The 56,424-nt window shown below is 63.9% G+C and carries 50 protein-coding genes and 2 pseudogenes (1 of these 52 cut by a window edge); 31 read left to right on the top strand and 21 right to left on the bottom strand.

All coding sequences use genetic code 11. From position 1 onward, the window contains the following. The first annotated feature begins 199 nt into the window (after positions 1-199). A complete protein-coding gene (locus tag C4K38_RS12280) occupies positions 200-1,141 on the top strand; it encodes a polysaccharide deacetylase family protein (RefSeq protein ID WP_053278566.1) in 942 nt (313 codons plus the stop codon). A gap of 189 nt (positions 1,142-1,330) precedes the next feature. Here the strand turns inward: C4K38_RS12280 and bkdR are convergent, their stop codons facing one another. Further along, the gene (gene bkdR / locus C4K38_RS12275; protein WP_007923098.1) at positions 1,331-1,819 is read right to left on the bottom strand and encodes a Bkd operon transcriptional regulator BkdR; all 489 of its coding nucleotides are present in this window, start codon (positions 1,817-1,819) and stop codon (positions 1,331-1,333) included. A 197-nt stretch (positions 1,820-2,016) separates the two neighbouring features. On the opposite strand from bkdR, the gene C4K38_RS12270 reads away from it, so the two are divergent. The 5 genes from C4K38_RS12270 (at position 2,017) to C4K38_RS12250 (ending at position 8,330) form a co-directional block, all read left to right on the top strand. Beyond that, a complete protein-coding gene (locus C4K38_RS12270) occupies positions 2,017-3,252 on the top strand; it encodes a 3-methyl-2-oxobutanoate dehydrogenase (2-methylpropanoyl-transferring) subunit alpha (RefSeq protein WP_053278565.1) in 1,236 nt (411 codons plus the stop codon). 1 nt (position 3,253) lies between these two features. Then, the gene (locus C4K38_RS12265) at positions 3,254-4,312 is read left to right on the top strand and encodes an alpha-ketoacid dehydrogenase subunit beta (protein ID WP_053278564.1); all 1,059 of its coding nucleotides are present in this window, start codon (positions 3,254-3,256) and stop codon (positions 4,310-4,312) included. Continuing rightward, positions 4,313-5,599, top strand: a complete 1,287-nt coding sequence (locus C4K38_RS12260) for a dihydrolipoamide acetyltransferase family protein (protein WP_053278563.1) — start codon at positions 4,313-4,315, stop codon at positions 5,597-5,599. A gap of 18 nt (positions 5,600-5,617) precedes the next feature. Then, positions 5,618-7,009, top strand: a complete 1,392-nt coding sequence (gene lpdA, locus C4K38_RS12255) for a dihydrolipoyl dehydrogenase (RefSeq protein ID WP_053278562.1) — start codon at positions 5,618-5,620, stop codon at positions 7,007-7,009. A gap of 301 nt (positions 7,010-7,310) precedes the next feature. Continuing rightward, on the top strand, positions 7,311-8,330 hold the full coding sequence (locus C4K38_RS12250; RefSeq protein ID WP_053278561.1) for a branched-chain amino acid aminotransferase: 1,020 nt from the start codon (positions 7,311-7,313) through the stop codon (positions 8,328-8,330). Between the two features lie 93 nt (positions 8,331-8,423). On the opposite strand, the gene C4K38_RS12245 is transcribed toward C4K38_RS12250, so the two are convergent. From C4K38_RS12245 to C4K38_RS12230, 4 genes are all read right to left on the bottom strand, one after another. Further along, a complete protein-coding gene (locus C4K38_RS12245; RefSeq protein WP_231998552.1) occupies positions 8,424-9,179 on the bottom strand; it encodes an N-acetylmuramoyl-L-alanine amidase in 756 nt (251 codons plus the stop codon). Between the two features lie 342 nt (positions 9,180-9,521). Then, on the bottom strand, positions 9,522-10,319 hold the full coding sequence (locus C4K38_RS12240) for a transglutaminase family protein (RefSeq protein WP_053278559.1): 798 nt from the start codon (positions 10,317-10,319) through the stop codon (positions 9,522-9,524). After that, positions 10,316-11,266: an alpha-E domain-containing protein gene (locus C4K38_RS12235; RefSeq protein WP_007925069.1), complete on the bottom strand. Its 951-nt coding sequence runs from the start codon at positions 11,264-11,266 to the stop codon at positions 10,316-10,318. The genes C4K38_RS12240 and C4K38_RS12235 overlap by 4 nt, the downstream gene beginning before the upstream one ends. Before the next feature lie 3 nt (positions 11,267-11,269). Next, positions 11,270-12,679, bottom strand: coding sequence for a circularly permuted type 2 ATP-grasp protein (locus tag C4K38_RS12230; RefSeq protein ID WP_007925060.1), 1,410 nt, complete (start codon positions 12,677-12,679; stop codon positions 11,270-11,272). Between the two features lie 93 nt (positions 12,680-12,772). Here C4K38_RS12230 and C4K38_RS12225 point away from each other — a divergent pair, with 93 nt between their 5' ends. After that, positions 12,773-13,429, top strand: coding sequence for a hypothetical protein (locus C4K38_RS12225; RefSeq protein ID WP_124345274.1), 657 nt, complete (start codon positions 12,773-12,775; stop codon positions 13,427-13,429). Between the two features lie 191 nt (positions 13,430-13,620). Here C4K38_RS12225 and C4K38_RS12220 read toward each other — a convergent pair whose 3' ends face one another. Then, positions 13,621-14,118: a P-loop nucleotide/nucleoside kinase family protein gene (locus C4K38_RS12220; RefSeq protein WP_053278558.1), complete on the bottom strand. Its 498-nt coding sequence runs from the start codon at positions 14,116-14,118 to the stop codon at positions 13,621-13,623. 70 nt (positions 14,119-14,188) lie between these two features. Next, the gene (locus C4K38_RS12215) at positions 14,189-14,962 is read right to left on the bottom strand and encodes an ArsR/SmtB family transcription factor (RefSeq protein ID WP_053278557.1); all 774 of its coding nucleotides are present in this window, start codon (positions 14,960-14,962) and stop codon (positions 14,189-14,191) included. An 81-nt stretch (positions 14,963-15,043) separates the two neighbouring features. Here C4K38_RS12215 and C4K38_RS12210 point away from each other — a divergent pair, with 81 nt between their 5' ends. The 3 genes from C4K38_RS12210 to C4K38_RS12200 all read left to right on the top strand — a co-directional run bounded on the left by C4K38_RS12210 (position 15,044) and on the right by C4K38_RS12200 (position 17,599). Then, positions 15,044-16,186 (top strand): cytochrome P450, encoded by a 1,143-nt coding sequence (locus tag C4K38_RS12210; RefSeq protein WP_053278556.1) that lies wholly within the window; start codon positions 15,044-15,046, stop codon positions 16,184-16,186. Beyond that, on the top strand, positions 16,186-16,533 hold the full coding sequence (locus C4K38_RS12205) for an antibiotic biosynthesis monooxygenase family protein (RefSeq protein ID WP_053278555.1): 348 nt from the start codon (positions 16,186-16,188) through the stop codon (positions 16,531-16,533). The genes C4K38_RS12210 and C4K38_RS12205 overlap by 1 nt, the downstream gene beginning before the upstream one ends. Before the next feature lie 91 nt (positions 16,534-16,624). After that, positions 16,625-17,599 (top strand): alpha/beta fold hydrolase, encoded by a 975-nt coding sequence (locus tag C4K38_RS12200; RefSeq protein WP_053278554.1) that lies wholly within the window; start codon positions 16,625-16,627, stop codon positions 17,597-17,599. Between the two features lie 2 nt (positions 17,600-17,601). Here C4K38_RS12200 and dmeF read toward each other — a convergent pair whose 3' ends face one another. The 3 genes and pseudogenes from dmeF to C4K38_RS12185 form a co-directional block, all read right to left on the bottom strand. Then, positions 17,602-18,558, bottom strand: coding sequence for a CDF family Co(II)/Ni(II) efflux transporter DmeF (gene dmeF, locus C4K38_RS12195; RefSeq protein WP_053278553.1), 957 nt, complete (start codon positions 18,556-18,558; stop codon positions 17,602-17,604). 14 nt (positions 18,559-18,572) lie between these two features. After that, entirely contained in the window at positions 18,573-18,845 is a 273-nt protein-coding gene (locus C4K38_RS12190) for a metal/formaldehyde-sensitive transcriptional repressor (protein ID WP_053278552.1), read from the bottom strand. A 222-nt stretch (positions 18,846-19,067) separates the two neighbouring features. Further along, positions 19,068-19,229, bottom strand: a pseudogene (locus tag C4K38_RS12185) (FKBP-type peptidyl-prolyl cis-trans isomerase); the annotation flags it as partial. A gap of 129 nt (positions 19,230-19,358) precedes the next feature. Between C4K38_RS12185 and C4K38_RS12180 the strand changes: the two are divergent. After that, on the top strand, positions 19,359-20,477 hold the full coding sequence (locus C4K38_RS12180; protein ID WP_053278551.1) for a colicin E3/pyocin S6 family cytotoxin: 1,119 nt from the start codon (positions 19,359-19,361) through the stop codon (positions 20,475-20,477). Positions 20,478-20,485: 8 nt separating this feature from the next. Beyond that, positions 20,486-20,725 carry a pyocin S6 family toxin immunity protein gene (locus C4K38_RS12175; RefSeq protein WP_053278550.1) on the top strand — a complete coding sequence of 80 codons (240 nt, stop codon included), beginning with the start codon at positions 20,486-20,488 and terminating at the stop codon, positions 20,723-20,725. 142 nt (positions 20,726-20,867) lie between these two features. Here C4K38_RS12175 and C4K38_RS12170 read toward each other — a convergent pair whose 3' ends face one another. Further along, positions 20,868-21,206, bottom strand: coding sequence for an FKBP-type peptidyl-prolyl cis-trans isomerase (locus C4K38_RS12170; RefSeq protein ID WP_053278549.1), 339 nt, complete (start codon positions 21,204-21,206; stop codon positions 20,868-20,870). A 235-nt stretch (positions 21,207-21,441) separates the two neighbouring features. Here C4K38_RS12170 and C4K38_RS32560 point away from each other — a divergent pair. Together C4K38_RS32560 and C4K38_RS12160 are read left to right on the top strand one after the other, a co-directional pair. Beyond that, positions 21,442-21,591: pseudogene (locus C4K38_RS32560) on the top strand (S-type pyocin domain-containing protein); the annotation flags it as partial. A gap of 10 nt (positions 21,592-21,601) precedes the next feature. Further along, entirely contained in the window at positions 21,602-21,958 is a 357-nt protein-coding gene (locus tag C4K38_RS12160) for a DUF6572 domain-containing protein (RefSeq protein ID WP_053278548.1), read from the top strand. A gap of 94 nt (positions 21,959-22,052) precedes the next feature. On the opposite strand, the gene C4K38_RS12155 is transcribed toward C4K38_RS12160, so the two are convergent. Then, positions 22,053-23,696: an ABC1 kinase family protein gene (locus C4K38_RS12155; RefSeq protein WP_053278547.1), complete on the bottom strand. Its 1,644-nt coding sequence runs from the start codon at positions 23,694-23,696 to the stop codon at positions 22,053-22,055. Positions 23,697-23,975: 279 nt separating this feature from the next. On the opposite strand from C4K38_RS12155, the gene C4K38_RS12150 reads away from it, so the two are divergent. The 6 genes from C4K38_RS12150 to C4K38_RS12125 all read left to right on the top strand — a co-directional run bounded on the left by C4K38_RS12150 (position 23,976) and on the right by C4K38_RS12125 (position 32,508). Then, on the top strand, positions 23,976-24,572 hold the full coding sequence (locus C4K38_RS12150) for a LemA family protein (protein WP_053278546.1): 597 nt from the start codon (positions 23,976-23,978) through the stop codon (positions 24,570-24,572). Positions 24,573-24,596: 24 nt separating this feature from the next. Continuing rightward, positions 24,597-26,549, top strand: coding sequence for a M48 family metallopeptidase (locus C4K38_RS12145; protein WP_053278602.1), 1,953 nt, complete (start codon positions 24,597-24,599; stop codon positions 26,547-26,549). A 150-nt stretch (positions 26,550-26,699) separates the two neighbouring features. Continuing rightward, positions 26,700-28,523: a monovalent cation:proton antiporter-2 (CPA2) family protein gene (locus C4K38_RS12140; protein WP_053278545.1), complete on the top strand. Its 1,824-nt coding sequence runs from the start codon at positions 26,700-26,702 to the stop codon at positions 28,521-28,523. Between the two features lie 213 nt (positions 28,524-28,736). Next, on the top strand, positions 28,737-29,840 hold the full coding sequence (locus C4K38_RS12135; protein WP_053278544.1) for a DNA alkylation repair protein: 1,104 nt from the start codon (positions 28,737-28,739) through the stop codon (positions 29,838-29,840). Positions 29,841-29,857: 17 nt separating this feature from the next. Further along, on the top strand, positions 29,858-30,253 hold the full coding sequence (locus C4K38_RS12130; protein WP_053278543.1) for a YybH family protein: 396 nt from the start codon (positions 29,858-29,860) through the stop codon (positions 30,251-30,253). A 374-nt stretch (positions 30,254-30,627) separates the two neighbouring features. After that, positions 30,628-32,508: a DUF3857 domain-containing transglutaminase family protein gene (locus C4K38_RS12125; protein WP_053278542.1), complete on the top strand. Its 1,881-nt coding sequence runs from the start codon at positions 30,628-30,630 to the stop codon at positions 32,506-32,508. A 119-nt stretch (positions 32,509-32,627) separates the two neighbouring features. Here the strand turns inward: C4K38_RS12125 and C4K38_RS12120 are convergent, their stop codons facing one another. Next, complete coding sequence (locus C4K38_RS12120) at positions 32,628-33,527, bottom strand: LysR family transcriptional regulator (protein ID WP_053278541.1); 900 nt, start codon at positions 33,525-33,527, stop codon at positions 32,628-32,630. A gap of 132 nt (positions 33,528-33,659) precedes the next feature. Between C4K38_RS12120 and C4K38_RS12115 the strand changes: the two genes are divergently transcribed. Beyond that, on the top strand, positions 33,660-35,306 hold the full coding sequence (locus tag C4K38_RS12115) for a GMC family oxidoreductase (RefSeq protein ID WP_053278540.1): 1,647 nt from the start codon (positions 33,660-33,662) through the stop codon (positions 35,304-35,306). A gap of 186 nt (positions 35,307-35,492) precedes the next feature. Next, on the top strand, positions 35,493-37,115 hold the full coding sequence (locus C4K38_RS12110) for an MFS transporter (protein ID WP_053278539.1): 1,623 nt from the start codon (positions 35,493-35,495) through the stop codon (positions 37,113-37,115). A gap of 182 nt (positions 37,116-37,297) precedes the next feature. On the opposite strand, the gene C4K38_RS12105 is transcribed toward C4K38_RS12110, so the two are convergent. From C4K38_RS12105 to C4K38_RS12095, 3 genes are all read right to left on the bottom strand, one after another. Next, a complete protein-coding gene (locus tag C4K38_RS12105) occupies positions 37,298-38,536 on the bottom strand; it encodes a DUF2599 domain-containing protein (protein WP_053278538.1) in 1,239 nt (412 codons plus the stop codon). A gap of 106 nt (positions 38,537-38,642) precedes the next feature. After that, complete coding sequence (locus C4K38_RS12100) at positions 38,643-40,322, bottom strand: DUF2599 domain-containing protein (RefSeq protein ID WP_053278537.1); 1,680 nt, start codon at positions 40,320-40,322, stop codon at positions 38,643-38,645. Positions 40,323-40,515: 193 nt separating this feature from the next. Then, the gene (locus C4K38_RS12095) at positions 40,516-41,949 is read right to left on the bottom strand and encodes a serralysin family metalloprotease (protein ID WP_053278536.1); all 1,434 of its coding nucleotides are present in this window, start codon (positions 41,947-41,949) and stop codon (positions 40,516-40,518) included. Between the two features lie 277 nt (positions 41,950-42,226). Between C4K38_RS12095 and C4K38_RS12090 the strand changes: the two genes are divergently transcribed. Together C4K38_RS12090 and C4K38_RS12085 are read left to right on the top strand one after the other, a co-directional pair. Then, positions 42,227-42,523, top strand: coding sequence for a hypothetical protein (locus C4K38_RS12090; protein ID WP_053278535.1), 297 nt, complete (start codon positions 42,227-42,229; stop codon positions 42,521-42,523). A 30-nt stretch (positions 42,524-42,553) separates the two neighbouring features. Further along, positions 42,554-42,883 (top strand): DHCW motif cupin fold protein, encoded by a 330-nt coding sequence (locus C4K38_RS12085; RefSeq protein WP_053278534.1) that lies wholly within the window; start codon positions 42,554-42,556, stop codon positions 42,881-42,883. Between the two features lie 53 nt (positions 42,884-42,936). On the opposite strand, the gene C4K38_RS12080 is transcribed toward C4K38_RS12085, so the two are convergent. Continuing rightward, a complete protein-coding gene (locus tag C4K38_RS12080; RefSeq protein ID WP_164487037.1) occupies positions 42,937-45,297 on the bottom strand; it encodes a DNA polymerase II in 2,361 nt (786 codons plus the stop codon). A 569-nt stretch (positions 45,298-45,866) separates the two neighbouring features. Here C4K38_RS12080 and C4K38_RS12075 point away from each other — a divergent pair. Next, entirely contained in the window at positions 45,867-46,196 is a 330-nt protein-coding gene (locus C4K38_RS12075; protein ID WP_053278532.1) for a hypothetical protein, read from the top strand. Between the two features lie 220 nt (positions 46,197-46,416). Here C4K38_RS12075 and C4K38_RS12070 read toward each other — a convergent pair whose 3' ends face one another. The 3 genes from C4K38_RS12070 to C4K38_RS12060 form a co-directional block, all read right to left on the bottom strand. Further along, entirely contained in the window at positions 46,417-48,264 is a 1,848-nt protein-coding gene (locus C4K38_RS12070) for an amidohydrolase (protein ID WP_053278531.1), read from the bottom strand. A gap of 44 nt (positions 48,265-48,308) precedes the next feature. Then, positions 48,309-48,887, bottom strand: coding sequence for an antibiotic biosynthesis monooxygenase (locus tag C4K38_RS12065; RefSeq protein ID WP_053278530.1), 579 nt, complete (start codon positions 48,885-48,887; stop codon positions 48,309-48,311). Positions 48,888-48,959: 72 nt separating this feature from the next. After that, positions 48,960-49,604, bottom strand: a complete 645-nt coding sequence (locus C4K38_RS12060; RefSeq protein ID WP_016702824.1) for a hydrolase — start codon at positions 49,602-49,604, stop codon at positions 48,960-48,962. 175 nt (positions 49,605-49,779) lie between these two features. Here C4K38_RS12060 and C4K38_RS12055 point away from each other — a divergent pair, with 175 nt between their 5' ends. The 6 genes from C4K38_RS12055 to C4K38_RS12030 all read left to right on the top strand — a co-directional run bounded on the left by C4K38_RS12055 (position 49,780) and on the right by C4K38_RS12030 (position 55,782). Beyond that, a complete protein-coding gene (locus tag C4K38_RS12055; RefSeq protein WP_053278529.1) occupies positions 49,780-50,682 on the top strand; it encodes a LysR family transcriptional regulator in 903 nt (300 codons plus the stop codon). 226 nt (positions 50,683-50,908) lie between these two features. Then, the gene (locus C4K38_RS12050; protein WP_053278528.1) at positions 50,909-51,568 is read left to right on the top strand and encodes a methyltransferase family protein; all 660 of its coding nucleotides are present in this window, start codon (positions 50,909-50,911) and stop codon (positions 51,566-51,568) included. A gap of 480 nt (positions 51,569-52,048) precedes the next feature. Then, entirely contained in the window at positions 52,049-53,413 is a 1,365-nt protein-coding gene (locus C4K38_RS12045) for a glutamine synthetase family protein (protein WP_053278527.1), read from the top strand. Between the two features lie 58 nt (positions 53,414-53,471). Beyond that, positions 53,472-54,785, top strand: coding sequence for an NAD(P)/FAD-dependent oxidoreductase (locus tag C4K38_RS12040; RefSeq protein ID WP_053278526.1), 1,314 nt, complete (start codon positions 53,472-53,474; stop codon positions 54,783-54,785). A 184-nt stretch (positions 54,786-54,969) separates the two neighbouring features. Continuing rightward, positions 54,970-55,341: a GFA family protein gene (locus tag C4K38_RS12035; protein WP_053278525.1), complete on the top strand. Its 372-nt coding sequence runs from the start codon at positions 54,970-54,972 to the stop codon at positions 55,339-55,341. A gap of 48 nt (positions 55,342-55,389) precedes the next feature. Beyond that, entirely contained in the window at positions 55,390-55,782 is a 393-nt protein-coding gene (locus C4K38_RS12030; protein ID WP_053278524.1) for a VOC family protein, read from the top strand. A gap of 168 nt (positions 55,783-55,950) precedes the next feature. Here the strand turns inward: C4K38_RS12030 and C4K38_RS12025 are convergent, their stop codons facing one another. Then, positions 55,951-56,424 carry the 3' portion of a LysR family transcriptional regulator gene (locus C4K38_RS12025; protein ID WP_053278523.1) on the bottom strand. 429 nt of this gene lie beyond the right edge of the window, so the window shows 474 of its 903 coding nt (coding positions 430-903); the start codon falls outside the window, past its right edge; the stop codon is at positions 55,951-55,953.

Here is a 56,424-nt window from a genome sequence, read left to right as displayed (position 1 = left end):
CCCTATCGCGGGCAAGCCTCGCTCCTACAGAAGCACGCATATCTTCTGTAGGAGCGAGGCTTGCCCGCGATAGCGTGAGTCCGGGCAACCTCATGCTCGATTGGTAAATTTTCTTTAAAGGTGAACTGGTTTCGAGGGGATGTTTCAGGAAAAAACCTGATGCCAGCCTATGGGCACTTTTTCCTCGAGGAGTGCCACCATGTCCCCCCACAAAAACTCGCGCTGGCTCAAGCGCCTGCTCGCCCTCAGCCTGCTGGCGCCGGCCCTGGCATTCGCCCAGGAGCGCCCTTGGCCGGACGGCTCGCAATTGGTGCTGTCGTTTTCCATGCAGTTCGAGACCGGTGGCCAGCCGGAGGGCGCCGAAAGCCCGTTTTCCGCAAGCCCGCTGCCCAAGGGCTACCCCGACCTGCCGGCCAACACCTGGTTCGACTACGGCCACAAGGAAGGCCTGTGGCGCCTGCTCGACCTCTGGGACCGCACCGGCATCAAGGTCACTTCCCATGTGGTCGGTGAAGCCGCGCTGAAACACCCGGAGCTGGTCAAGGCCATCGCCGAGCGCGGCCACGAGGTGGCAGCCCACGGCATGCGTTGGGCCGACTCTTACAACATGAGCTACGCCCAGGAAAAACAGTTCATCGACGATGGCGTGGACGCGGTGCAAAAGCTCACCGGCCAGCGCTCGGTCGGCTACAACGCCAACTGGCTGCGGCGCAGCCCCAACACCCTGAAGGTGTTGCAGGAGCTGAATTTCACCTACCACATCGATGACGTCAGCCGTGACGAACCTTTTGTCACCCTGGTGCGCGGCAAGAAATTCGCCGTGGTGCCCTACACCCTGCGCAACAACGACATCGTGCTGATCGAGGGCCGGCACTTCTCCGCCGAGCAGTTCTATCAGCAGTTGGTGCTGGAGTTCGATCGCCTGTACGCCGAAGGCGCGAGCCGGCGGCGGATGATGTCGGTGAGCTTGCACGACCGTATCGGCGGCACGCCGGCGATGGTCGAGGCGGTGGAGCGTTTTATCCGCTACGCCCAGTCCCATCCGAAGGTCAGCTTTATGCGCAAGGACCGGATCGCGCAGATCGTGCTGACGGAGAACAACCCGCTGATCGATAACAGCGAGGCGGTGTACAACGACTGAGGCTTTGCCGCCGGGTGAGAGGCCGACCGCGTGGAGCGGGTGTTCAGCGGGCCGGTCTGAGATTGGCAGCGTTTGGGAGGGCCCTATCGCGGGCAAGCCTCGCTCCTACAGAAGCGTGCGACCTTCTTCTGTAGGAGCGAGGCTTGCCCGCGATGAGGCAGGTCCTGCCCTGCACGCCCTCAATGAAGCTCAACTCCCCAGCGTCAACCCATTGGCCGGCAACGGCAGCGCGGTCTTGTAGCGCACCTGCTTGAGGGCGAAGCTGGAACGGATATTGGCCACGCCGGGCACCTTGGTCAGGAAGTCCATCATGAAGCGCTCCAGGGCCTGGATGGTCGGCACCAGCACGCGAATCAGGTAGTCCGGGTCGCCGGCCATCAGGTAGCACTCCATGACTTCCGGGCGGTCGGCGATCGCCTCCTCGAAATGCTGCAGCGCCTCTTCCACCTGTTTCTCCAGGCTGACGTGAATGAACACGTTGACGTGCAGCCCCAGCAGGTCGGCATCCAGCAGGGTCACCTGCTCGCGGATCAGCCCCAACTCCTCCATGGCGCGCACGCGGTTGAAGCACGGGGTGGGCGAAAGATTCACCGAACGGGCGAGGTCGGCGTTGGTGATGCGGGCATTCTCCTGGAGGCTGTTGAGAATGCCGATGTCGGTACGGTCCAGTTTGCGCATGAGACAAATCAACCTGTTTTTTATGTTTATGCAGTTTTTTTATCTGCAAATCATCTTTAGCGCAACGAAACAGAGATAAATATTCTCCTTGGCCCGGCCTATGATTGTTGTAGGACAAGATTTCTTTTACCCAAAGAATGACTGTCAGCTAAGCGCGCCCACTACAAGAAATTCACAAGATCGAGCGTAGACAAGCCATGACCCAAGCGTACGAACCGCTGCGCCTGCACGTGCCCGAACCCTCAGGCCGTCCCGGTTGCAAAACCGACTTCTCCTACCTGCGTCTGACCGACGCTGGCACGGTGCGCAAACCCCCAATCGATGTAGAACCCGCTGACACCGCCGACCTGGCCCGTGGCCTGATTCGCGTGCTCGACGACCAGGGCAATGCCCTGGGCGAATGGGCCGAAGAGGTACCCAGCGAGGTGCTGCGCCAGGGCATGCGCACCATGCTCAAGACGCGGATCTTCGACAACCGCATGGTGGTCGCCCAGCGCCAGAAGAAGATGTCGTTCTACATGCAGAGCCTCGGCGAGGAAGCCATCGGCAGCGCCCAGGCCCTGGCGTTGAACATCGACGACATGTGCTTCCCCACCTACCGCCAGCAAAGCATCCTGATGGCCCGCGACGTGCCGCTGGTGGACATGATCTGCCAGCTGTTGTCCAACGAGCGCGATCCGCTCAAGGGGCGCCAGTTGCCGATCATGTACTCGGTGAAAGAAGCCGGCTTCTTCACCATCTCCGGCAACCTGGCCACCCAGTTCGTGCAAGGCGTGGGCTGGGGCATGGCCTCGGCGATCAAGGGCGATACCAAGATCGCCTCGGCCTGGATCGGCGACGGCGCCACCGCCGAGTCGGACTTCCACACTGCCCTGACCTTCGCCCACGTGTACCGCGCGCCGGTGATCCTCAACGTGGTCAACAACCAGTGGGCGATCTCCACCTTCCAGGCCATCGCCGGCGGTGAAGCCACCACTTTCGCCGGTCGCGGCGTCGGTTGCGGCATCGCCTCGCTGCGGGTGGACGGCAACGATTTCATCGCGGTCTACGCCGCGTCCCGCTGGGCCGCCGAACGCGCCCGGCGCAACCTCGGCCCGACCCTGATCGAATGGGTCACCTACCGCGCCGGCCCGCACTCCACCTCCGACGATCCGTCCAAGTATCGCCCGGCCGACGACTGGAGCCACTTCCCCCTCGGCGACCCGATCGCCCGCCTCAAGCAGCACCTGATCAAGATCGGCCAGTGGTCCGAAGAGGAACACGCCGCGGTCAGCGCCGAACTGGAAGCCGAAGTCATCGCCGCGCAGAAACAGGCCGAGCAGTACGGCACCCTCGCCGGCGGGCAGATCCCCAGCGCCGCGACCATGTTCGAGGACGTGTACAAGGAAATGCCCGAGCACCTCAAGCGCCAACGCCAGCAACTGGGAATCTGACATGAACGACCACAACAACAATATCCAGTTGGAAGCCGCCATGACCACGACCACCATGACCATGATCCAGGCCCTGCGCTCGGCCATGGATGTGATGCTAGAGCGTGACGACAACGTGGTGGTGTTCGGCCAGGACGTCGGTTATTTCGGCGGCGTGTTCCGTTGCACCGAAGGCCTGCAGACCAAGTACGGCACCTCGCGGGTGTTCGATGCGCCGATCTCGGAAAGCGGCATCGTCGGCGTCGCCGTCGGCATGGGCGCCTACGGCCTGCGCCCGGTGGCGGAAATCCAGTTCGCCGACTACGTCTACCCGGCCTCGGACCAGATCATTTCCGAAGCGGCGCGCCTGCGTTATCGCTCCGCCGGCCAGTTCACCGCGCCCATGACCCTGCGCATGCCCTGCGGCGGCGGCATCTACGGCGGCCAGACCCACAGCCAGAGCATCGAGGCGATGTTCACCCAGGTCTGCGGCCTGCGCACCGTGATGCCGTCCAACCCCTACGACGCCAAGGGCCTGCTGATCGCCTCCATCGAAAACGATGACCCGGTGATCTTCCTCGAGCCCAAGCGCCTGTACAACGGCCCGTTCGACGGCCACCACGACCGCCCGGTAACCCCCTGGTCGAAACACCCTTCGGCCCAGGTGCCGGACGGCTACTACAAGGTGCCGCTGGACGTCGCCGCCATCACCCGGCCGGGCAAGGACGTCACCGTGCTGACCTACGGCACCACGGTGTATGTCTCGCAAGTGGCCGCCGAGGAAACCGGGATCGACGCCGAGGTCATCGACCTGCGCAGCCTGTGGCCACTGGACCTGGAGACCATCGTCAAGTCGGTGAAAAAGACCGGCCGCTGCGTAGTGGTCCACGAGGCCACCCGCACCTGCGGCTTCGGCGCCGAGCTGGTGTCGCTGGTGCAAGAACACTGTTTCCACCACCTGGAAGCGCCTATCGAGCGCGTGACCGGTTGGGACACCCCTTACCCGCACGCGCAGGAGTGGGCGTATTTCCCTGGCCCGTCCCGAGTGGGCGCGGCTTTGCAACGGGTCATGGAGGTCTGAATGGGCACGCACGTTATCAAGATGCCGGACATCGGCGAAGGCATCGCGGAAGTAGAACTGGCGCAGTGGCACGTCAAGGTCGGCGACCTGGTGGTCGAGGACCAGGTGCTGGCCGACGTCATGACCGACAAGGCCATGGTGGATATCCCCTCCCCGGTGCACGGCAAGGTCATCGCCCTGGGCGGCCAGCCCGGCGAAGTGATGGCGGTGGGCAGTATATTGATCAGCATCGAGGTCGAAGGCGCCGGCAACCTCAAGGCGTCCGATCAGTTGGTCAAGGAACCTGCCCCTATTAAAGAAGCAGCACCGGTGGTGGCGCCCAAGGTCGAAACCGCGCCAGTGGTGGAAAGCAAACCCGTCGCCGCGTGCCGCCCCGCGCCACAAGCGCCGGTAGCCCGCGACGCCGACGAGCGCCCGCTGGCCTCCCCGGCCGTGCGCAAGCATGCGCTGGACCTGGGCATCCAGCTGCGCCTGGTGCAGGGCAGCGGCCCCGCCGGACGCATCCTCCACGAAGACCTGGACGCCTACCTGGCCCAGGGCACCCAGAACGCACGCAGCGGCTCGGCGCCGTCCGGTTATGCCCAGCGTCACGACGAGGAGCAGATCCCGGTGATCGGCATGCGCCGCAAGATCGCCCAGCGCATGCAGGAAGCCACCCAGCGCGCCGCCCACTTCAGTTATGTCGAGGAAATCGACGTCACCGCCGTGGAAGAACTGCGCGCGCACCTCAATGAAAAACACGGCGCCACCCGCGGCAAGCTGACCCTGCTGCCGTTCCTGGTGCGGGCCCTGGTCGTGGCCCTGCGCGACTTCCCGCAGATCAACGCGCGTTACGACGACGAAGCCCAGGTCATCACCCGCCATGGCGCGGTGCATGTCGGGGTGGCCACGCAAAGCGACGTCGGCCTGATGGTGCCGGTGGTCAAGCACGCCGAAGCCCGCAGCCTGTGGGACAGCGCCGCGGAAATCTCGCGCCTGGCTACAGCCGCGCGCACGGGCAAGGCGGCCCGCGACGAACTGTCCGGCTCGACCATCACCCTGACCAGCCTCGGCGCCCTGGGCGGCATCGTCAGCACGCCGGTGCTGAACCTGCCGGAAGTGGCGATCGTCGGGGTGAACAAGATCGTCGAACGGCCGATGGTGATCAAAGGCCAGATCGTGGTCCGCAAGATGATGAACCTCTCCAGCTCCTTCGATCACCGGGTGGTCGACGGCATGGACGCGGCGCTCTTCATCCAGGCCATTCGCGGCCTGCTCGAACAACCCGCCAGCCTCTTTGTTGAATAGGCATTTCTGGAGCAAGGCATGCAACAGTCTCTGAACACTACATTGCTGATCATTGGCGGTGGCCCTGGCGGTTATGTGGCGGCAATCCGCGCCGGCCAGCTGGGCATCTCGACCATCCTGGTGGAAGGCCAGGCCCTGGGCGGCACCTGCCTGAACATCGGCTGCATCCCGTCCAAGGCGCTGATCCATGTCGCCGAACAATTCCAGCAGACCCGCCATCACAGCCAGGGCTCGGCCCTGGGCATCAATGTCTCGGCGCCGACCCTGGACATCGGCAAGAGCGTGGAATGGAAAGACGGCATCGTCGATCGCCTGACCACTGGCGTCGCTGCCCTGTTGAGAAAGCACAAGGTCCAGGTGATCCATGGCTGGGCCAGGGTCATCGACGGCAAGACCGTGGAAATCGAAGGCGCCGACACCCGCATCCAGTGCGAGCACCTGCTGCTGGCCAGCGGTTCGAAAAGCGTCAACCTGCCGATGCTGCCGATTGGCGGACCGATCATCTCCTCCACCGAAGCCCTGGCGCCCAAGGCCCTGCCCAAGCGCCTGATCGTGGTCGGTGGTGGCTATATCGGCCTGGAGCTGGGCATCGCCTACCGCAAGCTCGGCGCCGAAGTCAGCGTGGTCGAGGCCCAGGAGCGTATCCTGCCGGCCTATGACGCCGAGCTGACCCAGCCGGTGCTCGAATCGGTGAAACAACTGGGGATCAAGCTCTACCTCAAGCACAGCGTCGAAGGCTTCGATGCCGCGACCCACAGCCTGCAGGTGCGTGACCCGAACGGCGACAGCCTGCAGCTGGAAACCGACCAGGTGCTGGTGGCGGTCGGGCGCAAGCCGAACACCCAGGGCTGGAACCTCGAAGCGCTGAACCTGGACATGAACGGCTCGGCCATCCGCATCGACCAGCGTTGCCAGACCAGCATGCGCAATGTCTGGGCCATCGGCGACCTCGCCGGCGAACCGATGCTCGCGCACCGGGCCATGGCCCAGGGCGAGATGGTCGCCGAGCTGATCGCCGGCCAGCACCGGGAATTCAACCCCACGGCCATTGCCGCGGTGTGCTTCACCGACCCGGAACTGGTGGTGGTCGGCAAGACCCCGGACGAGGCCAAGGCCGCCGGCCTGGATTGCATCGTCTCGAGCTTCCCGTTCGCCGCCAACGGCCGCGCCATGACCCTGGAATCGAAAAGTGGTTTCGTGCGAGTGGTGGCACGCCGTGACAATCACCTGATTGTCGGCTGGCAGGCGGTGGGCGTCGGCGTGTCCGAGCTGTCCACGGCCTTCGGCCAGTCCCTGGAAATGGGTGCGCGCCTGGAAGATATCGCCGGCACCATCCACGCCCACCCGACCCTGGGCGAGGCGGTGCAGGAAGCGGCATTGCGCGCCCTGGGCCACGCCTTGCATCTGTAAACACCGGGTCTGTAGGAGCGAGGCTTGCCCGCGATAGGGCCAGTGAGCACGGCAGGGATATCGAGCCGTCTGTGCCGGCGCCATCGCGAGCAAGCTTCGCTCCTACAGAAACAGCTCGCCGCAGCCTTTGGGGCTCGATCCACAGGACGACAGGAGGGTTCATGAGCAGGCTAAGTTTTTTTGCTCCCCCTCCCATCGCCCGGGATGCGGTGCCCCCCCGGAATGCAGTATTGTTGTGCCCATCCAAAAAACGTCAGAAGCCTTGAGCCGTTGCGACGGTTGTTAAGCGATAGAGGGTGTCATGGGTAACGAAAGCATCAATTGGGACAAGCTGGGTTTTGACTACATCAAGACAGACAAGCGCTATCTGTCGCACTGGCGTAACGGCGAGTGGGACAAAGGCACCCTGACCGAAGATAACGTGCTGCACATCAGCGAAGGCTCCACCGCCCTTCACTATGGCCAGCAGTGCTTCGAAGGCCTGAAGGCCTACCGCTGCAAGGACGGTTCGATCAACCTGTTCCGCCCGGACCAGAACGCCGCCCGCATGCAGCGCAGCTGCGCGCGCCTGCTGATGCCGCAGGTGTCCACCGAGCAATTTGTTGCCGCCTGTCAGGAAGTGGTTCGCGCCAACGAGCGCTTCATCCCGCCTTACGGCACCGGCGGCGCGCTGTACCTGCGCCCATTCGTGATCGGCGTGGGTGACAACATCGGCGTACGCACCGCCCCCGAGTTCATCTTCTCGATCTTCGCCATTCCGGTCGGCGCCTACTTCAAGGGCGGCCTGACCCCGCACAACTTCCTGATCTCCAGCTACGACCGCGCGGCGCCACAAGGCACCGGCGCGGCCAAGGTCGGTGGCAACTACGCCGCCAGCCTGATGCCAGGTTCCGAAGCCAAGAAGAAGCACTTCGCCGACTGCATCTACCTGGACCCTTTGACCCACTCGAAGATCGAGGAAGTCGGTTCGGCCAACTTCTTCGGCATCACCCATGACGACAAATTCGTCACGCCGAAGTCGCCATCGGTGCTGCCAGGCATCACCCGCCTGTCGCTGATCGAACTGGCCAAGACCCGCCTGGGCCTGGAAGTGATCGAAGGCGACGTGCTGATCGACAAGCTGTCGGACTTCAAGGAAGCCGGCGCCTGCGGTACCGCCGCGGTGATCACGCCGATCGGCGGCATCGAGTACCAGGACAAGCTGCACGTGTTCTACAGCGAAAAAGAAGTCGGCCCGATCACCCAGAAGCTCTACAAAGAGCTGACCGGCGTACAGACCGGCGACGTCGAAGCGCCAGCGGGCTGGATCGTCAAGGTCTGACCTGACCCCCGCCCCTATAAAAAAGCCCGCCTTTCACCTCGGTGATCGGCGGGCTTTTTCATGCTGGCCACACGGCTCTGAAAACCTGTGCCCCTAGCCGAGAGCCGCCACTTCCGGCGGCAGCAAAATCGCGCTCGCCTTGTCCTTGCCGTGATACTTGTCGATCAGGGAAAACAGGATGGCCGCCGTGCGGATATCCACGATCCCGCTGATATTCCCCTGGTTGAATCGCATCTGGAAGGCTTCCACCACCCTTTCCGGTTGTTGGTCCAGGTAGCCATAACCATAGGTTTGCAGCGCCTTCGCGACCTGGACCATGCTCGGCGGCGCCACGCTGAAGCGAGCCAGGTAGTCGTCGATGGTGCGCTCGTCGGGCCAGGCGCCAATGCCGGCTTCGGCAAGCCGTTTCCAGGGAAAGAACGGCCCCGGATCGATCTTGCGCCCGGGGGCGATATCCGAGTGCCCGACGATGTCCGTCGGCTGTATGTCGTACTTCCTGACCAGGTCCCGGGTCAGGCTGATCAGCAGTTCTATCTGCTGCTCGTTGTAGGGCTCGCCCAGCAACTGGCCGGTGTCCTGGTCCCAGCCAGCGTTGACGATCTCGATCCCGAGCGAGGTGTCGTTCAGGTTGCTGCGGTTCTTCCACTGGCTCACTCCCGCATGCCAGGAGCGGTCGTGGTCGTCGACCAACTGGTCGGCCACCAGCAGGCCCTTGTGGGTCTTCGGCCGGTCGGGAATCAGGTAGTTGGCGCTGACCAGCTCCGATCGCGTCAGCGTTTCGAAGGATTTCTCCTGATCGAGCGCGGTGTAGTGCAGGACCAGGAAACGGATCCGGTGATTCTTCGCCACCGCCCTTTCGCCTTTCGAAAGGACGTAGCCCTCTTTCTCTGTGAGTGTTGCCTCGGAGGTGTCTTGGTTGCTGCTGGTACAACCGGTCATCGCCAGCAAAAGGCTTAAGACCGTGGTGTATTTCTTCATGACTTGCCCTTGAACATTGCTTTCCTTTCCCGCGCCTGCCTGCTGCTTTGCGGGCCTGTGGGACGGCGAATGCTAGGGACCGGGATAAAAGGCTGTCTTTAGGAAAAGTCTGAAAGACACTGAGAAAAGCGCAGGGGCCACTCGGCTCCCTGGCTCAAGAGGTGGGCATGCCGGGGCCGGCATGCCCGATGGTGCGTGCGAGAAAGGCCGCGGCTACTGGTGCTGGACCTGGAACATCGAGTTCACCTGAACCCGCGCCAGCATGTGCTCGGCGCCACCGCCGCGACGCATGCCGCGCACCGGGCAGGCGTCGAGGTAGTCGAGGCCGACCGCCAGCTTCAGGTGTCGCTCGGGCCGCGCCAGGCGGTTGGTCACGTCGAAGCTGTACCAGCCGTCGTCGATCCAGGCCTCCGCCCAGGCATGGCTGGCCAGGTGGCTTTCGTCTTCGGTGCACAGGTAGCCGGAGACATAACGCGCGGGAATCCCCAGGCCACGGGCGCAGGCCAGGAACGCATGGGTGTGGTCCTGGCAGACCCCGACCCGGCCGGCAAAAGCCTCGGCCGCGGTGGTGTCCACCGTGGTCGCGCCCGGGCTGTAGACCATGTGCGCGGCCAGGGCATGCATCAACTCGATCAGCGCCGCGCGGTCACGCCGGGTGCCGCAGTGCTGCGCGGCGAAGGCGCTGAGGGCGGTGTCGGCCTTGGTCAGCGGGCTGCTGCGCAGGAACGGCAGCGGCGACTGGCTATCGTGTTCCACCTCCCGGGCCTGGTCGATTTCCACCTGGCCATAGGCGCTCAGGACCAGGGCGCCATGGGGCTCGTCCATGGTCAGCACGTGCAGGATATTGCCGTAGGGGTCGAGCTGGCTGCGCACCAGGCGCGGCAGTTCCAGATGCCATTCGAGGATCTGCTGGCGCTCGCTGTTCTGCGGTGTCAGGCGCAGGAACTGGATGCTGGTGCAAACTTCGTCGGCGTAGCTGTAGGTGGTGTCGTGGCGTATGGAAAGTTTCATACAACCTCCAGATAGGATTCGTGGACGGTCTGCCCCAGGTGACGGATCTGCGCGATGAAATCGCTCAGCCACAGGTGCAGCCCCGACGCGAGGATTTCGTCGATCCCGGTATAGCGCAGGCGCGCGTTCAGCTCGGCGGCCAGGCGCTGGGCCGGACGGCCGTTGTTGCCCGGCAGGCTGGCGAGGATCTGGTCCAGCTCCTCGACGCAGGCGTGCAGCGAACGCGGCACATCGGCACGCAACAGCAGCATCTCGGACACCTGCTCGGCCCCCGGCGCGTTGCGGTAGATCTCGTTGAACGCCTCGAATGAGGACAGGGCACGGAGCAAGGCGCTCCACTGGTAGTAGCCACGGGCCGAGTTGTCGCTGACCTCCTCCGATTCCTCGCCGAACATTTCGTAGCGCGCGTCCAGCAGGCGCAGGGTGTTGTCGGCCCGCTCGATAAAGGTGCCCAGGCGAATGAAGCAATAGGCATCGTTGCGCATGATGGTGCCGGAGGTCGCGCCACGGAACAGGTGCGAACGCTCCTTGACCCATTCGCAGAAATGGCTGATGCCGTAGCGTCCCAGGCCGCTCTTGGCGATGTTGCGCATCTCCAGCCAGGTGGCGTTGATGTTTTCCCACATGTCGGCGGTGATGCGCCCGCGCACCGCGTGGGCGTTGGTCCGCGCCGCCCGCAGGCAGCAATAGATGCTGCCGGGGTTGGTTTCGTCGAGGGCGAAGAAGTGCAGCATGCGTTCGGTATTCAGCTCGCCGTAACGCTGGTTGTAATCGTCCAGGGTGCCGGCGGCCAGCAGCGACATCGCCAGCTCGGCATGGCCGTCGCTACGCCCCGCCTGGGGCATCAGCGACAGCGAGTAACTGACTTCGAGCATGCGCGCCAGGTTCTCGGCGCGCTCCAGGTAACGGGACATCCAGTAGAGGTCTGCAGCGGTTCTTGAAAGCATCGGTCAATCCTCCACGACCCAGGTGTCTTTGGTGCCGCCGCCCTGCGACGAGTTCACCACCAGCGAGCCTTCGCGCAACGCCACGCGAGTCAGGCCGCCCGGCACCAGGCGGGTTTCGCTGCCCGACAGCACGAACGGGCGCAGGTCGATATGCCGCGGCGCGATGCCGTTCTCGACAAAGGTCGGGCAGGTCGACAGGCACAGGGTGGGTTGGGCGATATAGGCTTCCGGGCGGGCCTTGAGCCGGGCGCGGAAGTCTTCGATCTCCGCCGCGGTAGCGGCCGGGCCCACCAGCATGCCGTAGCCGCCGGAGCCCTGGGTTTCCTTGACCACCAGGTCCGGCAGGTTGGCCAGTACATGGGACAGCTCTTCAGGCTTGCGGCATTGCCAGGTCGGCACGTTCTTCAGGATCGGTTCCTCGCTCAGGTAGAAGCGGATCATTTCGTCGACATAGGGGTAGATCGACTTGTCGTCCGCCACCCCGGTGCCCACCGCGTTGGCCAGCACCACGTTGCCGGAACGGTAGGCGGCGATCAGCCCGGGCACGCCGAGCATGGAATCGGGGTTGAACGACAAGGGGTCGAGGAAGGCGTCGTCGAGGCGACGGTAGATCACATCCACCGCCTGGGCGCCGGAGGTGGTGCGCATGAACACGCGGTCGTCGCGCACGAACAGGTCGGCGCCTTCCACCAGTTCCACGCCCATCTCCCGGGCCAGGAACGCATGCTCGAAATAGGCGCTGTTGAAACGCCCCGGGGTCAGCACCACCACCGTCGGGTTGTCCAGCGGGCTGGAGCTTTTCAGGGTATCGAGCAGCAGGTTCGGGTAGTGGTCGATGGGCGCCACCCGTTGCGCGGCGAAGAGTTCGGGGAACAGGCGCATCATCATCTTGCGGTCTTCGAGCATGTAGCTCACGCCGCTGGGGGTGCGCAGGTTGTCTTCCAGCACGTAGTAGCTGCCGTCGCCGTCACGCACCAGGTCGACGCCGGAGATGTGCGAATAGATATTGCGATGCAGGTCCAGGCCGCGCATCGCCACCTGGTAACCCTCGTTGGCCAGCACCTGCTCGGCCGGGATGATGCCCTCCTTGAGAATGCGTTGCCCGTGGTAGATATCGGCCAGGAACAGGTTCAGTGCCTGGACCCGCTGGATGCAGCCGCGCTCGACGTTCCGCCATTCGCTGGCCTTGATGCTGCGCGGGATGATGTCGAAGGGAATCAGCCGTTCAGTGCCTTGCTCGTCACCGTACAACGTGAAGGTGATGCCAGCGCGGTGGAACAGCAGGTCGGCTTCGCGCCGACGCTGGTCCAGCAGCTCCACTGGGGTGTCCGCCAGCCAGCGGGCGAACTCCTGGTAATGTGGGCGGCAGCCACCACTGGCATCATACATTTCGTTAAAAAAAGCACGGGACATACCCCAACTCCTCGCCGTGGTTTAAACGGCTTTTTATTTAAACTCTCTGTTTCAATAAATCGGGCCTTACGCTGAGCGATAGAAACTGTTCTGTTGAGCACCTCATTGTGCGGCTTGAATATTCCACTCGATGCCGGCGGAAATACCCCACTTATTGACGCCAGTCGTTTGGCGAAACTTCCCGTATGGATTTTCAGCAATGGATCGCCCGCGATGACGTCCATTGGTTGTGGAACTCGTCACCTCCTTTTTCGTTTTAATGTGAACTTTCAAACTGAAAGTTTTCCGAAACTTCAACAGCACACTTCGTTGGAATTCAAAGGCTGTCTATCTGCTTTAGCAATCGCTGTGCCCAAATCCCGTCTCCCCGCGAATAAAGTCCCCAAGGGTGGAAAAATGACACTTCGGCGACACTTTTCATTCAGCCAGGGGGCTCCACTCCCTGTTGACGCTGAAACGTTTTATCTGGAAGGCCGCCTGAACGGCTTTGCACAACACTGGCGCGAACGAAAAAAGTGCAGAAACTGTCGAGGAAGGTTTTTTTGCCCTGACAAGGGGATTTTTGGCAAAGCAGTTGTTATCGCTTTGCACAAAGCAAGATTTGACGCGGCCTGCCGAGAGAAAGAACAGCGCACCATTAGCGGTCCGGAAAACGCACCAACGGCGAACGAAACACCCAATAGCGCCAACTATTGGCGCAATTTCAGGTTTTCGCCAGCGCTAGTTTGTAAAAGTGTCGGACAGGATTGAACCGGGCATTTCCGACTGTGCACGGTTCGCGCCCGAAGGAATAACGTTCGCCGAAGTTATCCGCCGAACTCTTCATTCCACTTTTTATTGATTCAGTGCAATCAGCCAGGATTTATCGCCGCCCTACCCCCACCACCGAACCTGTAGGAGCGCAGCTTGCTCGCGATGCAGGCGCCGCGGTGGGTCAGGTACTACAAGGTTTCCAGGTGTTCGAGGATGACCCGCACCGCCTCGGCCGGTGACAGCAGGAAGCTGTCCAGCCTCAAGCACTCGCTGCTCCAGGCCTGGTAATCGTGATCGAGCACCGACTGCCAGCTCGGTGGACGCAGGCCGGGCACATCCGCCCCGCGGCTTTCCACCCGGCGCCGGTGCTCGGCGATGTCGGTGCACACCACTTCGACATTGAGCAAGGGACTCTGCTCGGCCTTGGCTATGCCCTGCCAGGCCTGGCGGCTCTCGGCGACCGGATTGACGCAATCGGCCACCACCCGGTTGCCCAGGGCCAGGTTGCTGCGGGCCAAGGCAATGGCGACTTCGTACCCGGCCTTGCCGACCTCCGCCAACCCGCCGTCACGCAACGTCTGCTCGATAGTGTCGATGCGCAGATAGGTGGCCCGCAGATGGCTGGCCAGTGCCCGGGCGATGGTGGTCTTGCCGCTGCCGGGCAGGCCACTGAAGACGATGAGCATGCTGAAAACTCCAAACCAGGACTGCATTCGAAGGCTGACGGCAACGCCAGCCATGAGGTTGTGGACCGGCCTATGAAGCCTGGGTAACAGCCGGGCGACCCGGTTTGGCAGAGCTCCCGACACGCCGGGCTGGGCTGTCCGGTTCTTCAATCTGGACAGCGAACCGACTGGCAAGCTCCTTGCGCCCCAGGGCGGTCAATCCCAGCGCCCTGCTGTCCAGGTCCTGGGTCAGCCATTTGCGCCGGATCGCCTCCTGCAACAACGCGGCCCCCAACGCACCACCCAGATGCGGGCGGCGCATGCTCCAGTCCAGGCAGGGGCAGGCAAAGCGTCGGCGCAAGGTCGCCAGGGCCTGTACATCGATGCCCAATCCGGCGAAAAACTCTGCGCCGGCCGGGCTCAGGCTGTACTCCTGGGCACCCTCCTGCGGTTGCTGCAACCAACCGGCGTCGAGCAGGCGGTCATGCAGCTGCACCGCCAGGGTGCCGGCCATATGGTCGTAGCAGGTGCGGGCGAACTGCAGGCGGTCCGGGGTGCGCGGGCTGAACGCCGGCGTGGCGTTGCGGCCGATCACCATCAGGGCTTCCAGGGCCTGGGCCACGCGCTGGTCGGCGAGGCTGTAGTAACGATGGCGGCCCTGCACATGCAGGCGCACCAGGGCCAGTTCCTTGAGTTTGCCCAGGTGCGCGCTGGCGGTGGAGGCGCTGACATCGGCGATCGCCGCCAGCTCGGTGCTGGTGCGCGCGTGGCCGTCCATCAGCGCGCAGAGCATTTTCGTCCGCGCCGGCTCGGCAATGGCCGCGGCGACCTGGGATACGGCGTTGTCATGCTGCTGTGCATTCATATTTCGCTCCCGAACGAATCGTGCCCCTCGCAGGTTGCCGATAGTAGCAACACTTCTCCTCCGCGAATAAGGCCACCCATCATGGACCCGATTACTGCCGTCACCCAGGCCGATCCCTACCCTTACTACGCCAGCCTGCGAGCCCGGGGTGGACTGACCTTCGACCCCGGACTGGGGATGTGGCTGGCCAGCAGCGCCGCAGCGGTGGCCGCGGTGCTGGCCCATCCCGAGTGTCGGGTACGTCCCGCGCACGAGCCAGTGCCCCAAGCCATAGTCGACGGCGCCGCCGGCAAAGTGTTCGGCCAGCTGATGCGAATGAACGACGGCGAGCGCCAGCGTTGCCCGCGGGCCGCGATCGAGCCGGGCCTGCAACTGGTGCCTGCCGAGGAAATCCAGCAGCGGGTCGCCGCCCTGCTGCTGGGCCTGCCGAGGGATACCCCTGCCAGGCTGCATGACGGCCAGTTCCGCCTGCCGGTGGCGGTGGTCGCCGGGCTGCTGGGCTTTGCCGCGCACCAGTTGCCAGAGATTGCCGGGCTGACCCAGGACTTTGTCGCCGGCCTGTCGCCGGCCAGCAATCAGGCGCAGCGGAATGCTGCCCACCGGGCAGCCGAACACTTGACCCGACACTTTGAAGTTTTGCTCGATCAGGCGCCCGCCAGCCCGTTGTTGCAGCGGATCGTCAACGGCTTCGGTGCTCAGGATCACGACAGCCTGATCGCCAACCTGATCGGCCTGTTGTCCCAGACTTTCGAGGCCAGCGCCGGGCTGATCGGCAACAGCCTCTGCGCCTTGCTGGGCGATCGCCGCTTGATCGCGGACCTGCGGGCGGCGCCCACCCGGGTCGCCGACCTGCTGGCGGAAGTGCAGCGCCACGACCCGGCGGTGCAGAACACCCGGCGCTTCGTCGCCGCCCCTTGCAGCATCGCCGGAGTGACGCTCAAGCCAGGCGATGTAGTGCTGGTGCTACTGGCCTCGGCCAACCGCGACCCGCAACTGAACCCAGAGCCGGACCGCCTGCTGCTCGAACGCGGGGACCGGCGCAGTTTCAGCTTTGGCAGCGGCCGCCATCAGTGCCCCGGCCAGGCCCTGGCCCTGAGCATCGCCAGCGCGGTGGTCGGTGCGCTGCTGCGGCAATCGACCCTCGACCAGCCCATCGGCTGGACCTACAAACCCTCGCTCAACGGGCGCATCCCCCTGTTCACCCACCTGCCGGAGTCGCACTGATGATCGCCGTGATATTCGAAGCCCTGCCGCACCCGGAACATCGCCAGCGTTATCTGGACATCGCAGCTGCATTGAAACCGCTGCTGCTGGAGATCGATGGCTTCATTTCCATCGAGCGTTTCCAGAGCCTGAGCGAGCCGGACAAGCTGTTGTCCCTGTCGTTCTGGCGCGACGAACAAGCGGTCGAGGCCTGGCGCACCCTGGAACGCCATCGCACGGCCCAGGCCCTGGGGCGGACCCAGGTGTTCGCCGATTACCGGCTGCGGGTCGCCGAAGTGGCGCGCGACTACGGGCTGACCCAGCGCGACCAGGCGCCGGCGGACAGCCGTCAGGCCCATGCCGGGTAAAACTGCTGGGCGCCTATTCGACCAATGAATGGTGGTCAGAGGGTCATCGGGCTTCTGCTAGGGTCATGCCTGGACTTGGGAGGACACCATCATGAGTCAGATGACCCAACATGCCCTGAAGCTCAATGGCATCGAATTGCACCTGCATGCCACCGGACCGCTGGATGGACCGCCGGTGTGGCTGCTGCACGGTTTTCCCGAGTGCTGGTATTCGTGGCGCCGGCAGGTGGCGCCGCTGGTGGCCGCCGGCTACCGGGTGCTGATTCCGCAGATGCGCGGCTACGGCGACAGCAGCGCCCCAGAGGATGTAGCCGCCTATGACGTACTGACCCTGTGCGCCGATATCCAGCAGGCGATGGATGCCCTGGGACAGGAGCAGGCCTGCATCGTCGGTCACGACTGGGGCGCCGTGGTCGCCTGGCACCTGGCGCTGCTGGAGCCGCAGCGGGTCAAGGCCCTGGTGGCCCTCTCGGTGCCTTTCGCCGGCCGCCCCAAACGCCCGGCCGTGGAGATCATGGCCGAGCTGTTCGCCGAGCGTTTCAATTACATCCTGTACTTCCAGAAACCCGGCGTCGCCGAGCGGGAACTGGACGCCGACATCGACCGCAGCCTGCTGCATTTCATGCACGACTGCGAACACCTGCTGGATGAAAAAGGTCCGTCGGCCCTGCTGTTCGAGGGCATGCCGCCGCACCTGGCACCGCCCGCCTGGTGCACGCCGGAGGACTTCGCGGTGTACCGGCGCACCTTCGCGGGGCGAGGTTTTCGCGGTGCCCTGAACTGGTACCGCAACTTCGAGCGCAACTGGCAACGGACCGAACACCTGGGCGAACGCCAGGTGAGCCAACCCACCCTGTTCATGATCGGCGACCGCGACCCGGTGGGCCAGCTGGAAGCCCGTACACTGGAGCGCATGCCCGGCAAGGTGCCACGCCTGGAACAGCATCGGCTGGCGGATTGCGGGCACTGGATCCAGAGCGAACAGGCCGAAGAGGTCAATCTGCGGTTGCTGGATTTTCTTGGGAGAAACTACCCCTGCCCGCCTGCGGTGCAGACAGGGGCCTAGCATTACAGGCTGCGATATTCGAGGGTGAGGTGCGACAGCTCGTGGACCGGCGCCAGACGCTGGCGGATGGTCTCGGCGCTGACACCGGCAGCCGCTACCACGCTGACAATCGCTGCCCGCGCCTGCGGGCCCACCTGCCACACATGCAGGTCGGTGATGCGCGCATCGCCGGCGGCTTCCACCGAATGGCGAATCTCGCCGGCCAGGTGTTCGTCCGTGGTATCGAGCAGCACCGCCGCGCTGGACTTCATCAAGCCATAGGCCCAGCGACCGATGACCAGGGCGCCGACTATGCCCATCACCGGGTCGAGCCAGACCCAACCCAGATAACGCCCCGCCAGCAACGCGGCGATGGCCAGGACCGAGGTCAGGGCATCGGCCAGCACATGGACATAGGCCGAGCGCAGGTTGTTGTCGTGGTGATGGCCATGCCCCTGTGAATGTTCGTGTGGATGCTCATGAGCATGCTGATGACCGTGATCGTGGCCGTGATGGGCATGGCCACCGGAAAGCAGCAAAGCACTGACAATATTCACCAGCAGCCCGACCACGGCGATCACCGTCGCCTCGGTGAAGGCCACCTGGGTCGGCTGCAACAGCCGCAGCAGAGATTCACCGGCGATGCCGATGGCCACCAGGCCGAGGATCAGCGCCGAGGCGAATCCCGCCAGATCGCCAACCTTGCCGGTGCCGAAGCTGAAGCGCGCATTGTCGGCATTGCGCCGGGCGAAACCGTAGGCCGCCGCCGCGATGCCCAGGGCCCCGGCGTGGGTCGCCATATGGAAGCCGTCGGCCAGCAAGGCCATGGAACCGGTGAGATAACCGGCGGCGATCTCGCCGATCATCATGACGAAGGTCAGCGCCACCACCCACAGCGTACGCCGGGCGTTTTCATCGTGGGCGGCACCGAGGAAGTGGTGGTCGTGGGTCAAACCTGTGGCTGGCAAGGTGGGGCTCATGGGATGGTCTCCGGTCAGGAATATCGGCGAATGGCTTCGAGCAGTTCGCTCACGCCCTTGGCCCGTTCTTCATCGCTGAGTTCGGGGTGAGCCACATGCTCCAGGGCATGGGCCTCGATGATTTCCCCCATCAGCCCGTTGATCGCGCCACGGGTGGCCGCCACCAGGTGCAGGGTCTTGGCGCACTCCGCGCCGGATTCCAGGGCCCGCTCCACGGCCTGCACCTGGCCAAGAATGCGCCGGACCCGTTTGAGCAAGTCGTCTTTCTGTGCGTGCGTGTGCGACATACCTATACCCCCTATACCTATATGACGCACATCCTGGCCGATGCCGCTGGCCTGCGCAAGGGCTCGATGACACCGATCGTCCACCACTGCCTGTCGATCACCCACGACCCAGCCCCGCCTGACGAAGCACGGAGACACGATTTCAAGGAGGGGTTTACGGAGGAAGGTCATAGGCATCGCGGCCAGATCAGGCAGATCTCCTGACCTGACCGGTGGACGAAATCAATCGTCGCGGGTCAGGACTTCCAGCAGCTCGATCTCGAACACCAGGTTGGAGTTCGGCGGGATCTTGCCCATCGACCGCTCGCCGTAGCCCAGGTGCGCCGGCACCAAAAGCTTGCGCTTGCCGCCGACCTGCATGCCCATCAGGCCCTGGTCCCAGCCACCATTTTTCAGATTGTCCCTACAGACCCTCCATAGCCGAATCCACTAGCGTCCCTAAGCCAACTGCAAATGCTCTTCGCTCCCCTCTGACGGGGGCTTTCTTTATGGACAATGTGGACGCGAACACGGATGAGTGGCTACGTACCGAACGCCCCGAAGGGCTATCGCAACAAGGGTGTAGAGCCCGTCGATCTGGGCGCCCAACGCTGGGCCGAATACAAAGACCTGCCGCCAAAGGCAGAAGACAAACCCGTCACCATGGGTTGTGTCTTTGCCAAAAGCTGCAACCTGCCTGACGGTGTGATCGATCACAAGAATCCGGCCGGATTTGTGCCTGTTGAGAAGCTGGCTGATTACGGGCTATGGGCTGTATTAGCTACCGGGACGGCAATCACAGCGGAAGGTTCCTCTCTCCAATTGGTGGGCGGCTCTGCCACTGGCAGCGCCATTGCCAAACGTCTTGGCGGATCACTTTTTCTCACACTGCTAGAAAGTGCCGGAGCTGTCGCGGCTTGCGCTGTTGGGGGCACAATTGCCCTGTTAATACCAAACACCAGCATTTCCCCCGATAGCGCATTTTACAAAAACGATCAGTACTCCACGCTTGATGCTGGCCGCACTCGTGTGCGAGTCAACGTGAAGACCTTGCCGGACGGCTCCGTTAACGCTTACGGGTTCTACACAGGCGGTAAAACGGACTGGGAGAATGCTCCAGTCATCAAGGCTAAGAAGGACGGCGAAAACTACGTCGCAGACATCGGTAACGGGATTGGACTCACTTGGACGCCAGCGGCGAGCCCTGACAGTGCCCTAGGTATTCCTGCTCTAGAAGGTGCCCCGCAACTACCACCTGTGTGGGTTTACCCTCCCACTGAGCAGGCCGATAAGATACTGGTCAACCCAGTGCATCCGCCCGACTACCAAGACGCGATTATCTGGTTTCCCAGCACCGATATTCAGCCGATTTATATTTCGCTGAGTGTTCCGGGAGACCATAGCTATTATCCACCACCTAAAGGCCTGACAGCTTTTCCTGACGCGGTAAGAGCAGACTCTAAAACCAGGGTTCAAGGCGGAGGAGCAATGCGTAAACGCTGGAAGGATCGTAAAGGCCGTATTTACGAGTGGGACAGCCAGCATGGCGCGGTCGAAATATACGATAAACAAGGGAAGCATCTTGGCGAATTCGACCCTGAAACGGGTGAGCAGACCAAGCCCGTCAAACCCGGTCGAACAGTAGAAAAATAGAGGTGTTTATGTACTTGTGTATTACTGGTTTTTTGCTCAATAGCAGAGAAGATGACTCGCTCAAGTATGAGCTTGATGTAGACAGCACCTATAACAAGCAAATTGTAGAAACTCTCGGCCATACCAGCCTTAACGCCATGGCGGAAGGCGAATGGCTGCTAACCAATGAACAAATAGCAGCAATATCAGAAATCATAGGGCAACCACTCCCAACTGATTTGAAACTGTACATTGGCGTTGAAGCATAGGGACATATTTTCTAGCCCCACCCGCGCCCCAGAGAATCGATACACGTTTACAAGAGCGTGAGTTTGCAGGCCAGAAAGTAAAGATAGAGCCCGCATAACGCGCCCAGGCCAGGCAGCGCCCCGGCCTGGGCGATGGGCGAAATCAGTCGTCGCGAGTCAGGACTTCCAGCAACTCGATCTCGAACACCAGGTTGGAATTCGGCGGGATCTTACCCATCGAGCGCTCGCCGTAGCCCAGGTGCGCCGGTACCAAGAGCTTGCGCTTGCCGCCGACCTGCATACCCATCAGGCCCTGGTCCCAGCCCTTGATCACCCGCCCGGTGCCGATCACGCACTGGAACGGCTTGCCACGCTCCCAGGACGAATCGAAGGGCGTGCCGTCTTCCAGGAAACCGCGGTACTGGGTGGTGATCAAGGCGCCCTTGACCACCGCCTTGCCCTCGCCCACTTCGATATCGATCACCTGCAACGGGTCGCTCATCTATTCACTCTCTGTTGGAGGCAGCCGCCAGTGGCCACCGAGGGTGCGGAAAATAGCAAATTTTCGGCCTCGCGACTTGTCAGGCATGTTCCTGGAGGGCGCTGAGGCAGGGCACATTATTGATGCCTCCTGGCCCAGCCAAAATTTTCAGATTGTCCCTACAGACCCTCCATAGCCGAATCCACTAGCGTCCCTAAGCCAACTGCAAATGCTCTTCGCTCCCCCTCTGACGGGGGCTTCTTTGACCAAGAACCAGAAAAAGGCTTTCCCGGAAATTGAGAAAACCTGTGCGACCGTTGTAGACAAAGGTAAACCCGGCTTCCCCGGAGGCACCACTATTCCACCCACCAGAGTCGAAATCATCCGACCTGACCCGGCCCTCTGAGGGAACAGACATGTCCATCGTAGACACGAAAGTCGTAGATATTATTGCAGTGCCAGAGTGGGAACCCGATAACGTGATTCTGGTTATCACGGACCACCTTGAATGGGGTGATAAAACCCAACAAGGTGAACACCTGTTATTGCTGCAAGAGAAGATCAACACTTACATCGCCTTCATCGAAAGTGGTGAAATCCTAGAGAGCTATCCACCATCCAAAGACAAAGCCCCCATCATTCGTATCAACGGTCTGTACGAACTACCAGAACAAGGTGAGTTCTTCATAGATCGCGTTACTGAGGTGCTGAAAGGGGTTGGTATCGGGCTAGAGTTCATCCTTAAAGCGGATGAAGAAATACGCAACATGTGAACAAGGGCCACGCCCAAATGGAAGACAGCGGCACCAATGTCGATAGGTTGAAAGAGTGCCAGTGGGATCTGGCAAAGCCCTGCCCCCCTGCGCCTCAGGAACGCCTGAACAAGCTCCAGACAAACGCCACCAACCCGCCCACGATCGCCACTCCCGCCAGCCAGCCCACCACCGACAACCCCTGCCAGACTGGCCCGGCCGCGGCGATCTGTGGGCCGAAGGCGATCAGCAGCGCGCTGATCAGCAGGGCCAGGGACAAGCGGGTCGAGGCCAGGCGCAGGGATTTTTCCAGGCGCTCGACGCCCGGCATGTCGAGGCGCAGGTCGACCACGCCGTGTTTCAGGCGGTTGATCAGCAGGCGGGCCAGTTGCGGCAGTTCGACGGCGACGCCACGGCTCAGTTCCAGGCCGTCGAGGCCCAGGCGACGGGCGAGTTTCCAGCTGAACTGTTCCTTAAGCATCTTGTGAATCGCCGGGCGCGCGGTGGCTACCAGGTCCAGTTGCGGGTCGAGCCGGGTGAGCACGCCATCGGCGGTGATCAGCGCCTTGAACAGCACCAGCAGGTCGGCCGGCAGCAACAGCTGGTATGCGCGCATCAGGCCGAGGAAGTCCTCGATCATCGCACTCATGTTCAGCGCCTTGCCGCCGTGCCGGCCCATGAATTCCCGCGCGGCCTGTTCGATGGCGGACAGGTCGCGCACTTGCTCCCCGCTCCAGTCGATCAGCACCGCCACCAGCGCTTCGGTACTGCCCTCGGTCATGGCCCGCATAAAGCCCATGACCTCCAGGCGCCGACGCTCATCGAGACGTCCGACCATGCCGAAGTCGATGAAGCCGACGCGATTGTCGTCCATAGCCCGCAGGTTGCCGGGGTGCGGGTCGCCATGGAACAGGCCGTCTTCCAGCAGCATCTTGATAAAGGCCTGGGCCCCGCGCTGCGCCAGCAGGCTCGGGTCCAGCCCCTGCTCGATCAGGGCCTGACGTTCCAGCGGCGTATGGCTGGGGAGGAATTCCTGGACCAGCAGGCGCTCGCTACTGTGCAGCCAATGGATACGCGGAATGGCGATCTGTGGATGCTCGGCGAAATTCGCCGCCACTGTGTCGCAGTGCTGGCCTTCCTGGGTGAAGTCCAGTTCTTCGAGCATCGCCCGGGCCAATTGCCGGACCATCTGCCGCGGCTGGTAATGGGCCAGGGCGGCGTTCTCTTCCACCAGCATCGCCACGCCTTCCAGCAGTTGCAGGTCGGCACTCATCTTGCGCCGCAGGCTGGGGCGCTGCACCTTGACCACCACCGCCTCGCCACTGAGCAGGCGCGCGCGATAAACCTGGGCGATGGAGGCCGCCGCGAGAGGCTCGGTGTCGAACTCGGCGAACACCTGCTCCAGCTCGCAGCCCAGGTCATCGCGCACCTGGTCCTCCAGCTCGCTCCAGGGCAAGGTCGCGGCGCTGCTGTGCAGCGACTCCAGCTCGCTGATCCAGTGCGGCGGCAGGATATCGCTGCGGCTGGCGAGGATCTGCCCGAGCTTGATAAAGGTCGGCCCGAGCTTCTCCAGGGCCAGACGGACCCGCTGCGGCGTCGAGTCTGAAGGCGGCGCTTCACCAGCGGCTGGCGGCTCGCCCAGCAAGCGCCCCAGGCCCAGGCGCAGCAGCACATCCTGGGCACCGAAGGCCGCCAGCACGGCGACTATCTGATGCACCCGCTTATGGTGTTTGAGTGCCGTCCAGGTGGGTTCGAGCATGGTCGGGATGATCCTTCACAAGGTGACGCCCGCGGCGCGGCCGGCGGGCTCAAGGTTGGGTGGCGCGCCTGCCGGGGACTCCGGGATCGACGACGCACCCTGCAAGGTCCGACCACAACGAGCGGCAATCATTCAGAACGCGACAGCGCCGATTGCACATCCTGCCTCGTTCGAGGGGCTGCCGAAGACCGCATGCCGGCGGTTGCCCATGGCGGCGCCCGCGATAAATTCGGTTACCATGGCGCCCCCTGAAATCCGCACGCCGATAAGGACATCCGTATGGCTGTTTCAACTATTGTGATTCTGCTCGTTCTGGCCCTGCTGGCGGTCTACGTCATCTCCGTCTACAACGGCCTGGTGGCCCGCCGGAACCGCTTCAAGAACGCCTTCGCGCAGATCGAAGTCCAGCTCAAGCGCCGTTACGACCTGATCCCCAACCTGGTGGAAACCGCCAAGGCTTACCTCAAGCACGAGCGCGACACCCTCGAAGCCGTGACCGCGGCACGCAACGCCGCGCTGGCGGGTCTCAAGGCCGTCGCGGCCGAGCCCGGCAACCCGCAGAACATGGCCCAGCTGGGCCAGGCCGAAGGCGCGCTGTCCAACGCCATGGGCCGGCTGAATGTGAGCATGGAGGCCTACCCGGACCTCAAGGCATCGCAGAACATGCAGCAGCTGAGCGAAGAGCTGACCAGCACCGAAAACAAAGTGTCCTTTGCCCGCCAGGCCTTCAACGACACGGTGATGAACTACAACAGCTACAAGCAGAGTTTCCCGCCGGTGATCCTGGCCGGCCTGTTCGGCCATGGCGCCGACGCCAGCCTGCTGCAATTCGCCGACAGCGCCCTGATCCAGGAAGCCCCCAAGGTCGCGTTCTAATCCCCTGCCACCATGGATGGTCCGATGAATTTTTTTGAACACCAGGCCCGGGCCAAACGGCGTACCGGGACCCTGGTGCTGCTGATGATCCTGGCCGTGCTGTGCCTGGTGACTGTCACCAGCCTGGCGCTGAACCTGCTCTGGCTGCAATTTCTCAAGGAAATGAAGCAGTCGCCGAGCTTCGACTGGCGGCTGACCGCGATGATCGCCGCGGTGGTGTTCCTGGTGGTGATCGGCAGCAGCATGGGCAAGCACTCCGAACTGAAAGCCGGCGGCAAGGTGGTCGCCAAGCGCCTGGGTGGCCGGCTGATCAACCTGCACCCGGACGGCCTGGAAGAACAACGGCTGCTCAATGTGGTCGAGGAAATGGCCCTGGCCTCGGGCACCCCGGTGCCACAGGTGTACGTGCTGCCCGATGCCGGGATCAATGCGTTCGCCGCCGGTTTTACCCCACAGGAGGCGGTGATCGGGGTCACCCGTGGCGCCATCATGGTGCTCAACCGCGAGGAACTGCAGGCGGTGATCGCCCATGAGTTCAGCCATATCTACAACGGCGACATGCGCCTCAACACTCGGCTGGTGGCGATTGTCCACGGCATCCTGGTCATCGGCCTGACCGGCGAGGCGATGGCCAACGGGGTCAACCAGGCCGGCCGGCTGGCACAGAATCGGGTCGGTGGGCTGGCGATGTGGAGTGGCCTGGCGCTGATCCTGCTGGGTTCGGTCGGGACCTTTTTCGGCAATATGATCAAGGGCGCCATCAGCCGCGAGCGCGAGTTCCTCGCCGATGCCTCGGCGGTGCAGTTCACCCGCAACCCGGCCGGCCTGGTCGGCGCGCTGAAAAAGATCGGCGGTTATGCCGCCAGCTCGAAGCTCGACAGCGCCTTCAGTTCTGAATACAGCCACCTGTATTTCAGTGAAGGGGCCACCCTCTCCGTCTATGGCCAGTCCGCGACCCATCCGCCCCTCTCGACGCGGATCCGGCGCCTGGAACCCGGCTGGGACGGCCGCTTGCCCACCATCGAAGCCATCGAGCTGCCGGCCGAGCCCGCCCGCTCCGGGCTGGACAGCTCCGGCGTGTTCAGCCGCCAGTCGCAAGCGACCAGCGCCCTGGTCTTCGACCTGAATGCGATCAAGCAGTCGATTGCCAGCATCGGCAGCCCGAACGCGCAACATCTGCTGGCGGCACAAGCGGCGCTGGTCAGCCTCGACCCGGCGCTCCAACGCAGCGCCCACAGCACCACTGGCGCCCAGGCGCTGGTCTATGGCCTGCTGCTGTCCGCCAACGAATCGATGCGCCGCCGCCAACTCGCGCAGCTGGACGCCAACAGCCCCACCGAGGTCTTCGGTTGCCTGCAAGCCCTGCAAAAACAGCTGGCGGCCCTCGACCCGAACCTGCGCCTGCCGCTGCTGGACCTGTCGATTCCAGCCCTGCAGCAGCTGGACAAGAAAGCCTGCAAGCCATTCATGGACAACCTGCGACAACTGATCGACGCCGACGACCAGGTCGAGCTACTGGAGTGGACGCTGCTGCGCATCGTGCAACGCAATGTCGAAGGCCTGCCGGCGCCCGAATACAAATGGGGGCTGTTCCAGCGCAGCGAAGAACTGGCGGTCCTGCTCGGCGCCCTGGCCAGTGCCGGGCAAAAGACCGCGCAGCAGGCCCAGCTGGCCCTGGCCCATGCCTGGACCGGCCTGCCCTTCGCCCGGCCGCAACCGGCAGAAGTCGACCTCGAACACCTGGATGCCGCCCTGGTGCGCCTGCGCCAGCTGATGCCCGAGGAACGGCCGACGCTGCTGCAAGCCATGGCCCGCTGCGTCTGCTACGACGGCCAGGTCACCGTGGCCGAAGCCGAGCTGATGCGCGCCGTGGCCGACGTGCTGGATTGCCCGATGCCACCGCTGCTGTCCCCCGCTGCCCCACAGCCGGCATCCACCCAGACGTCTGTAGAATCCCCCCAGACCGCCACGCTCTGAGCGACGGCCATCTATCCCTGCCCCGCGGCTGACGCCAGCCCGGGCAGGCTTTATTCTCCCCCCGGGGAACCGATGGCCGCCGCCGTTGCCTGAGGCGCAACCATGGTTTTCCGCGCGTCAATCAATACCCGTTTTCCCAGGAGTAAGCCCATGCCCCATGAAGGCAACCTGTTGCAAGCCGCTGTCGTGTTTCTGTTCGCGGCGGTGCTGACCGTCCCCCTGGCCAAGCGCCTGCAGCTGGGGGCCGTGCTTGGCTATCTGCTGGCCGGGGTGATTATCGGCCCGGCGGTGCTGGGGCTGGTGGGCAACCCGCAGAGCATCAGCCATGTGTCTGAACTGGGGGTGGTGTTGCTGCTGTTCATCATCGGCCTGGAGCTGTCGCCACGACGCTTGTGGGTGATGCGCAAATCGGTGTTCGGCGTCGGCCTGGCCCAGGTGCTGCTGACTGGAGTGGTGATCGGCTGCGTAGCCCTGTTCCTGTTTGGCCAGCCACTGAACAGCGCCATCGTGCTGGGCCTGGGCCTGGCGTTGTCGTCCACCGCCTTCGGCCTGCAAAGCCTGGCCGAACGCAAGGAGCTGACCAGCCCCCACGGGCGCCTGGCCTTCGCCATCCTGCTGTTCCAGGACATCGCGGCGATTCCGTTGATTGCCATGGTTCCGGTACTGGCCGGGGTCGACCACAACACCAGCAGCGCCGAAGACCTGCGCCATGGCCTGCAAGTGCTGGGCAGCATCGCCGTGGTGGTGATCGGCGGACGTTATCTGTTGCGCCCGGTGTTCCGCGTGGTGGCGCGCACCGGCCTGCCGGAAGTGTCCACCGCCACCGCTTTGCTGGTGGTGATCGGTACTGCCTGGCTGATGGACATGGTCGGTGTGTCCATGGCCCTCGGCGCCTTCCTTGCCGGCCTGCTGCTGGCGGACTCGGAATACCGTCATGAACTGGAAGCGCAGATCGAACCCTTCAAGGGCCTGCTGCTGGGGCTGTTTTTCATCAGCGTCGGCATGGGCGCCAATATCAGTCTGCTGTTCAGCGCGCCGATCGCGGTGCTGGGCCTGACCCTGCTGCTGATCGCCATCAAGCTGCCGCTGCTGTTCGTGGTCGGGCGCCTGGCCGGTGGCCTGGGGCGCTTGAGCGCGGTGCGCCTGGGCGTGGTGCTGGCAGCCGGCGGTGAATTCGCTTTCGTGGTGTTCAAGATCGGCCGCGATCAGGGCCTGTTCGAGGCGCGCCTGTATGACCTGCTGGTGCTGACCATCACCCTGTCCATGGCCGTGACCCCGCTGCTGCTCCTGGCCTGCGCGCGCTTCTTGCAGCCCAAGGCGAAGCACGTGGAGATGCCCGCCGAATACCGCGAGATCGAAACCGACGCGCCACGGGTGGTGATTGCCGGCATGGGCCGGATGGGTCAGATCGTCGCGCGGATCCTGCGGGCGCAGAAGATCCCTTTCGTGGCCCTCGACACCTCGGTCGACACCATCGAACTGACCCGCAGCTTCGGTGGCATGCCGGTGTTCTACGGCGACCCGATGCGCGCGGAAATCCTCAAGGCGGCCAAGGTCGGCGAGGCGGAATATTTCGTGATCGCCACCGACGACCCGCAGACCAACATCAACACCGCGGCGGTGGTGCGCAAGCTCTACCCGCACATCAAGATCATCGCCCGCGCCCGTAACCGCCAGCACGTGCACAAGCTGGTGGACCTGGGCGCCGAAGCGGTGCGGGAAACCTACTACTCGAGCCTGGAAATGAGCCGCAAGGCGCTGATCGGCCTGGGCCTGACCCACGCCCAGGCCGACTCGCGGATCAAGCGCTTCACCGACCACGACGAACAGGTACTCGAAGCTCAGCACGCGATCTATGACGACCACGCCAAGATCCTGCAATCGGCCCAGGAAGCCCGGGCCGAACTGGCGCGGCTGTTCGAGGCGGATGAGCAGGACGAGCAGGCCGACGGAGTGCTGCCGCCACCGCGTTGAATATCGGGCCGCGCGATGCGGCCTGAATCCTTTCGCGGGCAAGCCTCGCTCCTACAGGAGCGGGACTCTGTAGGAGCGAGGCTTGCCCGCGATGAACGATGACGCCGCATTGCCTGCCTGGCCAGCGAGCGGGGCTTGCCGGGGCGCTCCTGACACAATCTGTCAGCCCACTGCGCTACAGTGCTCGGCGCCCCGTCCCGAATGGATACGCCGATGACCGCAACCTCCCCCAGCGCCCCCGCCCTCAAGGAAATCTTCAACGCCGAACGCCTGGAACACATCGCCCGGGAAATGCTCGCGGTGTACCCGGCCTTCGACCACCGAGGGTTTCTCGCCCACGCGCAACAGGACCTCGCCGAGCTGTCGGTGATGCAACGCCTGGCGCGGGTCAGCGAAAGCCTGCAGGCGGTATTGCCGGCGGATTACGACGCCAACCTCGCCCGGTTGTACGAGCTCGCTCCGCGCCTGAACAGCCGCTTCGTCTGCATGTTCCTGCCGCACTATGTGGCCAGCTACGGCGGCCATGCCTTCGAGCGTTCGATGCAAGCGCTCAAGTACTTCACCGCCTTCGGCTCCTCGGAGTTCGCCATCCGCCCGTTCCTCGCCAGCGACCTGCCACGCACCCTGGCGGTGATGCGGGACTGGGCCCGGGACGACAACGAGCATGTGCGCCGCCTGGCCAGCGAAGGCAGCCGCCCGCGCCTGCCCTGGTCGTTCCGCCTGGAGCGGATCCAGGCCGACCCGACCCTGGCGGCGCCTATCCTCGAACGCCTCAAGGCCGACCCCAGCCTGTACGTGCGCAAGTCGGTGGCCAATCACCTCAACGACATCACCAAGGACCATCCCGACTGGGTGCTGGCATTGCTCGAAGGCTGGTCCCTGGACAACCCGCACACCGCCTGGATCGCCCGCCACGCCCTGCGCAGCCTGATCAAGCAGGGCCATCGCCGGGCGCTGGCGATCGTCGGCGCCGGGCATGCGCCGCAGGTGACGCTGCATGGCCTGCGGGTCGAGCCGGCGGTGATTCGCCTGGGGGAGCGGATCAACCTGTCCTTTGCCCTGGAATCCACCGCCGACACCAGCCAGCGCCTGGTGGTGGATTACGCCATCGACTACGTCAAAGCCTCGGGCGGCACCAGCGCCAAGGTGTTCAAGCTCAAGGCCTTCACCCTGCCCGCCAAGGCCCGGGAACATCTGGGCCGCGCCCAGCACATCCGCGAACTGACCACCCGCCGCCACTATCCCGGGCGCCATGTGCTGCATATCCTGGTCAACGGCGAGCGCCTGGGCAGCACGGCGTTCTATATCCACGACTGAAAGCGCAAGGAGCGACCATGCCGGCCCATCCGCTGAAAACCCTGATCGAAGCCGCCGACCGCGCCATCACCGCCGAAGACTTCGACAGCCTGATGGATTTCTACGCCGAGGACGCCACCCTGGTGGTCAAGCCGGGCCTGGAAGCCCGGGGCAAGGAACAGATCCGCCGGGCCTTCGTGGCCATCGCCGAGCACTTCAACCACAGCATGCTGGTCAGGCAGGGCGCGATGCAGGTCATCGAAGGCGCCGGCACTGCGCTGGTGATCATGCACACCCTGCTCGACACCCTGGACCGGGACGGGGTCGCCAGCACCCTGGAACGGCGCGCCACCTATGTCTTTCGCCATGAGCCGTCGGGCGCCTGGCGTTGTGTGATCGACAATTCCTACGGCACCGACCTGCTCGATGGCTGAGCCTGCGGGCGCCGATCTCGTAACAAATTGTTTCGTAAAATCAGCCAAGCAACTTCTTGCAAAAACAATGGAAAACCGCCTGGAATCGTTCAGCTCGCAGATATGGCTTTGAGCCATATCTGCGGGGACGAAAACGGTATCTCAAGGAAAAATCCCGGCGCCGCGAACGCCCTCTCCAGCCATCCAGCAATCTCGATCCATTCAAAGAAACCGCTCTATCTCAAGCCTTTCAGCCAACACGAATTGTCAGACAATGCTGTAAATCCGTATTGCGATAAATTATCATTTGGCGCCTCCCCCGCTAGCCACCCGCCTGTCACGTCTGATTTACCCTGTGCGAAGTGGCTGATTCCAATGATTCACCCGAGGCGCTCATGTACCGTTTTCCGCTTTACCGTCCCCTGATCTGCGCCGGTCTCGGACTGCTCTCCTGGCAAGCTCTGGCTGCCTATCAACCGCAATCGGAAGCCGCCCTGGCCGCCGACGCCGAGATGGAATGCCAGTTCAACGCCGACCACAGCAGCGACTGCACCACCACCCAGCACTACACCATCCTCACCCCGGCGGGTCGGGAAATGCTTTCGCGCGTCGACTTCAGCTATGCCGAGACCGATGGCTTCGAACTGCGCAAGGCCGAATTCACCCAGCCGGGCGGCAAGCCCATCGCGCTGGCGCCGGCGCAGATCGATACGCGCACCGCGCCCAATCCGGAACAGGGTTTCCTGCGCGAGAAGCAGACGTCCCTGGCCTTCCCCAACCTGCGGGTCGGCACCCGGCTCAGCTACACCGTGCAGCAGCACTACGCGGCCAAACCGCTGCTGGGGCAGTTCCACTCGGTGCTGCAGTTCGGCCCCAAGCCGGTGCGCCAGGACAGCTTCAAGATCACCTACCGTGCCACGCGCCCGATCATCTGGCGCAGCGAGCAGATGGACGACTACCGCTTTACGGCCTCCAGCGACCGGAAAAAGCTCACCATCGAGCAGAAGGCCCCGGTCTTCCTCAACTACATCAATGAACCCTCGATCGGCTTTATCCAGCGGGTGCCGCGGGTCGAGCTGGGCAGCAGCACCGAGGTGCAGGACTATTTCGGCCCACTGGCCCAGCGTTACCAGCAGATACTCACCACGCCCCTGCCACCGGCCAGCGCCAAGGCCGTGGCCGGCCTGCGCGACCTGCCGCCCGCCGCGAAAGTCGCCGGGCTGATGCAGCACATCAACGACAACTACCGCTACTTGGGCGACTGGCGTGCCACCGAACGGGGTTACGTGCCCTTCGAGCTGGAGCAGATCGAACAGCGCGGCTATGGCGACTGCAAGGACCTGGCGGTACTCCTGGCGGCCATGCTCAAGGTCAGCGGGATCAAGGCCGAGACGGCCTGGGTCAGCCGCGAGAACGTCGTCGCGCCGCTGTTGATCCCCGGCACCCACGCACCGAACCACGCCATAGTGCGGGCCGAGGTCGATGGCAAAGTGTGGTGGCTGGACCCGACCAACCCGGTATTCGACCCGGGCCGCAGCATGCCGGACATCCAGGAACGCTGGGCCTTTGTCAGCGACGCCAACGGCCAGGTGCGCGAGGACTACATTCCCCTGGAAGCGCCGGACACCAGCATCGTGCTGGACAAGCAGGAGCACTTCGACCGCACCGGCCAGGCCCGGGTCAACGCGCGTATCGAATTCAGCCATATGGAGCTGATGCGGCTGATGGTGTCCGACAACCAGAGCGGCATCGCCAGCAACGACCAGAGCCTGTGCGAGCGTTTCACCCGGGAACTGCGCGACTGCCAGATCGACCGCGAGCCGACCGCCTTCGTCGCGCCCAAGACCTACCGGGTCAAAGCCTCCCTGACCGACCTCAAGCCACTGGAAAACATCTCCGGCAGCTACTTCTACAAGAGCCCGGCCCTGGAGGGCGACTGGGACTTCCTGGTCAACTACCGCCGCAACGGCCAGTTGGCGGACCTGTACATCGGCGACGCCAATACCCTGCGCTACACCATCACCCTCTCCGGCGCCCAGCTGGACAAGGACGTCAAGGCCTGCAACGTGCGCTCGCCCTGGTTCGACATGGACCTGCGCAGCGAACGGGTCAAGGGCGAGTACCGCTATCACTACCGCCTGAGCCAGAAAAAACGCTGGCTGAGCCATGAGGACATCATCAGCGCGCCGTTCGAGGCCATGGTCAGCCAAGCCAAGGACTGCTCCGAGCAAGCGCGACAGCTGGTCCAGCTCAAGGGCGCAGCGAAAAAGGCCTGATCCGCGCCCCTGTAGGAGCGAGGCTTGCCCGCGATGAACGTCAACGATGACGCGTATCACCTGGATGAACGCGTTGTTCTTGCGCTCATCGCGGGCAATCGAGCGTCGACCGGCCGCTCCTACAAAAAGCGAGTCTCGGCCAGCAGCAAGCCCTGCTCGGCCGCGCATAGCTCGACCAGGTAATCCCACACCACCCGCAGGCGCACCGACTTGTGCAGGTCGCGCCGGGTGCTGATCCAGTAGGCGCGCTGGATGCTCTCGCCGGGCAGCAAGGGCACCAGCTGCGGATCGCCGGCGGCCATGTAGCACGGCAGCACGGCGATCCCCAGGCCGGAACGCGCGGCCTGTTGCTGGGCGAGCACACTGGTGCTGTGGAACACCACCTGGGGGTTGCGGCAGAAACTGTTGAGGAACTTCAGTTCCTGGCTGAACAGCAGGTCGTCGACATAGTCGATCCAGGCATGTCGCCCCAGGTCCTCGCGGCTGCGCAGCGGTGGCGCGCGATCCAGGTACGCCTGGCTGGCGTACAGGGCCAGGCGGTAGTCGGTGAGCTTGCGGGTCACCAGCATGTCGGCGTTGGGCCGCTCCAGGTGGATGCTGATCTCCGCCTCGCGGTTGAGGATGCTGACAAAACGCGGTACCGCCACCAGTTCCACCTCCAGCCCCGGGTAGCGCTCGAACAGGCCGCGCAGGCGGCTGGCGAGAAACATGATGCCCAGGCCCTCGGTGACACCCACCCGGATCTTGCCCAGGGGCGCGGTGGACTGGGTGATTTCCTCCTGGGCCAGCAAGGCCACGTTCTCCATGGCCTCGGCGTGCTTGAGCAAGGCCTCCCCGGCCGGCGTCAGTTCATAGCCCTGGGCGTGCTGGACGAACAGCGCGGTGCCGAGGCTTTTCTCGATCGCCTCGATATGCCGGGCCACCGTGGCGTGGGTGGTCTTCAGCCGCTGGGCCGCGGTCAGCAGGCGGCCGCTGCGTTGCAGCTCGAGAAAAAACCGCAGGTCGTTCCAGTCGAACATGACTCTTCCTTGCAGATGCCGGGGGAAGCCGCTGTTTAAAAACGCACAGCGGCTGAGCAAAAACTAACATTCTTTTAACGAAAGCTAACAACTAGGATGAGTCGCAACAAGAACGATAAAGCGAGGTCATGGATGCTGCCTGCCTTCGATCCATACGACTACATAGTGGTCGGCGCCGGCCCCGCCGGTTGCCTGCTGGCCAATCGGCTGTCCGCCAACCCGGCCCACCGCGTCCTGCTGCTGGAAGCCGGTGGCCGCGACAACTACCCCTGGATTCATATTCCCGTCGGCTACCTGTTCTGCATCGGCAACCCACGCACCGACTGGTGCTTCAAGACCGAAGCCGAACCCGGCCTGCAAGGCCGCAGCCTGAGCTACCCGCGCGGCAAGGTGCTGGGCGGCTGCTCGTCGATCAACGGCATGATCTACATGCGCGGCCAGGCCGGCGACTATCAGCGCTGGGCCGCCGACGGCAACCCCGGCTGGAACTGGCAGGACGTGCTGCCGCTGTTCCGCAAAAGCGAAAACCACTTTGCCGGCGACTCGCAGTTCCACGGCGCCGCCGGCGAATGGCGGGTCGAGCGCCAGCGCCTGTCATGGCCGATCCTCGATGCCTTCCGCAGCGCCGCCGAACAGAGCGGCATCGCCAGCGTCGACGACTTCAACGGCGGCGACAACGAAGGCTGCGGCTACTTCCAGGTCAACCAGAAAGCCGGGGTACGCTGGAACGCCGCCAAGGCCTTCCTCAAGCCGATCCGCCAGCGGCCCAACCTCACCGTGCTGACCGATGTCGAGGTCGATCGCGTGCTCCTGGAAAACGGCCGCGCGGCCGCGGTCAGCGCCCGGCACCAGGGCCAGCCGCAGACCTTCAAGGCCCGTCGCGAAATCATCCTAAGCGCCGGTTCCATCGGCTCGCCGAGCATCCTGCAACGTTCGGGAATCGGCCCCGCCGCCCTGCTGCAACGTTTAGGCATAGGCGTCGCCCACGAACTGCCGGGGGTCGGCGGCAACCTGCAGGACCACCTGCAACTGCGGCTGATCTACAAGCTGGAAAACGCCCGCACCCTGAACCAGATTGCTGGCAGCCTGTGGGGCAAGCTGGGTATGGGCCTGCGCTACCTGTACGACCGCAGCGGCCCGCTGTCCATGGCCCCGAGCCAGCTGGGAGCCTTTGCCCGCTCCGGGCCGGAACAGACTTCGGCCAATCTCGAATACCACGTGCAGCCACTGTCGCTGGAACGTTTCGGCGAACCGCTGCACGCCTTCCCGGCCTTTACCGCGTCGGTCTGCGACCTGCGCCCGCAAAGCCGGGGCCGGGTGGAAATCCGTTCCGCCGACCCGCAGGCGGCGCCGCTGATCCAGCCCAATTACCTGAGCCACCCGCAAGACCTGCGGGTCGCCGCCGACGCCATTCGCCTGACCCGGCGCATAGTCACAGCGCCGGCCCTGCAAGCCTTCAAGCCCAGCGAATACCTGCCGGGGGCCGAGTTGCGCAGTGAAGAACAACTGCACCAGGCCGCCGCGCGCATCGGCACCACCATCTTCCATCCGGTGGGCACCTGCCGCATGGGCCAGGGCGCGGATGCGGTGGTCGATGCCGAGTTGCGGGTGCATGGCATCCCCGGCCTGCGCATCGCCGATGCCTCGATCATGCCGTACATCACCTCCGGCAATACCTGTTCGCCGACGCTGATGATCGCCGAGAAAGCCGCCGAGCTGATTCTCGCCACCTCGACCAGGAGCCCTGCCGCCGAAAAACAAACCGTTACCCCCGCCTGAATGGGGTAGGAGCAAGGGGGACGCCTGGTTCTTGCTCGCGATGGCGGCCTGCAAGGCGCTGCAAGGCTCAAGGGCCTATCGCGAGCAAGCTTCGCTCCTACAGAGGCAACGACAAGATGCAGATAGCGACGCCACGCTGGCGCCGACAGTGGAACAACAAAAACAATCACTGTGAGGGATATCGATATGTCGGAACATGCTCAATCGATGGACGCGGCCGTCGCCGCGCCCACCAGCCAGGAAAGCCAGAAAGTCATCTTCGCCTCGTCCCTGGGGACGGTGTTCGAGTGGTATGACTTTTTCCTCTACGGCGCGCTCGCGGCGGTCATCAGCAAGCAGTTCTTCGCCGGGGTCAACGACACCACCGCCTTTATCTTCGCCCTGATGGCGTTCGCCGCCGGGTTCGTGGTGCGGCCGTTCGGCGCCCTGGTGTTCGGTCGCCTGGGGGACATGATCGGGCGCAAGTACACCTTCCTCGCCACCATCATTCTCATGGGCCTGGCGACCTTCGCCGTGGGCCTGCTACCGACCTATTCGAGCATCGGCATCGCCGCGCCGATCATCCTGGTCGCCCTGCGCATGCTCCAGGGCCTGGCCCTGGGCGGTGAATACGGCGGCGCCGCGACCTACGTCGCCGAGCACGCGCCCCAGGGCAAGCGCGGCTTCCACACCAGCTGGATCCAGTCCACCGCGACCCTCGGCCTGCTGCTGTCGCTGCTGGTGGTGCTGGGCTGCCGCTACTTCACCGGTGACCAGTTCGAAGTCTGGGGCTGGCGCCTGCCGTTCCTGCTGTCGATCGTGCTGCTGGGCATTTCCACCTGGATTCGCCTGAGCCTGCACGAGTCGCCGGCCTTCCTGAAAATGAAAGAAGAAGGCAAGGCCAGCAAGGCGCCGATTCGCGAATCCTTTGGTAAATGGGAAAACCTCAAGGTGGTGCTGATCGCCCTGTTCAGCATCAACGCCGGGCAAGCGGTGACCTTCTACGCCGCGCAGTTCTACGTGCTGTTCTTCCTCACCCAGTTCCTCAAGATGGACCCGGCCCTGGCCAACATGCTGCTGATCATCAGCGTGGTGATCGGCGCGCCGTTCTTCATCTTCTTCGGCTGGCTGTCGGACAAGGTCGGCCGTAAGCCGGTGCTGATGGTCGGCCTGTTGCTGGCCACCGCGCTGTACTTCCCGATCTTCAAGTCCCTGGCCCACTACGCCAACCCGGCCATCGACCAGGCCAGCCGCCAGGCGCCGATCAGCGTGCTGGCCGACCCCGCCACCTGCACCTTCCAGTTCGACCCGGTGGGCAAGGCGCGTTTCGACAGCCCGTGCGACAAGGTCAAGACCTTCCTGGTCAAGCAGGGCCTGCCCTACACCAGCGTCGCCGCGCCAGCCGGCAGCCCGGTGCAGGTCAATGTCGGCGAGGTGCAGATCGACGGTTTCGACGAAGCGGCCCTGCGCGGCGCCGTGACCCTGGCCGGCTACCCGCAATCGGCCGACACCCAGAACGTCAACAAAACCATGGTGGTGGTGCTGATCGTCGCCCTGATCCTGATCGCCGCCATGTGCTACGGCCCGCTGGCGGCGCTGATGGTCGAGCTGTTCCCGACCCGCATCCGCTACACCTCCATGTCCCTGCCCTACCACATCGGCAACGGCTGGTTCGGCGGCTTCCTGCCCACCGTGTCCTTTGCCCTGGTGGTGTACACCGGCGATATTTTCTACGGCCTGTGGTACCCGGTGGTGATCACCGGGGTCAGCCTGCTCGTCGGCCTGATCTGCCTGCGGGAAACCCGCAACGTCGATATCGACAACAATTGATGTCGAGTACTTCGCGAGCCAGCTCGCTCCTGCAAGGACTGCACATTTTCCTGTAGGAGCGAGCTTGCTCGCGATCAATCCCAGGACCACCGCAGGCCTCCAGTCCCCCGTCCGCTGGGCCCAGAAACGCAAACGGCCCGGATCAGAAGATCCGGGCCGTTTGCGTTGCGGATGAAAAAGCCTCAGTAAGGATTGCAGCGCTGGGCTACGGCCGTGGCCTGGTCGACGTAAGGCCGCGCCGGTTCAAGGTTCCACTCGGGTTTGTTCCTGACCGGCTTGCCGTCATAGCTGGCCGCCAGGTGACACACCAATTGCCGGCGGAGCGAGCCACCATTGACGCTGTATTGCCGCCATTGCTCATCGTCTTTGTGCTTGTTGTACAGCTCGGCAAACATCCTGTCGGTCTGGTCGTCCTTGATCGCACGGCCGCAAGCGGTGGGCACCACCTGAAGCGACCAGGTGTTGGGCCCGAGCTTCGGATCGGGGCGTTGCACCCAGGAGCTTGACTCGATGTACTTATCGCAGAATTGCTGCGTGGGCGCAGTAGCGGTCTGGATGCACGAGAAGCTGGCCTTGCTGGTCGGCGTCCGGGGAAAGTCGATCTTGACGATGTTGCGATCCTTGCCGGTCTTGTTCTTGTAGTCGCGCTGATTGGCCAGGGCATCGTTCAAGCCCCGTTGATCGCTGTAGAAAAACGCCAGGATCGGCAGCTCGTCGTCTTTCGGGTTACCCAGGCGCAACTCTGTCTGGGTCTGGAACTCACGGGTATTGATGACTTGCCGGGCCCCCATGAAGTTTTGAAACGCGCTGACCCGATCCTGGCTGCTCATGGGCTTGCGCATGTTGAAGCCACATTGCAACTGGTCTTGCTTGCGGTCGTTGTTGAACCGGGTGAAGTGCGCGACCCAGGCCTTGGAGCTGGTGATAGGCGGGGCCATGGCCTGGCATACCGCCTCTGTCTGGCTGGTGTTGCGGTTGTTGCCGCAGCCCCGGTCATCCCGGAAGTCGGTCCAGGCGTCGTTGGGAAACGCGCAGTAGACGTGCACCGGCGTCTCGGGTTCGCGCACCAGGTCGATCGGCTTGATGATGTAGCCGTTCTGCGTGCTCATGCCCGGGTCTTCATAGCTGATGCCGTCGGTGCGCATCCAGGACGCGGCAAACGTCCCCAGTTCCCGGGCCTTCGGGCTGGGGTTCCATACGTCCCATTGCTGCCCCTTCGCCGGGTCGGCGCGGTGCGTGCCCCTGATCAGCAAGCCCGAACAGTCCGATGCCGGATCTTTCCCGCAACTGTCGACGGTTTTGTTGTAGAGGCTTTCGACCTGTTTCAGCGTCTCCTCGCAGGACTCGGCATTGGCCGATGTCATGTGCAAGAACAACGGCAATACGAGTATCGGGACAATCCTGTTCAAACGTTTTTTCATGGCATGCATCTCCCTGATTAGCCAAAACACAACCTGCACTCTTCGATCCATCCGAGCGTGACTGCACCTCCCTTCTGCCTGGCGAAAAAATCAAGCGGCCGGCCACTCAGCGCAGGACCGGATTGCACCCCGCGGCGCGGGTCTCGCTGTCTGACAGCGCCGGCCGGAAAGGCTCGAGATTCCACGGCGTCTTGCCGCGGTAGTTGACCAGTACGCAGCTCAATTGCTGGCGCATGCTGCCGGCGGATTTCTCATTGTCGCGCCAGTTGCTATCGCCCCCCTTGAGGGCAAACAACTGGTCGTACAGCACCCCGGCCTGCTCGTTGGGCAAGGCGCGCCCCGCCGCCGTGGGCACCACGCTCAAGGTCCATTCGTCCTGGCGGGTACCGGGGTCGTAGCGCTTGACCCAATCGGCGGAAGCGATGTACTGCGGCGCCTGCACCGGCACGGGATTGCAACCGGCCTTGGCCGCTTCCTGAGGCGTGACGTTGGGGCGGAACGGTTCCAGGTTCCACTCGGTCTTGGCCGGGTAGTTCTGCACCAGGCAGCTCAATTGCTGACGCATGCTGCCCGGGGATTTTTCATTGTCGCGCCACTGGCTGTCGGCGCCGCGCAGCTCGAACAATTCCTTGTACAACGCCTCCTGGTCGCTGGCCTGGATCGCCTTGCCCTCGGCGGTGGGCGTGACGTTGAGGGTCCATTCGTTTTTCTTGCTGCCGGGGTCGTAGCGCTCGACCCAGGAGGCCGCAGCGATATAGCGCGGCACGGGCTGCCCGCCGCCAGCGGTTGCCAGGTCGATCGCCTGGTCGGCGGCGACATAGCTGAAGCGCTGCTCCGCCGGCTTGGTGAAGTCCAGCCGCAGGATCGGCACGCTGTAGCCCTGGGCCTGGAGTTTTTTCTGGAAATTGCGCGCGCTGTTCAGGCCGTTCTCCGGCTTCGGCGGTGCCTGGTCACCGCGGGTGGCGAAGTTCTGCGTACTGTTGACGTTGTAGATGAAGGCGTCGATGTACTTCATGTTCTCGCTGCCGTCGTTGGTCGCCGAGGCATTCTTGAGCATGAATTCGTTGACCTGGGCGCTGTAGGCGAAGGGGTCCTTGTTGGTGGTGTTCACCCGCGATTCGTGGACCCGGATCATGGCGCTCCAGTCGCTGGGTTTTTCCGCGTTCCAGGAACACTGGCTGTACTGGATCGGCCCCTTCATCAAACCGGTGTATTTCTGCGTCCACTGCTCGGCGGTGCTGACCCCGACTTCCGAGCAGGTACCGTAGGCCAGCGCGGCATTGCGGTTGGTCATGGTGCCCTGGGCGGAGCGCGGCGGTTCGCGGCTGTCGAAGAAGCCGCAGCCGTACCACTTGCGTTCCGGCCCGGTGCCGCCGTCGAAGGCGTAGATGCAGGTCCAGCCCTGCTCCTTGACCGGCAATTTCAAGGCCGTCGCATCGGTGGGCGTGCGCAGGATGAAACCGGCCGGGTGGATGAGGATCTTGGTGCTCAGGTCCTTGCGGATCCAGGAGTAGGAGGTCGCGCCAATCTTGATCGCGTAAGGGCTGTAGTCCCAGGGGTTGAACGGCCCGTCGTTGACCATGCGCAAGGTCACGCCGCTGCAGTAGTAATGACCGCGCGCGGCGCCGGTGTCGGGCTCCCGGCAGGCGTCCTTGAGGGTGTTGTAGTTGCGGTTGATGCGGTTCAGGGTCTCGAGCGGATCGAGCGGCGGCTGGGCGGCCGCCGCGCAGAATGCCAGGGGCAGAGTCCAGGCCAGGAGAAAAGACGAACGAACGGCTGGGTGCATGGCGACCTCCTTGTCGCAGTGCTGGTGAGAGCTTTCGGAGTCAGCCTAGACCAAGGATGAAAAAATGTTGCCAGAAATGTCGCGCGAAGGCCTGGGAGAAAAACCACAACTTGGGATTGGGCAACAGGCTGGAGAGAGAGGCGGTGCTTCTGAAAAAAAGCGGCGCATTGCGCGCCGCTTCCGTTGCTGTCGATCAGGCCACGATATCGGTGGTCGCCGCCTGGCCGATGGTGCCCACGGCGAAGTCCACCGCGCCCAGGCCGGTGAGGTCGACCATCAGGCTGGTCTGGTCGGTCTCGGCGTAGTAGGTCAGGATCGCGTCGCCGGCGTGGCCGGTGAAGCCGCTGACGAAGTTCAGGGTCGCCTGACCCGAGGCAAATTGCGCCAGGCCGCTGAGGTCGATCTTGTCCTGGCCACTGGTGAAATCCATGATCCAGTCGGGTTCGGTCAGGGTCGAATCCGAAGCCTCGCCGAACACGAAGGTGTCCGCCCCTGCCCCGCCCCACAGCGTGTCGCGACCACCGCCGCCGTAGAGGATGTCGTTGCCGGCACCGCCTTCGAGGAGGTTGGCCGCAGCGTTGCCGATCAGCAGGTCGTTGCCCGAACCGCCGATGGCGTTTTCCAGGGTCACGCCATGGGCGACGGACACGTTGCCCACCAGGCCGCCGACGTCGGAGAACGAGCCTTCGTTGAGGTTGATCTTCTGGTTCTGGGTGAAGCCGGAGAAGTCCAGGGTGTCGTTGCCGCCGCCGTCCCACACCGAGAACACCAGCTTGGAGGCTGCCGAGCTGGCGCTGTAGAAGTCACGCCCGGTGTTGGAGTTGAAGCCGTACACGGTGTCGTCGGCGCGGGTCTCGTGGTTGGCGCCGTAGAGTTTCTGCACCGCCACGATGTCGTCCATCAACGGCGCCGAAGCGTAGGCGCCACCGCCGTCCTTACTGAAGTTCTGCCCGGTGTTGCTCTCGCTCCAGTAGCTCATCAGGCTGTAGCCGCGAGTGTCCTGGGCGTAGGTGGCATCGTTGTAGGTCGGGTTGCCGTTGCCGGCGTTGTAGGCGCCCGGATGGGACAGGCCCAGGCTGTGGCCGATTTCGTGGGTCAGGGTCTGGCGACCGTAGTTGCCGTTGCCCGGGGTCTCATTGACCCGGTACTGATCGTTGATCAGGTACCAGGACTGGCCGTCATAGCTGCTGCCCGAAGGCAGGTAGGCGAAGGCCGCACCGCCGGTGCTGACGTTGTAGTTGCCGAAACTCAGGTGCCCGTCACCGCCGCTCGCCGCTTCGTTGAAGCTCACATTGGCCACGTCCGACCAGGATTGCAGGGCCAGGAACGCCTGGGCTTTCTGCAACGCGCTGAACTCGCTGAAGGTGCCCAGCTTGGGGTTGTAGTTGGCCGGTTCGCGGGTGAGGAAGCTGTAGCTGAGTTCGACCTTGCCGTCGCCGTTCTGGTCGTGCCAGGACAGGTTCTTGCGCAGGATCTGGTCGGCGGCCTGATCCGCGGTGTACGACGGCTTGCCATTCACCAGCTCCGAGCCGCCACGATCATAGGCGTGGCTGAAAGCAGTGATCAGTTGGTAGGCATCGCTACCTGGAGCTGCCGAAAAACCGGCATTTTCTTTGGCTTTTGACATCATTTACATCCTTGTTCAACGCTGAAAGTTTCCGATAGACCACGGCGACCTGTTAGCGAGATCGTCCTATCACTCGCCCTATTCAAGGCGGGGAAAAACTGACACAGAGGCCGGCGCCTCGTCCACGATTTTTATTGTCCTACAATATGCCCGGACGACTTCGCGCCTCATTAAAATCGCTACCACCCCCTGCCTCGGCGTGCCATACGCTAAGCTTCAGCGCTAACGGAACCATTGCCACACCCGAGCTTCTGTCTGCTTCCTGAAGGAGTCCACAATGAAAAAAATCCTCTTGAGCTGCGCCCTGTCGATCGTTGTCAGTGCGGCCCACGCCGAAGGCATCCCATCGTTCAACGTCGACTGTCCGGGCAGTATCCCGGTCAGCGCGGACCAGGGCGGGCCGGTGTTCATCAACGGCAAGCAAGCCCAGACCAAGACGGTCAACGAGCGTTTTTTCGAGGCCACGGGCGCGGGCGTCACGGTGACCATCAGCGTGGAGGACGACGATTCGGTGGTCGTGACCTATACCGGCAAGCAAGGCGCCAGCGGTATTTGCACCTCGGTCGACGACTGAGCCACTTCAACCCGGACAGACAGGCATTCAATGGACATTGCAGGCATTCCCTTCGGCACCACCGACTGGTCACAGATCGAAGCCACCGAGCATCGCGGCGAAACCGGTAGCGCCTACTGGCGCACCCGGCAGTTCGGCGCCATCCGCGCGCGGATGGTCGAATACAGCCCCGGCTACCTGGCCGATCACTGGTGCTCCAAGGGGCATATCCTGTTTTGCCTGGAAGGCGAGCTGCACACCGAACTCGAAGACGGCCGCCGGTTCGTGCTGACGCCCGGCATGAGCTACCAGGTGGCGGACAACGCCGAACCCCATCGCTCGTTCACCGTGGTCGGCGCCAAGTTGTTCATGGTTGACTGAGCCACTGGGCGCACGGGGTTGCGCGCCCCGTCCGCCGCTTCAGGGCAGCTGTTTCAGAACAGCCCCATCTGCCCCCCCACCAGGGTGCTGAAATCATCCTGCACGAACGGCAGGATGGCATCCGCCACCGGCTGCAATTGGCGGGTCACGTAGTGATCGTAATCGATGGCCGCGGTGCGGTTTTCCAGGGGCTCGGGCCCGGCCAGGGTGATCAGGTAGCTGATCCAGCCGCCGTTCTGATAGCGCTGGGGCCGACCCTGCTGCTGGTTGTATTCGTCGGCCAGGCGCGCGGCGCGCACATGGGGCGGCACGTTGCGTTCGTAATCGTCCAGCTGGCGGCGCAGGCGCTTGCGGTACACCAGTTGCTCGTCCAGCTCGCCGGCCAGGGTGCGGCGCACGTAGTCGCGCACATAGTCCTGGTACGGCTGGCGATGGAAGATCCGTTGGTACAGCTCCTGCTGGAACTGCTGGGCCAGCGGCGACCAGTCGGTGCGCACCGCTTCCAGGCCCTTGTAGACCATCTCCTGGGAGCCATCGGCGCGGGTCACCAGGCCGGCGTAGCGCTTCTTGCTGCCCTCCTCCGCGCCACGAATGGTCGGCATCAGGAAGCGGCTGAAGTGGGTTTCGAACTGCAGCTCCAGGGCGCTTTCCAGGCCGTACTCATCGCGCAGGTGATCGCGCCACCACTGGTTGACGTGCTGCACCAGGGCGCGGCCGATGCGCGTGGCATCCGCCTCGGCGTGGGCGCTGCCGAGCCAGACAAAGGTCGAGTCGGTGTCGCCGTAGATCACCTTGTGGCCCTGCGCTTCGATGAGCTGGCGGGTGCGGCGCATGATTTCATGGCCGCGCAGGGTGATCGACGACGCCAGCCGCGGATCGAAGAAACGACAGCCGCTGGAACCGAGCACGCCGTAGAAGGCGTTCATGATGATCTTCAGCGCCTGGGACAGCGGCGCGTTGTGTTCGCGCTTGGCCACTTCGCGGCTCTCGGCGACCCGGGCGACGATCGACGGCAGGCAATGCCGGCTGCGGGAAAACCGCGCGCCGCGAAAGCCCGGCACCGACTCGTCGTCCGCCGGGTGGCGCAAGCCTTCCACCAGCCCCACCGGGTCGATCAGGAAGCTGCGGATGATCGACGGGTACAGGCTCTTGTAGTCCAGCACCAGCACCGACTCGTAGAGGCCGGGCCGCGAGTCCATGACAAAACCGCCGGGGCTGGCTTCCGGCGGCTTCTCACCAAGGTTCGGCGCGACGAAACCCTGGCGGTGCATCAGCGGCATGTACAGGTGGGTGAAGGCCGCCACCGAGCCGCCGCTGCGGTCGGCCGGCAGGCCGGTGACCGTGGCCCGTTCGAGAAGAAAGGTAAGCAGCTCGGTCTTGGCGAAAATCCGCGTCACCAGCTCGCAGTCCTTGAGGTTGTAGCGCGCCAGGGCGGGCTTGTCCTCGGCGAACATGCGGTTGATCTCGTCCATGCGCTGGTAAGGGTTGTCGATCGACTTGCCTTCGCCGAGCAGGGTCTGGGCGACGTTTTCCAGGCTGAAGGACGGGAAGCTCCAGGTCGCCGAGCGCAGGGCCTCGATGCCATCGATGATCAGGCGCCCGGCGGCCGCGGCGAAATAATGGGTCCGGCTGCCGTGCTCGCGCCACTGCATCTCTTCGCCACCGCGCCCCAGGCGCAAGGGCACCGCCAGGCGGCGGGCATGTTCGTGCAGCACCCGCAGGTCGAACTGCACCAGGTTCCAGCCGATGATCGCGTCCGGGTCATGCCGCGCCAGCCACTGGTTGAGCCGTTCGAGCAGCTGCTCGCGACTGGCGCAGAACTCCAGGTCGAAGTCCACCGCGCTGTCGTCCTCGCGAGCGCGGCCGAGCATGTACACCTGGCGCTGGCCGCAGCCTTCCAGGGCGATGGAATACAGCTCGCCGGTCTCGCTGGTCTCGATATCCAGCGACACCAGCTTCAACGATGGTCGATAGTCCGGCGCCGGCTTCATCTGCGCCTCCAGCAGTATCCCGCCCTCGCCCGGGGTGCCGCCAAACCACACCGGCGCGGTGATGAAGCGCTCCATCAGATAGCGCTCGGGCGGCCGCACATCAGCCTCGAACACCTCGACACCGGCGCGTCGCAAAGTCTTGTCGAGGCGGATCAATTGATTGTGCTGCGGGCAATACAGGCCAAGCACCGGGCGGTGCTGGAAATCGCACAGGCCCAGGGGCCGCAATTCGACATCGCGATCGTCGGCCAGCAGGCGCCGGGCCTGCTCCTGCTGTTCAGCGGGAATGAAGGCCACGGAGGTCTGCACCGGCAAGCGGATCTGGCGCGGCCCGGCGTCGGTCGCCAACCAGAACTCGACTTCCGTGCCTGCCGGCGTGTCACGCCAATGCCGGGTCAGGACGAAGCCCTGCTGTAAATCCACCACTGCAACCTCAAGAACCTGTTTCAAGGCCTCGATTCTACCTGTCCTCGGTCGCGATAGCCCGTTCCGGGCATGTGCCGAAAGGTTTTGTCGGACAATATGTAGTGCTTGAAAATTTTCACTACAAAACCGTTGACGAGGCGAATTTGCCCTTGCATGATGCAGACGTCTCCCCGATCGGGAGACTTGGCAAAGGTGTTATGAGCAAGCTCGTCTGACCGCCGAGCTGTTAACCCGGATGTGTACTGCCCACAAGGCAGATTGATGAAACTGACCTGGCATGAACGTCCAGTACAAAGGGCGGGAAGCTGGCGAAAACTCCTCAAGATGCTTGTGGCCGAAACCGAAAACTTCGGCAGCTTGATCCAGGTTTACGCTGCTTCTCTTCGTTGTGACGCTATTGCGTAGCAGTTAATCAAGACGACTACACGCATCAGGCTCTGGGCCTTATCTGTATCCGACAGACACCCTCTGTCGCCCTGTTTCCGGTATCAGGGTTCAACTTACCGATGTAGCGATATCAATTAGCGACTCAACTAGATAGATCGAAATGGTCAAGGGGCTTACAAATGAATCTGAACAATCAACCTACTATTGATGAACTGGCTCGTATGTTCGCGGCACAGAAAGACAAACATGACAGCCACATCCTGTGGATTGCCAAGTCTGGCCAGGTCCATATCGACTGCCTGTCGCCCCACGCCCATGAAGAAGAGTTCGACAAGAACAACCAGGACCTGCTGGCCCGCCTGAAAATGTACCGCCGTGGCCAGGGCTACGTCGGCAAGAAGGCCGCCGCCGACAGGGACTTCATCGGACGGGTACTGGATACCCTGAAGAATGAATGGCAAGCGCTGCAGAACAGGTCGGAAGTTCGGGTGATTGACCGGTTCTGCTAAGTACAACTTGTCGTTGTCGCTGATGAACTGCTGATCCATTAAATAAAAAGGGACGCTCCCAATAAGAGCGTCCCTTTTTTATTGAAACTTGTCGGTTATTTGGATAGCAAAGTGTTTCTGGTAAAGCGCGTTATCGTTTATCGCGCGCAAGCTGCGCTCCTACAGAAACGATGGGGCTTCTGTAGGAGCGAGGCTTGCCCGCGATGCAGCCACCACCGGATCAAAAGGCAAAACACGAACAACCAAAAGCCCCCCAGAATCCCTGGAAGTCACTGACCGGCACATTGGACAGCCGCGCCCGCTCGTGACCGTGAGCATGCACGCCGCACGGGCCGCTGCACTGGTGCACCTGGTTGAGCACCGGCGAGGCCGGGCGCCAGTGGCCCGGCACCTTGACCACCGGCGACCAGTCCGGGGTCACCGGTAGGGTCGGCGGCGCCAGCTTGCTGAAATCACCGGCAGCGTGCACCACCTTGCCGCCGACCACAGTCAGCAAGGATTCGATCCATTTGATGGCCTCTTCCTCGACGCTGAAATAATCCGCCGACAGCGCCACCAGATCCGCCAACTGGCCGACCTTGATCTGGCCCTTCTTACCCTGCTCCGAGGAGAACCAGGCGCTGCCATGGGTGTACAGCTCCAGCGCAGTGGCGCGACTCAGGCCCTGGGGATAGAGCTCCAGGCCGCCGACGGTCTTGCCGCTGACCATCCAGTACAGCGAGGTCCAGGGGTTGTAGCTGGAGACCCGGGTGGCATCGGTGCCGGCGCCCACCGGCACGCCTTCGGCCAGCATGCGCTTGATCGGCGGGGTCTGTTCGGCGGCCTTGGCGCCGTAGCGATCGACGAAGTATTCGCCCTGGAACGCCATGCGGTCCTGGATCGCGATGCCGCCACCGAGGGCGCGAACCCGCTCGATGTTCTTCGGGCTGATGGTTTCGGCGTGGTCGAAGAACCACGGCAGGCCGTTGAACGGAATGTCGCGGTCAACCTTCTCGAACACATCGAGCATGCGTGAGATCGATTCGTCATAGGTGGCGTGCAGGCGGAACGGCCAGCGCTGCTCCACCAGATGCCGCACCACCGGTTCCAGTTCCTGCTCCATGGTCTGCGGCAGGTCCGGGCGCGGTTCGAGGAAGTCCTCGAAGTCCGCCGCCGAGAACACCAGCATTTCCCCGGCGCCGTTGTGGCGCAGGAAGTCATCACCCTGGCCATAGGTGACCTTGCTGGTCCAGTTCTTGAAGTCCGCCAGCTCTTCCTTGGGCTTCTGGGTGAACAGGTTGTAGGCGATGCGCAGGGTCAATTGCTGCTTGGCCGCCAGCTCGTTGATCACCTCGTAATCGTCCGGGTAGTTCTGGAAACCACCGCCAGCGTCGATGGCGCTGGTGACGCCGAGGCGATTGAGTTCGCGCATGAACTGGCGGGTCGAGTTGACCTGGTATTCCAGCGGCAGCTTCGGCCCCTTGGACAGGGTCGAGTAGAGGATCATCGCGTTGGGCCGGGCCACCAGCATGCCGGTGGGTTCGCCATTGGCATCGCGGACGATCTCGCCGCCCGGCGGGTTCGGCGTGTTGCGGTTGTAGCCCACTACCCGCAGCGCCGCGCGGTTGAGCAAGGCGCGGTCGTACAGGTGCAGGACGAACACCGGGGTGTCCGGCGCGGCCTGGTTCAGTTCCTCGATGGTCGGCATGCGCTTTTCGGCGAACTGGAATTCGTTCCAGCCACCCACCACCCGCACCCATTGCGGCGCCGGGGTGCGCTCGGCCTGGTCCTTGAGCATGCGCAGCGCATCCACCAACGACGGCACGCCTTCCCAGCGCAGTTCCAGGTTGTAGTTCAGGCCGCCACGGATCAGGTGCAGGTGCGAGTCGTTGAGGCCGGGAATCACCGTGCGGCCCTTGAGGTCGATGACCTGGGTAGCGCTGCCGCGCAGGGCCATGGCCTCGGCGTCGTTGCCCACGGCGATGAACCGGCCGTCCTTGATGGCGACCGCGGTGGCCGTCGGCCGGGCCCGGTCGACCGTGTGCAGGCGGCCGTTGTGCAGGATCAGATCGGCAATGGCGTTGCTCATGACAGTACTCCTTGTCGGCGAAAAGTAAGGCCCGCTCGGGCCACTCATGCAAGGGTTCGTGGTTGCAGCCAGCGACTGAACAGGCGGGTCACCCAGGGCATGAAGACATAGACCACCAGCAGCACGATGCTCAAGGTGATCAGCACGTTGGCCGGAATGTAGCCAGCGAACCATGGCAACCAGGCGAACAGCGGTTGCCACAGGGCCGGTACCAGGAAGCTCAGCGGCAGGATCACCAGGAAGGTCACGCACGCCTGCTTCCAGCGCGGAGGCGGTGTGGCGGTCCCGGCTTCATTGGGGGTGAACCAGAATTCGCGGTCGGCGTTGATCTCGGTCCGGTCGCCGTCGGCGAGCATGGGTTGGGCCTCTGCCACCAGGTTGCGGCGGTCGGCGGAATCGAGCCAGTGCTGCAACTGCTCGGTGCTGGCAAAGCGCAGCACGCTGGTGAACAGTGCCAGGCCGTCGCTATGGCCGCGCACCACATCGATCCCCAGGTGCCCGGGGTAGCTGCGGGCGGTGCCGATGATCCGGCGCAACCAGGCTTCGTACGCCTGGTCCTGGCCCGCCTTGACTCGGTGCCGCACCAGCAGGGTGACCACGCCGTCGGAAAGTTCGAGGTTCATCACAGACTCCTGGCCGCCGAATTAGAAGAAAGGATCCAGCGGGCGCCGCTGTGGCGCCCGCTGGCGAGGGACTTACTTGACCTGACGTTGCGGGGCCTTGTGCACCATGGTGTAGGCATAGTCCACGCCCATGCCGTAGGCGCCGCTGTGCTCGCGCACCAGGTCCATCACCGCGTCGTAGGTTTCCTTGTGCGCCCAGTCGCGCTGGAACTCGAGCAGCACTTGCTGCCAGGTCACAGGAACGGCGCCGGCCTGGATCATGCGCTGCACCGACATGTCATGGGCTTCCTGGGTGGTACCACCGGAAGCGTCGGTGACGATGTACACCTCATAGCCTTCGGCCAGGGCTTCCAGGGCCGGGAAGTTCAGGCAGACCTCGGTCCACAGCGCGGCCATGATCAGCTTCTTGCGCCCGGTGGCCTTCACCGCTTCCACCAGTTTCTTGTCTTCCCAGGAGTTCATCGAGGTGCGCTCGATCGGCTGGTGATCGGGGAACACGCTGAGCAGTTCCGGCCAGATGTAGCCGCTGAAGCTCTCGGTTTCCACCGAGGTGAAGATGGTCGGCACGTTGAAGATCTTCGCCGCCTTGGCCAGGCCCACGGTGTTGTTCTTCAGGGTCTGGCGGTCGATCGACTGCACGCCGAAGGACATCTGGGGCTGGTGGTCGATCAGGATCAGGGCGGAGTTGCTTGGGTTGAGCAGTTCACGGATAGACATGGCGCGTTCCTTTTGCTGTCGAGTGGGTTCAAGCGTTGATTTGCACAATTCGGGGGCTCGGCGCGGGTTCCGCTGGGGAGGCTTTGCTGCCGGCTTGGTGGCTAATTTAGGAGCTGGATCAAAAGGGGACAATTCCATAAAATCGAGATTTATTGATTCCAAAACAGGAACAATCATGGATCGCATCGAATGCATGCGCGCGTTTGTCGTCACGGTCGATGCCAACGGCTTCGCCGCCGCGGCCCGGGCCATGGACGTGCCGCGCTCGAAAGTCAGCAAACAGATCCAGGCGCTGGAGGAAGCCATCGGCGTGCAGTTGCTGCACCGCACCACCCGCAGCCTGCACCTGACCGAAGCCGGCGCCGAGTACTACGAGTCGGCGCGGGAAGTCCTGGCCGCCGTGGACGAGGCCGAACAACGGGCGCGGGACGGTATCGGCGAATTGCGCGGGGTGCTGCGGGTCAACGCGCCGATGTCCTTCGGCCTGCGTCGCCTCGGGCCGCTGGTGCCGCTGTTCCATGAGCAGCACCCGAACATCGAATTGCAGCTTGTGCTCAGCGACCAGCAGGTGGACCCGGTGCGCGGCGGTTTCGACGTGACCATCCGCATCGCCAGCCTGGCCGACTCCTCGATGGTCGCCAAGCTGCTGGCCCCGGCGCCGCGGATCATGGTGGCCTCGCCGGACTACCTGAAGCGCGCCGGCATCCCGCAGACGCCCCGCGACCTGACCGCCCACCAGTGCCTGAACTATGGCTACCTGCAAAGCGGGGTCAGCCTGCAGTTGAGCAACGGCAAGGACACCCAGCGCGTCCACGTCACAGGCCCGCTGCACGCCAACAACGGCGACCTGCTGGCCCAGGCCGCCGAGGCTGGCATGGGCATCGCCCTGCTGCCCGACTTCATCGTCGCCGACGCCCTGGCCGCCGGCCGCCTGGTGCCGGTGCTGTGCGAATGGCAGGCACCGCCGATCAGCATCCACGCGGTGTACCCGTCCGCCCGGCGCGTGCCGCAGAAGACCCGGGCCTTTATCGAGTTCCTGGTGGCCCAACTGGCCGACAAGCCGCCCCTGCATCCGTAGGGGCCCGGGATACTTCACGCCGATGGCCACCTCGCTTCGGCTTCTGTAGGAGCCAGGCTTGCCGGCGATCCAGGCGACGCGGTACAGCAGGCACACCGCTTCGCGGGCAAGCCTCGCTCCTACAGAGGCTGGAGATACCGCAACATCGGTGCAGCAGGCGGCACGGGATGTACTGGCGATGGACCTACACTGAATGCATACACCTCGGCATTCGTGAGGGGCCACCATGCGTAACTCTCCCAAACTCGCAGCGCTCAGCCTGGTCGCCACCCTTGTCTACCTCGGCCTGGCCATCCTCGGCATGGGCGGGCTGGTGGCGTTCTTCTCCCACCCGGCGCTGTGGGTCATCGCCCTGTCCCTGCTGGCCATGGCCGGCGTGGCCCAGTTCAGCGAAGGCAACCTGAGCCCCGGCAAACAGGAAGACCGGGAAAACCGCTGGGTCCTCGTCGCCTTCGGCATCCTCGGGCTGTTGCTGGCCTTTCTCCCCGCCTACACCGACCGCCTGAATTTCTGGACCTTGGGTGGCACCGACACGCGCTGGTTCGGTGTGGTGTTCTTTATCGCCGGCGGCATCTTGCGGCTGTGGCCGGTGTTCGTGCTGGGCAATCGCTTCAGTGGCCTGGTGGCGATCCAGCCCGGCCACCAACTGGTGACCACCGGCATCTACGGCACCCTGCGCAACCCGAGTTACCTGGGGCTGCTGATCAATTGCGTGGGCTGGGCCCTGGCCTTTCGCTCCGGGGTCGGCCTGCTGCTGACCGCCTTGATGCTGATCCCGCTGATCGCCCGCATCCACGCCGAAGAAGCCTTGCTGCGCAAAGAGTTCGGCAAGCAATACGACCTTTACTGCGCCTACACCTGGCGCCTGGTGCCCTGGGTTTACTGAGGACTTTTCCCGCTGTACGGCCGGGGGCGGTGTTAAATATTTTGTGACGCGCCCCTTGGCAGCGAGGACCAGTCCCGGTAAAACGGTGAGCCTCACTTGCACGAAATGTCCGTGAATTCTTGACGAGATCCGCCGGCCGATGAACGCCTTGTGTTGCCGCCCACCCTGCCAGACATGCGCTGCTGCCCCGTGCAGCCGCCTCGGCATCGGCGTTGGAACGGAAACAACGCAACGCACTCACGACGATCTCCACGGCAACCCCGGGGTCCAGCGATGAAACTGCTGGTCAACCTGCCCATGGCCCTGTGCCGCTCCCGCCTGCGTCATTCCTCGCGCCCTCCGGATCTCTCGCTTTCGCTCTGAACGCGCACCTTCGCGCGTCGAGCCTTGCCGCCTTGATATCTGCCATTGCAACCGGGCCATGCCGGCGCCGCTGCATGAACCGAACCTGCGCGCCGCCATGGCGCAAGCGAGAGCATCATGAAATTTGCAGCCCTTGACGAGGCCCGTAGCTTCCTGGCCGCCAACCCCGATATCGACATGATCGAGCTGTTCATCCTCGACGCCAACGGCGTGCCGCGCGGCAAGCTGCTGCATCGAGAAGAACTGCTGGCGGTCTATGAAAGCGGCCGGCCGCTGCCCAGCACCATCCTCGGCCTGACCCTGCAGGGCGACGACGTGGAAAACTCCGGGCTGGTCTGGGACGTCGGTGATATCGACTGCCGTGCCTACCCCCTGGCCGGCAGCCTGGTGCGCCTGCCGTGGCGGCAGATCCCCACCGCCGCGGTGCAGGTCAGCATGCACCCGCAGGAAGGCCTGCCGGCCAGCATCGCCGACCCGCGCCACCTGCTGATCAAGATCATCGACCAGCTCAAGGCCGAGGGTTATCACCCGGTGATGGCCTGCGAGCTGGAGTTCTACCTGCTGGACGCCAAGCGCGACGGCAACGGCCGCCCGCAACCGGCGCTGGACGCCGACGGTGGTCGACCGCGGCACACCCAGGTCTATGGCCTGCGCGAGCTGGAGCAGATCGAACCCTTCCTCGCCGACCTCTACGCCGCCTGCAAGCTGCAAGGCATTCCGGCGCGCACGGCGATTTCCGAGTACGCCCCGGGCCAGGTGGAAATCACCCTGGAGCACGGTGATGCCCTGGAAGCCATGGACCAGGCGGTGCGCTACAAGCGCCTGGTCAAGGCAGTGGCCCACAAGCACGGGATGCAGGCGACCTTCATGGCCAAGCCCTTCGATGACCTGGCGGGCACCGGCATGCACATGCACGTGAGCCTCGCCGATGCCGAGGGCCACAACCTGTTCGCCGCCGAAGACCCGGCCGGCACCCCGCTGCTACGCCAGGCGGTGGGTGGCATGCTCGCCTCCCTGCTCGACTCGCTGCTGCTGTTCTGCCCCAACGCCAACTCCTACCGCCGCTTCCAGGCCAACAGCTACGCGCCGCTGGCGCCGACCTGGGGCGTCGACAACCGCACCGTGAGCCTGCGGGTGCCGGGCGGCCCGGCCAACAGCCGGCATATCGAGCACCGCATCTGCGGCGCCGACGCCAACCCCTACCTGGCGGCGGCTGCGATCCTCGCCGGGATCCATCGCGGCCTGCGCGAACAACTCGATCCGGGCGACCCGGTACAAGGCAACGGCTATGCCCAGGCCACTGAACTGCTGCCCACCGACTGGCTGACCTCGCTGACCGCCCTGGAGAACTCCAGCTGGGCCCGCGACGCCCTGGGCAGCGAATTCCTCGGGGTCTACCTGGCGGTCAAGCGCGCCGAATACCGCCAGTTCATGGCCGAAGTCGGCGAGCAGGACTGGCGCTGGTACCTGACCCAGGCGTGACGCGCTGGCCGTCGTCAAGGCGCCGGCCCGGCCCCCTCCCAGCATTCGAGAACAGTCCATGACAGCCGCATTCAACCCGGTAACACCGGCAGCCGAACGCTGCCCTTCCTACTACAGCGCCACCCTGAACAGCGAAACCGCCTACCCGCCCCTGCAAGGCCAGGTGAGCGTCGACGTGGTGATCATCGGCGGCGGTTTCACCGGCGTCGCCAGCGCCGTGGAACTGGCGGAAAAAGGCCTGAAAGTGGCCCTGGTCGAAAGCCACAAGATCGGCTGGGGCGCCACCGGGCGCAACGGCGGCCAGGTCACCGGCAGCCTGTCCGGCGACGAGGCCATGCGCAAGCAGATGCGCCGTACCCTGGGCGACGAAGTCGACGATTTCATCTGGCAACTGCGCTGGCGCGGGCACCAGATCATCCGCCGGCGCGTGGACAAATACGCCATCGCCTGCGACCTCAAGCACGGCCACCTGCACGCCGCCTACAAGCCCAGCCACCTCTCCGGCCTGCGCGCCGACTACGAGGAAGCGGTGCGCCGCGGCATGGGCGACGAGGTCAGCCTGCTGGACCGGCAACAAGTGCGCGAGGTGCTGGACAGCCCGCTGTACCACGGCGCGATCAAGAACTCCCGCAACCTGCACCTGCACCCGCTGAACCTGTGCATCGGCGAAGCCCGCGCCGCCGAGAGCCTCGGCGCGCTGATCTTCGAGCACAGCGAGGTGCTGCAGATTGTCCACGGCGAACGCCCGGCGGTGATCACTGCACACGGCCGCATCGACGCCAAACAGGTGCTGCTGGCCGGCGACGTGTACCACAAGCTGGAACCGAAACAGCTCAAGGGCAAGATCTTCCCGGCCATGGGCGGCATCGTCACCACCGCGCCCCTGGGCGACCTGGCCAAGCGCCTCAACCCCCAGGACCTGGCGGTCTACGACTGCCGCTTCGTGCTCGACTATTACCGCATGACCGCCGACGGCCGCCTGCTGTTCGGCGGCGGCGCCAACTACAGCGGCAAGGACTCGCGGGACATCGCCGGCGAACTGCGCCCGTGCATCGAACGCACCTTCCCGGCGCTCAAGGGCGTGGCCATCGACTTCCAGTGGAGCTGCGCCATGGGCATCGTGATCAACCGCATACCGCAGCTGGGCAAACTCTCGGACAACGTCTGGTACTGCCAGGGCTACTCCGGCCATGGCATCGCCACCAGCCACATCATGGGCGAGATCATGGCCCAGGCCATCACCGGGCACCTCGAGCACTACGACACCTTCGCCGCCTGCCAGCACATCCGCGTGCCCTTCGGCGACCAGCTGGGCAACCCGATGCTGGCGGCAGGCATGTGGTACTACCAGATGCTCGAACGGTTGCGTTGAGCCCCCGTACTCCCCGCTTCTGTAGGAGCGAAGCTTGCTCGCGATGGCGCCCTCACGACCGCCATCGCCGGCAAGCCTGGCGCCCATGCCCTGCCTGGTAGCGATCTGTAACCATTGAAAATCATCGCCCCCTGGAATCGGGTAGTACTCTTGCGCGGCACCCTGAATGCTCAAGGAGCAGGCAATGAATCCATTGGTTTACAGCGGCGGCTGCCTGTGCGGGCAGGTCCGGTTCCAGGCCCTGGGGCCGGCGCACAATCCGCACTACTGTTCATGCAAGCTGTGCCAGCGGCACACCGGCGCGCTCAGCGCGGCCTGGGTCGAGTTCCCCCGGGAACGGGTGACCTGGAGCGGCGTGCCGGCGACCTTTCGCTCGTCCGACTACTCCAGCCGCGCGTTCTGCCCCCACTGCGGCAGCTCATTGGGCGCGATCGACGATGAACCCACCGTCGCCCTGCTGCTGGGCTGCTTCGACGACAACGACCCTGAAGTACTGAAACCGACCGGGCACTCCTACTCTGGCGCACGCCCGAGCTGGTGTCAGGGCGACACATAAACCGGCCTTCGTGGCCCTCCGGTTTTAATGAACAAGGATCGCTCAAGCATGAAATTCGCCTACTGCATTTTCTATGTCCCGGATGTCAGCGCCTCACTGGCTTTCTTCAATCGCGCCTTCGGCCTGCCCACCCGCTTTCTCCATGAGTCCGGCACCTATGGCGAGCTGGAAACCGGCGCCACCGCCCTGGCCTTCGCCGCCCATGAACTGGGCGAGATGAACTTCAGCGGCGGCCACGTCGAGGCCCACAGTTCAGCCAGGCCGCTGGGCATGGAAATCGGCCTGGTCTGCGCAGACGTACACGCCGCCCACCAACGGGCGCTGGACGCCGGCGCCAGTGAACTCAGCGCGCCCAGTGAAAAACCCTGGGGGCAGACGGTATCCTATGTGCGCTGCCCCGACGGCCTGCTGGTGGAGTTGTGCACAGCGGTGCCGTCCTAGCCCCGCTGGCCAGGCTTGCTTGCGATGGCATCCTTGAGATCGCCATCGCCGGCAAGCCTGGCTCCTACAGAAGCCATCCGCGATCCCCCGTAGGAGCGAAGCTTGCTCGCGATGGCGTCCTCACAACCGCCATCGTCGGCAAGCCGGCTCCTACAGCCCTGGCGCCAGCTAGCGCCCCCACTTCTCCAAAGCGAACTCGACGAAGCTGCGCAGCTTGGGCAGGCGGTAGCGGTCCTGGGCATACAGCAGATGCATTGCCCGCAGGGGCAATTGATAGTCCTGCAGCACCGGCACCAGCCGCCCCTGTTGCAGGTCTTCTTCCACCAGGGCATCGGGCATCATCACCACCCCCAGGCCACCCCGCGCCGCGCGGTGCAGGCCGGACGAGGTGTTGGTCAGCAGCGAACCGGACACCGGGATCAGCACGTCCCCCTCGGGCCCGCGCAACGGCCATTGGGTAGCGGTGGAACTCCACTCGTCGCCGGCCGGATAGGCGAACGCCAGGCAGTTGTGGTGCTGCAGGTCCTCCGGGACTTGCGGTGTGCCGCAGCGCTGCAGATAGTCCGGCGCCGCGCAGATGGTCAGGGTGTAGTCCTCCAGGGGCCGGGCGATCAGCGACGAGGTGTCCAGGTTGCCCAGGCG

The sequence above is a fragment of the Pseudomonas chlororaphis subsp. piscium genome (assembly GCF_003850345.1).
GTDB classification, from domain to species: domain Bacteria; phylum Pseudomonadota; class Gammaproteobacteria; order Pseudomonadales; family Pseudomonadaceae; genus Aquipseudomonas; species Aquipseudomonas piscium.
Note: the sequence above shows the minus strand (reverse complement) of the source record. Positions and strands in the feature narration are given on the sequence as shown.

Excerpts from the sequence above, each read along its gene's own strand:
- C4K38_RS12280 (WP_053278566.1), top strand. The coding sequence starts at position 200 with ATGTCCCCCCACAAAAACTCGCGCTGGCTCAAGCGCCTGCTCGCCCTC.
- bkdR (WP_007923098.1), bottom strand. The coding sequence starts at position 1,819 with ATGCGCAAACTGGACCGTACCGACATCGGCATTCTCAACAGCCTCCAG.
- C4K38_RS12270 (WP_053278565.1), top strand. The coding sequence starts at position 2,017 with ATGACCCAAGCGTACGAACCGCTGCGCCTGCACGTGCCCGAACCCTCA.
- C4K38_RS12265 (WP_053278564.1), top strand. The coding sequence starts at position 3,254 with ATGAACGACCACAACAACAATATCCAGTTGGAAGCCGCCATGACCACG.
- C4K38_RS12260 (WP_053278563.1), top strand. The coding sequence starts at position 4,313 with ATGGGCACGCACGTTATCAAGATGCCGGACATCGGCGAAGGCATCGCG.
- lpdA (WP_053278562.1), top strand. The coding sequence starts at position 5,618 with ATGCAACAGTCTCTGAACACTACATTGCTGATCATTGGCGGTGGCCCT.
- C4K38_RS12250 (WP_053278561.1), top strand. The coding sequence starts at position 7,311 with ATGGGTAACGAAAGCATCAATTGGGACAAGCTGGGTTTTGACTACATC.
- C4K38_RS12240 (WP_053278559.1), bottom strand. The coding sequence starts at position 10,319 with ATGAAACTTTCCATACGCCACGACACCACCTACAGCTACGCCGACGAA.
- C4K38_RS12235 (WP_007925069.1), bottom strand. The coding sequence starts at position 11,266 with ATGCTTTCAAGAACCGCTGCAGACCTCTACTGGATGTCCCGTTACCTG.
- C4K38_RS12230 (WP_007925060.1), bottom strand. The coding sequence starts at position 12,679 with ATGTCCCGTGCTTTTTTTAACGAAATGTATGATGCCAGTGGTGGCTGC.
- C4K38_RS12220 (WP_053278558.1), bottom strand. The coding sequence starts at position 14,118 with ATGCTCATCGTCTTCAGTGGCCTGCCCGGCAGCGGCAAGACCACCATC.
- C4K38_RS12215 (WP_053278557.1), bottom strand. The coding sequence starts at position 14,962 with ATGAATGCACAGCAGCATGACAACGCCGTATCCCAGGTCGCCGCGGCC.
- C4K38_RS12210 (WP_053278556.1), top strand. The coding sequence starts at position 15,044 with ATGGACCCGATTACTGCCGTCACCCAGGCCGATCCCTACCCTTACTAC.
- C4K38_RS12205 (WP_053278555.1), top strand. The coding sequence starts at position 16,186 with ATGATCGCCGTGATATTCGAAGCCCTGCCGCACCCGGAACATCGCCAG.
- C4K38_RS12200 (WP_053278554.1), top strand. The coding sequence starts at position 16,625 with ATGAGTCAGATGACCCAACATGCCCTGAAGCTCAATGGCATCGAATTG.
- dmeF (WP_053278553.1), bottom strand. The coding sequence starts at position 18,558 with ATGAGCCCCACCTTGCCAGCCACAGGTTTGACCCACGACCACCACTTC.
- C4K38_RS12190 (WP_053278552.1), bottom strand. The coding sequence starts at position 18,845 with ATGTCGCACACGCACGCACAGAAAGACGACTTGCTCAAACGGGTCCGG.
- C4K38_RS12180 (WP_053278551.1), top strand. The coding sequence starts at position 19,359 with ATGAGTGGCTACGTACCGAACGCCCCGAAGGGCTATCGCAACAAGGGT.
- C4K38_RS12175 (WP_053278550.1), top strand. The coding sequence starts at position 20,486 with ATGTACTTGTGTATTACTGGTTTTTTGCTCAATAGCAGAGAAGATGAC.
- C4K38_RS12170 (WP_053278549.1), bottom strand. The coding sequence starts at position 21,206 with ATGAGCGACCCGTTGCAGGTGATCGATATCGAAGTGGGCGAGGGCAAG.
- C4K38_RS12160 (WP_053278548.1), top strand. The coding sequence starts at position 21,602 with ATGTCCATCGTAGACACGAAAGTCGTAGATATTATTGCAGTGCCAGAG.
- C4K38_RS12155 (WP_053278547.1), bottom strand. The coding sequence starts at position 23,696 with ATGCTCGAACCCACCTGGACGGCACTCAAACACCATAAGCGGGTGCAT.
- C4K38_RS12150 (WP_053278546.1), top strand. The coding sequence starts at position 23,976 with ATGGCTGTTTCAACTATTGTGATTCTGCTCGTTCTGGCCCTGCTGGCG.
- C4K38_RS12145 (WP_053278602.1), top strand. The coding sequence starts at position 24,597 with ATGAATTTTTTTGAACACCAGGCCCGGGCCAAACGGCGTACCGGGACC.
- C4K38_RS12140 (WP_053278545.1), top strand. The coding sequence starts at position 26,700 with ATGCCCCATGAAGGCAACCTGTTGCAAGCCGCTGTCGTGTTTCTGTTC.
- C4K38_RS12135 (WP_053278544.1), top strand. The coding sequence starts at position 28,737 with ATGACCGCAACCTCCCCCAGCGCCCCCGCCCTCAAGGAAATCTTCAAC.
- C4K38_RS12130 (WP_053278543.1), top strand. The coding sequence starts at position 29,858 with ATGCCGGCCCATCCGCTGAAAACCCTGATCGAAGCCGCCGACCGCGCC.
- C4K38_RS12125 (WP_053278542.1), top strand. The coding sequence starts at position 30,628 with ATGTACCGTTTTCCGCTTTACCGTCCCCTGATCTGCGCCGGTCTCGGA.
- C4K38_RS12120 (WP_053278541.1), bottom strand. The coding sequence starts at position 33,527 with ATGTTCGACTGGAACGACCTGCGGTTTTTTCTCGAGCTGCAACGCAGC.
- C4K38_RS12115 (WP_053278540.1), top strand. The coding sequence starts at position 33,660 with ATGCTGCCTGCCTTCGATCCATACGACTACATAGTGGTCGGCGCCGGC.
- C4K38_RS12110 (WP_053278539.1), top strand. The coding sequence starts at position 35,493 with ATGTCGGAACATGCTCAATCGATGGACGCGGCCGTCGCCGCGCCCACC.
- C4K38_RS12105 (WP_053278538.1), bottom strand. The coding sequence starts at position 38,536 with ATGAAAAAACGTTTGAACAGGATTGTCCCGATACTCGTATTGCCGTTG.
- C4K38_RS12100 (WP_053278537.1), bottom strand. The coding sequence starts at position 40,322 with ATGCACCCAGCCGTTCGTTCGTCTTTTCTCCTGGCCTGGACTCTGCCC.
- C4K38_RS12095 (WP_053278536.1), bottom strand. The coding sequence starts at position 41,949 with ATGTCAAAAGCCAAAGAAAATGCCGGTTTTTCGGCAGCTCCAGGTAGC.
- C4K38_RS12090 (WP_053278535.1), top strand. The coding sequence starts at position 42,227 with ATGAAAAAAATCCTCTTGAGCTGCGCCCTGTCGATCGTTGTCAGTGCG.
- C4K38_RS12085 (WP_053278534.1), top strand. The coding sequence starts at position 42,554 with ATGGACATTGCAGGCATTCCCTTCGGCACCACCGACTGGTCACAGATC.
- C4K38_RS12075 (WP_053278532.1), top strand. The coding sequence starts at position 45,867 with ATGAATCTGAACAATCAACCTACTATTGATGAACTGGCTCGTATGTTC.
- C4K38_RS12070 (WP_053278531.1), bottom strand. The coding sequence starts at position 48,264 with ATGAGCAACGCCATTGCCGATCTGATCCTGCACAACGGCCGCCTGCAC.
- C4K38_RS12065 (WP_053278530.1), bottom strand. The coding sequence starts at position 48,887 with ATGAACCTCGAACTTTCCGACGGCGTGGTCACCCTGCTGGTGCGGCAC.
- C4K38_RS12060 (WP_016702824.1), bottom strand. The coding sequence starts at position 49,604 with ATGTCTATCCGTGAACTGCTCAACCCAAGCAACTCCGCCCTGATCCTG.
- C4K38_RS12055 (WP_053278529.1), top strand. The coding sequence starts at position 49,780 with ATGGATCGCATCGAATGCATGCGCGCGTTTGTCGTCACGGTCGATGCC.
- C4K38_RS12050 (WP_053278528.1), top strand. The coding sequence starts at position 50,909 with ATGCGTAACTCTCCCAAACTCGCAGCGCTCAGCCTGGTCGCCACCCTT.
- C4K38_RS12045 (WP_053278527.1), top strand. The coding sequence starts at position 52,049 with ATGAAATTTGCAGCCCTTGACGAGGCCCGTAGCTTCCTGGCCGCCAAC.
- C4K38_RS12040 (WP_053278526.1), top strand. The coding sequence starts at position 53,472 with ATGACAGCCGCATTCAACCCGGTAACACCGGCAGCCGAACGCTGCCCT.
- C4K38_RS12035 (WP_053278525.1), top strand. The coding sequence starts at position 54,970 with ATGAATCCATTGGTTTACAGCGGCGGCTGCCTGTGCGGGCAGGTCCGG.
- C4K38_RS12030 (WP_053278524.1), top strand. The coding sequence starts at position 55,390 with ATGAAATTCGCCTACTGCATTTTCTATGTCCCGGATGTCAGCGCCTCA.